At 65.4% G+C, this 57,671-nt stretch carries 43 protein-coding genes and 2 pseudogenes (1 of these 45 only partly in view); 9 read left to right on the top strand and 36 right to left on the bottom strand.

Going from position 1 to position 57,671, the window contains the following annotated elements; genetic code table 11:
• The 8 genes from pyrR to EHV23_RS13125 all read right to left on the bottom strand — a co-directional run.
• Window positions 1-221 carry the beginning of a bifunctional pyr operon transcriptional regulator/uracil phosphoribosyltransferase PyrR gene (gene pyrR, locus EHV23_RS13160; protein ID WP_125096466.1) on the bottom strand. Its footprint begins 421 nt before the window's first position, so only the first 221 of its 642 coding nucleotides appear in the window; the start codon lies at window positions 219-221; its stop codon lies off the left edge, out of view.
• Window positions 218-649 carry a Holliday junction resolvase RuvX gene (gene ruvX, locus EHV23_RS13155; protein ID WP_125096465.1) on the bottom strand — a complete coding sequence of 144 codons (432 nt, stop codon included), beginning with the start codon at window positions 647-649 and terminating at the stop codon, window positions 218-220. Before ruvX ends, pyrR begins: the two co-directional genes overlap by 4 nt.
• A 55-nt stretch (window positions 650-704) precedes the next feature.
• Complete coding sequence (gene ppc / locus EHV23_RS13150) at window positions 705-3,638, bottom strand: phosphoenolpyruvate carboxylase (protein WP_158615978.1); 2,934 nt, start codon at window positions 3,636-3,638, stop codon at window positions 705-707.
• Window positions 3,639-4,051: 413 nt separating this feature from the next.
• A complete protein-coding gene (locus EHV23_RS13145; protein ID WP_125096463.1) occupies window positions 4,052-11,038 on the bottom strand; it encodes a hybrid sensor histidine kinase/response regulator in 6,987 nt (2,328 codons plus the stop codon).
• A 92-nt stretch (window positions 11,039-11,130) separates the two neighbouring features.
• Entirely contained in the window at window positions 11,131-13,305 is a 2,175-nt protein-coding gene (locus tag EHV23_RS13140; protein WP_125096462.1) for a methyl-accepting chemotaxis protein, read from the bottom strand.
• A gap of 20 nt (window positions 13,306-13,325) precedes the next feature.
• On the bottom strand, window positions 13,326-13,859 hold the full coding sequence (locus EHV23_RS13135; RefSeq protein WP_125096461.1) for a chemotaxis protein CheW: 534 nt from the start codon (window positions 13,857-13,859) through the stop codon (window positions 13,326-13,328).
• A gap of 1 nt (window position 13,860) precedes the next feature.
• Window positions 13,861-14,238 (bottom strand): response regulator, encoded by a 378-nt coding sequence (locus tag EHV23_RS13130; RefSeq protein ID WP_125096876.1) that lies wholly within the window; start codon window positions 14,236-14,238, stop codon window positions 13,861-13,863.
• A gap of 30 nt (window positions 14,239-14,268) precedes the next feature.
• Window positions 14,269-14,694 (bottom strand): response regulator, encoded by a 426-nt coding sequence (locus EHV23_RS13125; protein WP_125096460.1) that lies wholly within the window; start codon window positions 14,692-14,694, stop codon window positions 14,269-14,271.
• 255 nt (window positions 14,695-14,949) lie between these two features.
• Between EHV23_RS13125 and thiE the strand changes: the two genes are divergently transcribed.
• Window positions 14,950-15,609, top strand: coding sequence for a thiamine phosphate synthase (gene thiE, locus EHV23_RS13120; protein WP_238990456.1), 660 nt, complete (start codon window positions 14,950-14,952; stop codon window positions 15,607-15,609).
• Between the two features lie 216 nt (window positions 15,610-15,825).
• On the opposite strand, the gene tfpZ is transcribed toward thiE, so the two are convergent.
• The 22 genes and pseudogenes from tfpZ to tyrS all read right to left on the bottom strand — a co-directional run bounded on the left by tfpZ (window position 15,826) and on the right by tyrS (window position 40,414).
• Window positions 15,826-17,376, bottom strand: a complete 1,551-nt coding sequence (gene tfpZ / locus EHV23_RS15340; protein ID WP_158615977.1) for a TfpX/TfpZ family type IV pilin accessory protein — start codon at window positions 17,374-17,376, stop codon at window positions 15,826-15,828.
• Window positions 17,377-17,839: 463 nt separating this feature from the next.
• The gene (locus tag EHV23_RS13105) at window positions 17,840-18,637 is read right to left on the bottom strand and encodes a 3',5'-cyclic-nucleotide phosphodiesterase (protein WP_238990455.1); all 798 of its coding nucleotides are present in this window, start codon (window positions 18,635-18,637) and stop codon (window positions 17,840-17,842) included.
• Window positions 18,638-18,645: 8 nt separating this feature from the next.
• A complete protein-coding gene (locus tag EHV23_RS13100; protein WP_125096457.1) occupies window positions 18,646-20,580 on the bottom strand; it encodes a CHASE2 domain-containing protein in 1,935 nt (644 codons plus the stop codon).
• On the bottom strand, window positions 20,577-21,770 hold the full coding sequence (locus EHV23_RS13095; RefSeq protein WP_158615976.1) for an FHA domain-containing protein: 1,194 nt from the start codon (window positions 21,768-21,770) through the stop codon (window positions 20,577-20,579). Before EHV23_RS13095 ends, EHV23_RS13100 begins: the two co-directional genes overlap by 4 nt.
• Before the next feature lie 418 nt (window positions 21,771-22,188).
• Window positions 22,189-23,073 (bottom strand): succinate--CoA ligase subunit alpha, encoded by an 885-nt coding sequence (gene sucD / locus EHV23_RS13090; protein WP_125096455.1) that lies wholly within the window; start codon window positions 23,071-23,073, stop codon window positions 22,189-22,191.
• A 30-nt stretch (window positions 23,074-23,103) separates the two neighbouring features.
• Window positions 23,104-23,859, bottom strand: a pseudogene (locus EHV23_RS13085) (succinate--CoA ligase subunit beta); the annotation flags it as partial.
• Between the two features lie 482 nt (window positions 23,860-24,341).
• Window positions 24,342-25,226: a succinate--CoA ligase subunit alpha gene (gene sucD, locus EHV23_RS13080; RefSeq protein ID WP_125096455.1), complete on the bottom strand. Its 885-nt coding sequence runs from the start codon at window positions 25,224-25,226 to the stop codon at window positions 24,342-24,344.
• A gap of 30 nt (window positions 25,227-25,256) precedes the next feature.
• Window positions 25,257-26,423, bottom strand: a complete 1,167-nt coding sequence (gene sucC / locus EHV23_RS13075) for an ADP-forming succinate--CoA ligase subunit beta (protein ID WP_125096454.1) — start codon at window positions 26,421-26,423, stop codon at window positions 25,257-25,259.
• Between the two features lie 241 nt (window positions 26,424-26,664).
• Window positions 26,665-27,435 carry a regulatory protein RecX gene (locus EHV23_RS13070; protein ID WP_125096453.1) on the bottom strand — a complete coding sequence of 257 codons (771 nt, stop codon included), beginning with the start codon at window positions 27,433-27,435 and terminating at the stop codon, window positions 26,665-26,667.
• Window positions 27,436-27,470: 35 nt separating this feature from the next.
• Window positions 27,471-28,589, bottom strand: a complete 1,119-nt coding sequence (recA, locus tag EHV23_RS13065; protein ID WP_125096452.1) for a recombinase RecA — start codon at window positions 28,587-28,589, stop codon at window positions 27,471-27,473.
• A 338-nt stretch (window positions 28,590-28,927) separates the two neighbouring features.
• Window positions 28,928-29,503, bottom strand: a complete 576-nt coding sequence (locus tag EHV23_RS13060) for a CinA family protein (protein WP_125096451.1) — start codon at window positions 29,501-29,503, stop codon at window positions 28,928-28,930.
• Between the two features lie 19 nt (window positions 29,504-29,522).
• Window positions 29,523-30,065 carry a phosphatidylglycerophosphatase A family protein gene (locus tag EHV23_RS13055; protein ID WP_125096450.1) on the bottom strand — a complete coding sequence of 181 codons (543 nt, stop codon included), beginning with the start codon at window positions 30,063-30,065 and terminating at the stop codon, window positions 29,523-29,525.
• A complete protein-coding gene (thiL, locus tag EHV23_RS13050) occupies window positions 30,062-31,087 on the bottom strand; it encodes a thiamine-phosphate kinase (protein ID WP_125096449.1) in 1,026 nt (341 codons plus the stop codon). Before thiL ends, EHV23_RS13055 begins: the two co-directional genes overlap by 4 nt.
• A gap of 239 nt (window positions 31,088-31,326) precedes the next feature.
• Entirely contained in the window at window positions 31,327-31,794 is a 468-nt protein-coding gene (gene nusB / locus EHV23_RS13045) for a transcription antitermination factor NusB (RefSeq protein WP_125096448.1), read from the bottom strand.
• A 5-nt stretch (window positions 31,795-31,799) separates the two neighbouring features.
• The gene (gene ribH / locus EHV23_RS13040; protein ID WP_125096447.1) at window positions 31,800-32,300 is read right to left on the bottom strand and encodes a 6,7-dimethyl-8-ribityllumazine synthase; all 501 of its coding nucleotides are present in this window, start codon (window positions 32,298-32,300) and stop codon (window positions 31,800-31,802) included.
• A gap of 308 nt (window positions 32,301-32,608) precedes the next feature.
• On the bottom strand, window positions 32,609-33,754 hold the full coding sequence (gene ribBA, locus EHV23_RS13035) for a bifunctional 3,4-dihydroxy-2-butanone-4-phosphate synthase/GTP cyclohydrolase II (RefSeq protein WP_125096873.1): 1,146 nt from the start codon (window positions 33,752-33,754) through the stop codon (window positions 32,609-32,611).
• A gap of 167 nt (window positions 33,755-33,921) precedes the next feature.
• Window positions 33,922-34,635 (bottom strand): riboflavin synthase, encoded by a 714-nt coding sequence (locus EHV23_RS13030; protein WP_125096872.1) that lies wholly within the window; start codon window positions 34,633-34,635, stop codon window positions 33,922-33,924.
• Between the two features lie 289 nt (window positions 34,636-34,924).
• On the bottom strand, window positions 34,925-36,073 hold the full coding sequence (gene ribD, locus EHV23_RS13025; RefSeq protein ID WP_125096446.1) for a bifunctional diaminohydroxyphosphoribosylaminopyrimidine deaminase/5-amino-6-(5-phosphoribosylamino)uracil reductase RibD: 1,149 nt from the start codon (window positions 36,071-36,073) through the stop codon (window positions 34,925-34,927).
• 119 nt (window positions 36,074-36,192) lie between these two features.
• Window positions 36,193-36,633: pseudogene (gene nrdR, locus EHV23_RS13020) on the bottom strand (transcriptional regulator NrdR); the annotation flags it as partial.
• Window positions 36,634-36,750: 117 nt separating this feature from the next.
• The gene (gene glyA, locus EHV23_RS13015; RefSeq protein ID WP_125096444.1) at window positions 36,751-37,995 is read right to left on the bottom strand and encodes a serine hydroxymethyltransferase; all 1,245 of its coding nucleotides are present in this window, start codon (window positions 37,993-37,995) and stop codon (window positions 36,751-36,753) included.
• A gap of 311 nt (window positions 37,996-38,306) precedes the next feature.
• Complete coding sequence (locus EHV23_RS13010; protein ID WP_275265139.1) at window positions 38,307-39,179, bottom strand: histidine phosphatase family protein; 873 nt, start codon at window positions 39,177-39,179, stop codon at window positions 38,307-38,309.
• A 14-nt stretch (window positions 39,180-39,193) separates the two neighbouring features.
• Window positions 39,194-40,414 carry a tyrosine--tRNA ligase gene (tyrS, locus tag EHV23_RS13005; protein WP_125096442.1) on the bottom strand — a complete coding sequence of 407 codons (1,221 nt, stop codon included), beginning with the start codon at window positions 40,412-40,414 and terminating at the stop codon, window positions 39,194-39,196.
• Window positions 40,415-40,805: 391 nt separating this feature from the next.
• Between tyrS and EHV23_RS13000 the strand changes: the two genes are divergently transcribed.
• Window positions 40,806-42,098, top strand: coding sequence for a M23 family metallopeptidase (locus EHV23_RS13000; RefSeq protein WP_158615975.1), 1,293 nt, complete (start codon window positions 40,806-40,808; stop codon window positions 42,096-42,098).
• Between the two features lie 159 nt (window positions 42,099-42,257).
• A complete protein-coding gene (locus tag EHV23_RS12995) occupies window positions 42,258-43,511 on the top strand; it encodes an anhydro-N-acetylmuramic acid kinase (RefSeq protein ID WP_125096440.1) in 1,254 nt (417 codons plus the stop codon).
• Between the two features lie 407 nt (window positions 43,512-43,918).
• On the opposite strand, the gene erpA is transcribed toward EHV23_RS12995, so the two are convergent.
• From erpA to rplM, 4 genes are all read right to left on the bottom strand, one after another.
• On the bottom strand, window positions 43,919-44,269 hold the full coding sequence (erpA, locus tag EHV23_RS12990) for an iron-sulfur cluster insertion protein ErpA (RefSeq protein WP_125096439.1): 351 nt from the start codon (window positions 44,267-44,269) through the stop codon (window positions 43,919-43,921).
• Between the two features lie 86 nt (window positions 44,270-44,355).
• Window positions 44,356-44,742, bottom strand: coding sequence for a bactofilin family protein (locus tag EHV23_RS12985; RefSeq protein ID WP_158615974.1), 387 nt, complete (start codon window positions 44,740-44,742; stop codon window positions 44,356-44,358).
• A gap of 250 nt (window positions 44,743-44,992) precedes the next feature.
• Window positions 44,993-45,385, bottom strand: coding sequence for a 30S ribosomal protein S9 (gene rpsI, locus EHV23_RS12980; protein ID WP_125096437.1), 393 nt, complete (start codon window positions 45,383-45,385; stop codon window positions 44,993-44,995).
• A gap of 20 nt (window positions 45,386-45,405) precedes the next feature.
• Entirely contained in the window at window positions 45,406-45,834 is a 429-nt protein-coding gene (rplM, locus tag EHV23_RS12975) for a 50S ribosomal protein L13 (protein WP_125096436.1), read from the bottom strand.
• On the opposite strand from rplM, the gene EHV23_RS12970 reads away from it, so the two are divergent.
• The 5 genes from EHV23_RS12970 (at window position 45,833) to EHV23_RS12950 (ending at window position 52,029) form a co-directional block, all read left to right on the top strand.
• Complete coding sequence (locus tag EHV23_RS12970) at window positions 45,833-46,012, top strand: hypothetical protein (protein ID WP_125096435.1); 180 nt, start codon at window positions 45,833-45,835, stop codon at window positions 46,010-46,012. The two genes, rplM and EHV23_RS12970, sit on opposite strands and share 2 nt — an antisense overlap.
• Window positions 46,013-46,513: 501 nt before the next feature.
• On the top strand, window positions 46,514-46,945 hold the full coding sequence (locus tag EHV23_RS12965; RefSeq protein WP_125096434.1) for an OsmC family protein: 432 nt from the start codon (window positions 46,514-46,516) through the stop codon (window positions 46,943-46,945).
• A 369-nt stretch (window positions 46,946-47,314) separates the two neighbouring features.
• Complete coding sequence (locus EHV23_RS12960) at window positions 47,315-48,343, top strand: porin (protein ID WP_125096433.1); 1,029 nt, start codon at window positions 47,315-47,317, stop codon at window positions 48,341-48,343.
• An 826-nt stretch (window positions 48,344-49,169) separates the two neighbouring features.
• Entirely contained in the window at window positions 49,170-50,192 is a 1,023-nt protein-coding gene (locus tag EHV23_RS12955; RefSeq protein WP_125096432.1) for a porin, read from the top strand.
• Between the two features lie 1,093 nt (window positions 50,193-51,285).
• Window positions 51,286-52,029: an OmpA family protein gene (locus EHV23_RS12950; protein ID WP_125096431.1), complete on the top strand. Its 744-nt coding sequence runs from the start codon at window positions 51,286-51,288 to the stop codon at window positions 52,027-52,029.
• 284 nt (window positions 52,030-52,313) lie between these two features.
• Here the strand turns inward: EHV23_RS12950 and EHV23_RS12945 are convergent, their stop codons facing one another.
• Window positions 52,314-54,020 carry an AMP-binding protein gene (locus EHV23_RS12945; protein WP_125096430.1) on the bottom strand — a complete coding sequence of 569 codons (1,707 nt, stop codon included), beginning with the start codon at window positions 54,018-54,020 and terminating at the stop codon, window positions 52,314-52,316.
• A 1,470-nt stretch (window positions 54,021-55,490) separates the two neighbouring features.
• On the opposite strand from EHV23_RS12945, the gene EHV23_RS12940 reads away from it, so the two are divergent.
• Window positions 55,491-56,300 (top strand): LuxR C-terminal-related transcriptional regulator, encoded by an 810-nt coding sequence (locus EHV23_RS12940; protein ID WP_125096429.1) that lies wholly within the window; start codon window positions 55,491-55,493, stop codon window positions 56,298-56,300.
• 875 nt (window positions 56,301-57,175) lie between these two features.
• Here the strand turns inward: EHV23_RS12940 and EHV23_RS12935 are convergent.
• Window positions 57,176-57,671 (bottom strand): integrase core domain-containing protein (locus EHV23_RS12935; RefSeq protein ID WP_148098598.1); only part of this gene is annotated, 496 nt, incomplete at its 5' end.

Genomic DNA, 57,671 nt, shown 5'->3' with positions numbered 1-57,671 from the left:
AAGGCAGGGGCCTGCGCCTCCGCATCCGCCGTTCCCTGCCCTTCTCCCGACGCCGGTACCGATGCCGGTGACGGCGCCGGCACAGCATGGCCTGCGGCCTCCGGCGCTGCAGTTGCGCCAGCGCCGGCAAGGCCCAGATCCTTTTTCAGTGCATCGCGCAGCCGCGCAAACAGCGTCTCGGCATCTGCCGGCAGGGGGGTGACGCCTGGTGAAGTGCTCATGCCTGTGCCTCGCTCAGGTACTGTTCAAGAATGATGGCGGCCGCCATGGCGTCGTCGCCCTGTGCCGCCCGCCCGCGGGCACCGCGGCCCTGGGCGCGCAGGCGGGCCTGCGCCGCCACCGAGCTGTAGCGCTCGTCCACCAGTGACACCGGCAGGCCGAAGCGGCCTTCGAGCTGGCGGGCAAAGCGTTCGGCACGGGCTGTGACCTCGTGGGCTGCACCGTCCGGATGCAATGGCCGGCCCACCACCAGCCGGGCCGGCTGCCATTCGCGGATCAGCGCACCGATGCGCGCAAAGCGGCCGTCGGCGGTGGTTTCGGCCACGGTGCCCAGCGGCTGTGCGGCACCGGTCAGCGTGTTGCCCGTGGCCACGCCAATGCGCTTCTCACCGAAGTCGAAGGCCAGCAGGACATGGGCGGGAGCGGACATGGCAGCGCACGAAGATCAGGGTAACGCCCGCCATTGTAGCCTTAGAGTAGCCCCATCACCCCGTATTGCGCAGCCCGGCAGCAATGCCGTTGATGGTGATGTGAATGCCGCCCTTCACCTCCTGCGCCTGGTTGCCGGCCCGGTAGCGGCTGATCAGCTCCACCTGCAGGTGATGCAGCGGGTCGATGTACGGGAAGCGGTGGGCAATGGAACGCGCCAGCGACGGGTTGCCGGCCAGGCGATGGTCCACGCCGGTGATCAGCCGCATGGCTTCCTGGGTGCGCTGCCACTCGGTGTCGATCTTTTCCAGCACGGTACGGCGCAGGGCCTCGTCGCTCACCAGATCGGCATAGCGCACGGCCAGCGCCAGATCGCTCTTGGCCAGCACCATGTCGATGTTCGACAGCAGCGTGCGGAAGAACGGCCACTGCGCGTGCATCTGGCGCAGCAGGGTGGTGGCGGCCTCGTCGCCCATCTGCTCGCGCAGCCTGGCCACGGCGCTGCCAAACCCATACCAGCCGGGCAGGATCAGGCGGCACTGGCCCCAGCTGAAGCCCCACGGGATGGCCCGCAGGTCCTCGATGCGCTGGGTAGCCTTGCGCGAGGCCGGGCGCGAGCCGATGTTGAGTTCGGCAATTTCGCGGATGGGGGTGGCCTGGAAGAAATAGGTGTCGAAGCCCGGGGTTTCGTACACCAGCGCCCGGTAGGCGGCCATGCTGTCGTTGGAGAGCGTCTGCGCGGCCTGCAGGAAGGCCTCGGGCACGTCGGCCGGTGGCGGCAGCAGGCTGGCTTCCAGCGTGGCGGCCACCAGCGTTTCGAGGTTGCGGCGGCCGATGTCCGGGTTGCTGTATTTGGAACCGATCACCTCGCCCTGTTCGGTGAGGCGGATCTGGCCGCGCACGGTGCCATGCGGCTGCGCCAGAATGGCCTGGTAGCTGGGGCCACCGCCGCGGCCCACCGTGCCACCCCGGCCATGGAACATGCGCAGGCGCACCGGCCGGAATTCGCGGCCCAGCTGGTCGAACAGGGCCACCAGGGCCAGCTCGGCGCGGTAAAGCTCCCAGTTGCTGGTGAAAATGCCGCCATCCTTGTTGCTGTCGGAATAGCCGAGCATGATGTCCTGCTCGCCGCCGCTGCGCTGGATCATGGCGGCCACGCCCGGCAGGCGGTAGAAGTCGCCCATGATGCCCGGCGCATTGCGCAGGTCCTCGATGGTTTCGAACAGCGGCACGGCAATCAGGCTGGCCACGGCGTCGGCATCGAGCGTGCCGCGCAGCAGGCCCACTTCCTTCTGCAGCACCAGCACTTCCAGCAGGTCGCTGACCGTTTCGGTGTGGCTGATGATGGCGTGACGAATGGCAGCAGCCCCATAGCGTTCACGCATGTGGCGGGCCGTCTGGAAGATGTCCAGCTCCTTCAGCGTGAGCGGCTGGTACTGGGCATCGGGCACACGCAGCGGACGTGCTTCGTCGAGCGCCCGCAGCAATACGGCACGACGGCCGGCTTCGTCCAGCGCCAGATAGTCGGGCTCGATGCGGGCCACGGACAGCAGGTCGGCCACCACCAGTTCGTGCTGGTCGGAGCTTTGCCGCAGGTCCACCGTGGCCAGATGGAAGCCGAACACCTCCACCGCCCGCATCAGCGGCCGCAGCCGGTGCTGGGCAATGGCTTCGCAGTGCTGCGCGGTGAGAGCATGGTCGATGGTGCGCAGGTCTTCCAGAAACACGCCGGCGTGCGCATAGGGCGGAAAATCCATGCCCTGCTGCGCCGCCGTCTCGCCTCCCGCCAGAACACGCTGCGTGGCCTCCAGCCGGGCGCGCATGCCCGCCAGCGCCCGCCGGTAGGGTTCGTCCTGCCGGTGCGCGCTGGTGACGTTGCCGCGGTCGGCCAGCGCCTTCATGGCCTCGTTGACCGGGCTGCGCATCACCGACAGCGACAGCTCGCGCTGCAGGTGTGCCACTTCGGCCAGATAATGCTGCAGCACCACGTCCGACTGCCGCTGCAGGGCCAGCGACAGGGTCTCGGCCGACACGTTGGGATTGCCGTCACGGTCCCCGCCGATCCACTGCCCCATGCGCAGGAAAGGCGCCACGCGCCGGCCCTCGAGCGCTTCTTCGATGTCGGCATACAGGCGGGGAATTTCCGGCAGGAACGTGGCTCTGTAGTACGAGAGCGAATTTTCTATTTCGTCGGCCACCGTCAGTTTGGCAAAGCGCAGCAGCCGCGTGTGCCAGAGCTGTGTGATGTGCGCACGCAGCCGGGCCTCGTTGGTGGCCAGCTCGCGCAGCAGACGGTGGTCCACGCGGGCCGCTTCTTCCAGCGCGCTGCCGGCCGGCCGGGCAGCGACAGTCGTCGCCGCTTCCCCCGTCGAGGAGGAGCTGCCAGCCGGTGCGGCGCCAGATGTCCCGGCGGCCTGCGCTGCTTCGGCCGCCGATTCGGCCCGTGCCGCCAGTGCCGCGAGGCGGATGGCGTCCCGCTCGGCCAGCAGGGCTGCGATGCTGTGCTCGATGTCCAGAATGCTCTGGCGCTGCACCTCGGTGGGGTGCGCCGTGAGAACCGGCGAGAGGTGTGCATGGGCCAGCATGCCCGCCACCTCGTCACGGCTGATGCCGGCTTGGTACATGCGCTGCCAGGTGTGCGAGAGGCTGCCCTCGTTGATGCTGCCGGCGCGCTCGTGCACGGCACGGCGGCGGATGTAGTGCTGGTCTTCGGCCAGATTGGCCAGGTGGCTGAAGAAGGTGAAGGCACGGATGACGCTGATGGCCTGCTGGTCGGTCAGACCCTTGAGCAGCGCCTTGAGCCGTTCGCTGGCGTGCTGGTCATCCTGGTGCCGTGCCGCCACCGACAGCTGGCGGATCTCCTCGGTCAGTGCATAGGCCTTTTCGCCCTCGTGCTCGCGAATCACCTCGCCCAGCAGCCGGCCCAGCAGCCGGATGTCGTCGATCAGGGGCTGGTCCTTGGCCTTGTCCTGCGTCGTTGCTTCGTTCATACACCCTCTTCCCGGTCGGCAACCACGCAGCCGCCCCATCCGGAGCCTTCCGGCCCGCACGAATGGATACGGCAGACCGCGCCGTTGCGTACATACACACGGGGCCATGGCAAACGCACATGATCCCCCGACTGGGCATTCTACGCTGCACCCGCGGCGAAACGTTTCTGGCGCTGATGGGATCCATCAGCGAAACAAGGGCTGTTTCCGGCGCAAAGCCAGCGATCCGGCGTCTCCGAACGGCCACGATCTCACAAGGACAGGCGGTAGGGGTGCCTTTCCGGCGCCTTCTGCGCACAGCGCAGCCAAGCCGGAAAAGTGCCCCTCCCACCTGTCTGCCAGGGCAGCCACGCAAGCCGCCCCGGCCGGGAAGAACCGCGACCGGATCACGCGCCGGCCGCCGCCGCTGACCCTCAGCTCATCACCGCCCGCGGTGCCCGCTGGCTGGCGAAGCTCTTCACGTGCCGCAGCAGCTCGTCCTCCGAGAAGGGCTTGCCGAGGAACACATCCACCCCCAGCGACAGCGCGTGGTTGCGGTGCTTGTCGGCGGTACGCGAGGTGATCATGATGATCGGCACGTTGGCGTAGTCGGCATGTTCGCGCACGTTCTTCGTCAGGTCGAAGCCGTCCATGCGCGGCATCTCGATGTCCACCAGCATCACGTCCGGAATCACCTCCTGCATCTGGCGCAGCGCATCCACACCGTCCTTGGCCAGCAGTACGTTGTAGCCCTCGCGCACCAGCAGGCGCTGCGTGACCTTGCGCACCGTCACCGAGTCGTCCACCACCATCACGGTGGCAGCCGTCTGCAGCTCGCTGGCGCTGAAGGTGGCTGCCTTGACCTTGCCCAACTGGCCGGCCACGCGGGCCATGGCCAGCTGCACCGGGTTCAGGATCAGCACGATGTCACCGTTGCCCAGCACCGTGGCGCCGGCCACCCCGGCCAGACGGGCCAGTTGCGGGCCGATGTGCTTGATCACCACCTCCTGGTTGGGCACCACCGTGTCCACGTGCAGGGCAATCCGTGTGGCACCGGCGCGCAGCACCACCACCGGCGCCACCCGCTGGGCCGAGGGTTTCACCCCCGGAATTTCCAGCAGGCTACCGAGGAAGTAGAACGGCACGCGCTCACCGGCCACTTCCACCCTGCCGGCCTGGTAGGCCTCGGTGAGCGCCTCGGGCTTCATCTGCACGATCTGCTCGACCAGGGCGCTCTGCACCGCAAACTTGCCGCCCTCGATTTCCAGCAGCACCACCTGGGTCACGGCCAGCGACACCGGCAGGTGCACGGTGAAGCAGCTGCCCTTGCCCGCCGTGGAGTCCACGTCGATACGGCCACCCAGGCCGGCCACTTCGGCACGCACCACATCCATGCCCACGCCGCGGCCGGCCAGCGCCGTCACCTGTTTGGCGGTGGAAAAGCCGGGCGCGAAAATCATCTGCGCCAGTTCACGTTCGGTGGGCTGATGCTCGGGGGCGATCAGGCCACGCTCGCGCGCCCGGGCCTCGATGCGCGGATAATCCAGGCCGGCCCCGTCATCGAGGAAGCGCATGATGACCTCGTTGCCATCCTGCGACACCTCGATGGTGAGTTCGCCCACTTCAGGCTTTCCCACGGTGGCGCGGCGTGCCGCATCTTCCACCCCATGCGCCACCGAGTTGCGCAGGATGTGTTCGATCGGGCCGGCCATGCGGTCCAGCACGTTGCGGTCGATTTCGGCCTGGCCCCCCTTGATTTCCAGGGTCACGCGCTTGCCGGTGTCCTTGCCGGCCTGACGCACCACGCGGTAGAGACGGTCGTTGATGGTGGAAAACGCCACCATCCGCACCCGCATCAGGCTCTGCTGCAGACTGCGGCTCACCTGCCCCTGACGTGCCAGGTCCTGCATGGCGGCATCCAGCGCACGCAGCGCGTTCTGCTGCACGGTGGATACGTCGTTGACCGACTCGGCCAGCATCCGCGTCACTTCCTGGAAGCGGGTGTAGCGGTCGAATTCGAGCGGGTCGAATTCGGTTTCCGTTTCGTTGGAGTGGGCGATCTTGGCCTGGATCTGGTTGTCGGCCTGAATCTCGATTTCGCGCAGCTGCAGGCGCAGGCGGTTGACGTTTTCCGTCAGCTCGTTGATGGCCGAACGGATCAGGCTCATCTCGCTGTCCAGCCGCGCCCGGGCAATGGCCACCTCGCCGGCCTCGGCCACCATGCGGTCGAGCAGGTCGGCACGCACGCGGATGACGTGCTGGGCAGCAGCCGCCGGGTTGGCAGCGGCACCGGCCATGACGGCATCGGGCAGCGCACCGGTACCCGTCTCGGCGAGCTGATGCTCATCGGCCGTACGGGCCGCGGCCGCTTCCACGGCAGCCCTGGCCGCCGCCGCCTTGGCCGCCGCTGCGGCTGCCTGGGCGCAGACCGGCACGGCCTCGCCCGTTGCTGGCGCCTCACCGGCAGCTCCCACAGCAGCGGCCGGCGATGCGGCGGTGGCCGATGCGTCTGCGCCGTCATCCATGACGGCATGTGCAGCACCCGCCGCAGCGCTGCACTGCTGCTTCAGCGTGCCGGCCTCGGCTGCGCGCTGCTCGGCCAGTTCCGGATGCAGCATCACCTCATAGGCCGATACCGCCTGGTCGTACCCCGACAGCACGGCCTCGATGGTAGCGGGCTGCACCGGCGGCTGGGCCAGCGCTTCCTCGACCTGCGTTTCCAGCTCGTGAATCATCTGGCCGAAGCGCATGGCGCCAGCCATCCGGGCACTGCCCTTGATGGTGTGGAACAGGCGCATCAGCGCCGCAGGCATCGACCCGTCGGCCGGACGCTCGCGCCATTCGCGCAGGTTGTTGTCCACCTGCGGCATCAGCTCTTCGGCCTCCTCGAAGAACACAGGGCCCAGATCCGGATCGATCTCGTCCACCAGACCGGCCAGCGGATCGCGTTTTTCCTGGGCCTCGCGGCGGGCGGCACCGAGCACCTCGGCGGCTTTCTTCAGCAGATCCTCGCCGCGCATTTCGCGCGGTTTTTCCTCGGCCGGTGCAGCCGGTTTCTGCGGCTGGGCCGCGGCAGCGATTTCCGCATCCCAGCCAGCCAGCAGGGCTTCCATGCGGGCGGCGGTTTCCGGATCGGCCGCCGGCTCGATGCGCGCGGCAAATTCGCCCAGCATCCGGTCGACCACGCCGATGGCGGCCTGCATGCTGGCCTTCATGGCCTCTGGCAGTTCGACGGAGGTTTCGCGCTGCTTGAGCAGCAGTTTTTCCAGCGAGGCAGCAATGCCACGCACCTGCACCAGCCCCACGTGACGGGTCGTGCCCACCAGCGTGTGCAGCGTGCGCACCAGCGACTCCGGCGCGCGCAGCGCATCCGACGCCTGCCAGCTGGACCAGTCCTCGTTCATGCGAACACGCGACTGGGCGGCCTCGGCGTTGAAGATTTCGAACAGCTCGGCATCGATCAGGCGCTCGCCGATGCGCACCTGCGATTCGTGCGCCCCAGAGGCGGGCTGGGCCGGTGTGGCCGATGTCTGGACAGCAGCCGTGTCGGCCTGCCCGGCAGCGGTCGGCGCCATGGCAGGTTCTGCAGCGACGGGCTCCGGTGCAGCGGGCGCTTCGGCCACAAGCGGCTGAGTGGCTGCAAATTCTGCATGGGCAGGCCCGGTGGCTGCCGCTTCGGTCGCCACGGATTCCGGACCGGACGAATCTGCATCAAACGCGTCGTCCATCGACAGTGTCGGCACGTCCAGCACGTCGGCATCGAGCGCCGAAGGGTCGAGGCCCGCCGCCGCGAATTCGGCAGCCAGATCCTCTGGCAGACCGGCCCCGAAAGCCGAAGGCTCCGCTGGTGCGGCGGGCTCGTCGATGGCTGCCTGGCCGGTCGGCCCGACCGCAGACGGCGCAATGGCAGCAGGTTCTGCCGCAGCGGCGGCCGTCTCCGGTGCCACAGCCGACTGCGACAGGGCGGGTGCGTCTGCGGCCGGGGTATCGCCACCCAGGTCCAGCAGCGGGATGTTCTCGATGTCGCCATCGGCCGCGGCGTCGGGCCAGCCGGCAGACAGGCCGGGTTCGCCAGACAGCGCGTCACTGCCGAACGACAGGCCAGCATCCAGCCCCTGGTCCACCGTTTCATCCAGCTTCAGTTCGCCACCAAACGACATGATGCCATCGAACGCCACGTCGCTGCCGAACGGCGGCGCATCGAAGGAGGCATCGCTGCTGAACCGTGGATCATCGAAGGCGGCATCGTTGCCAAATTGCGGTGCATCGAAAGACACATCGCTGTCGAATGCAGGACCACCGAACAGGGCATCGTCGCCGGATTCTTCTTCGGATTCTGTCTTCGGTTCGGGCGCGCGGACCGGATCGCTGTGCAGCTCGGCCAGATCGGTCGGCAGCATGTCGGCCTTCCAGTCGCTGGCTTCATCGAGGAAGCCTTCGAGCTGCTGGCGCACGTCCCCTTCTCCGGCCGCATGCGATACACGGGCGAAGTTGTGGCTGCTGGAGAAACCGTCGTCCTTGGCCACGACAGGCATGTCTGCCGGCACGTCGGAATCCAGCGAAATCTCATCGAATTCTGCCGATGATTCGCCATCAAACGACATGGATGATGCATCACCCAGCGTCAGGTCGCCGGACGGGCCATCGCCCAGGTTCAGGGCGTTGTCGAGGTCCAGCGTGGGCAGGGATTCGTCATCCGGGTTCAGCGCGCCATCCACCGACAGGTCGCCCGAGCCGAACGGATCGGCCGCATCCATGCCAAGGGCGGACAGGTCGGCCTGTTCTGCCACGGGCAGATCGGCCTGCTCCGGCGCAGGTTCCTGGGCAACGGCAGGTTGTACCACGGCGGGCTGGGGAGCGGCCGGTTTTTCGGTGACGGCGGATTTTTCCACTGCGGCCGGCTTGTCCGGGAAGGCGTTGCAGCGGGCCACCAGCAGGCTGGCATCCAGCACGCGGCGCGGCGCCACCTGCAGCTGTTCGGCCCAGCGGCGGAAAAAGTCGGCCCCCTCACCGATCAACTCGAACAGGGCGGGTGTTCCGTCCCTGTCCTCGGCCAGCCAGTGGTTCATCATCTGCTCGAAGGCCCAGGCGGCTTCGCCGAAGGCATCGAGGCCCACCATGCGGCTGGAGCCCTTGAGCGTGTGGAAACCGCGGCGGATGGTGGTCATCGCCTCGCGGTCATCCGGGGCGCGACGCACGATCACCAGATTTTCGGCGATGGCATCCAGCACCTCGGTGGCTTCCATCATGAAGATTTCGTGCAGCTCGGCCTCGTCGGGCGACAGTTCCACGCTGCCGTCTTCCAGCACGCCTTCGGGCAGTGCGGGTTCGGTGGATTCGACCGGAGCGGGCTCTGCCGCGGTTTCCGCAGCAGCGGGAACCTGCACAGTGGCCGCAGTATCCGTTGCCGCCGCAGCAGCAAACACATCTTCGGCCACCAGGCCTGCAGCAACCGTACCTGCGGCCACAGTCCCGGCAGCAGTCATTTCTGCCGCAACCATGCCATGCATGGCAGGCGCTGCATCTTCGGTGACACCGGTCATCCGGGCGGCTGGCGCCTGCGCAACCGGTTCCGTGGCAGCGGCAACCGCCAGGGCTGCATCGGCTGCCGCAGCATCGGCGGCAGAGGTATCCGGCGCAGCCTGATCGGCCGCGGCGCGCGAACCATCGGCGGCGTCGGCCAGCGACAGCCCTTCCGGTACGCCCTCTTCCGCCACGGTTTCTTCGGCCACCAGCGGCAGCGACATGTCCTCGAACAGCATGCCACGGGCTTCATCGAAGCGGAAGCGGCGGGCACGCCCTTCGGACTGCAGCAGGGTTTCGACGAAGAAGCCCACCGAACTCACGCCATCGGCCAGCCGACGACGGCGAGCATCGTCCAGCGACACGCGGGCATGCACCACATCATCGACCTGGCGGATGATGTCGCGGCAGGCCGTGGCGGCATCGCGAAATTCCAGCAGCGTGAACACGGCGGCCGTTTCCAGCAGCAGCGGTTCGACACCTTCCAGCCGCGACACGGCGGTCTCATCCCGGAAATAATCGTCCAGAGCCTGTTCGCAGGTGCTCAGGTTGTGCTTGAGTTCACCCACGAAGGCCGACTGGGTCATCCGTTCGGACGCCTGGCTCGACAGCGCCACCAGCCAGGGCAGCGGCGTGGGGTCGAACGTCTCCGGATGGGCCAGCAGGCTGCTGATGCGGGTGGCCAGTTCCTGCGCCCGGTCGTCATACGACGGGTTCGAACGCAGCGCACCGGCCAGCGCTTCTTCCATGAACAGCACGGCGGTGGCCACCTCGATGGCCAGCATTTCGCGCACGCGCCCTTCCACGCTGCCCAGCGCCTGCGGCATGGTGGCCAGCGTCCTGCCCAGCATGCCCAGCCCGGCGTAAGGGGTCTGGGCCAGCGCGCGGTTCAGGGTGGTGACGGCGTCGGCAAAGGCCTGCTCTTCGCCCTGCGTGCCGCCGGCAATCTTTTCCCACGAACGGTGAATCTGCGTCAGCGCCTCGCGGGCTGCGTGCAGGGTTCCCGGATCGGCCAGGCCGTAACGCGGCCGGTCGTAACCGGCGGGCACCAGCACGTCCAGATGGAAATGCCGGCGCACCTCGTCGATGGCCGGCGAGCCCGCACCGGCCTGGGCCAGCAGCAGGAGCAGTTCCTTGATGAACTGGGCCGGCACCTCGGCCTGTCCGGTGAACAAGTGGCGGTTCTGGATGTTGATGCGCCCCACGGCCCGGCGGGTGGCCAGGTCGACCTTCAGGGCACCATGTTTGATGCCGTCGATCAGTGCATACGACAGCCAGTAGAACAGGCGTGCACCTGCATGCGGCTGGTAACGCAGCAGGCGGGCCATGGCTTCGTGCAGGGCATCGACGGCCGCCACCACGTTTTCACCACGAATCAGCGCCGGCAGTGCACGCTCGAAATAACGCGCCGCGTGCTGGGCACGCTCCTCGCGGTCGGGGGCGTTGGAGAGCTGCGCACGCACGGCAGCCGGCAGCGAGCGGTCCAGATCGATGTCGAACAGCACGGTCGGGTCGGGCTGCAGCACCTTGCGCACCCCGACCAGATCGCGGTAATACGGATACAGCACCAGCGCCGGCACCATCACGCCGCTGGCCTGCATGTCCTCCAGATATTCGACCACGGCGCGCAGCACCTGCTTGAGCGTGGCGATGTTCTGCGCATCCGGATGTACGGTACCGGCCTCGAAGGCCATCATCACCTGCTCGGCCTCGTCGGTCAGCATGGTCACGCCCGGCAGGTCGGCCACCTGCAGCGCCCCGTGCGTCTGGTGCAGATGCAGGCGTGCACGCTTGATGGCGTCCTGGCTGTGCGGGCTGGCCAGCAGCTCATCCAGTGCCTGCGCAACATGCTGCAGCGATTCCCGGATCTCTGGCACCGTCCAGGACAGGGTCATCATGTCAATGTTGTTGCTGTGTTCCACCCGGTCACCCTTTTCCAATCAAACTGTGCGCCGCCGGCCCATCCGGAAAGGCGCTGGTCCTGCATTTCTCAACCCACCCGGAAGCGGGCCACCGAATTCTTGAGTTCACGCGCCAGTTCCGAGAGCTGCAGAATCGAGCCCGCCGTCTGTTGCGTGCCTTCGTTGGTCTGGCTGTTGACCAGCAGAATGCGCTGGATGCTCTGCGCCACCGACGAGGCCGAGGCGGCCTGGTTTTCGGTGGTGCGCGAGATGCGCATGATCAGATCGGCCAGTTCCTGCGACACCTGACCGATGCCGATCAGCGCCATGCCGGCCTCATCCGACAGCTTGGCCCCGCGCACCACACCCTGCGTGCTGCGTTCCATGGCGGCCACGGCGTCGTGCGTGTCGGTCTGGATGGCCTTGACCAGCGCGGAAATCTGCCGGGTCGCCTCGGCCGAACGCTCGGCCAGGCGCTGCACCTCTTCGGCCACCACCGTGAAGCCGCGACCGGCCTCCCCGGCCGATGCGGCCTGAATGGCGGCGTTCAGGGCCAGCACGTTGGTCTGTTCGGTGATGTTGGAAATCAGCTCCACGATCTCGCCGATTTCCTGGCTGGATTCACCCAGCCGCTTGATGCGTTTGGCGGTGTCCTGGATCTGCTCGCGAATGCCGCCCATGCCGGCAATGGCGTTCTGCACCGCATCGCGGCCACGGCTGGCGGCCGACAGCGACTGGCGGGCCACCTCGGCCGATTCCGAGGCAGAGGCCGAGACCTGCTTGATCTGCGCGGCCATGTTCAGCACGGCCTCGCCGGTTTCACGGATTTCGCGCGACTGTTGCTCGCTCACGGCCTGCAGGTGCGAGGCCGTCACCTGCGCACTGGCCGACGCCTCGGCGACGGCGGCCGCGGTGCGGTTGATCCGGCCCACCAAGCTGCGCAGCTCTTCCACCGTGTAGTTGATGGAGTCGGCAATGGCACCGGTGATGTCGTCGGACACGGTGGCCTGCACGGTGAGGTCGCCGTCGGCCACTTTCTGCAGCTCATTCATCAGGCGCAGAATGGCGGCCTGGTTCTGGTCGTTGATGCGGCTGGCTTCCTGCTCCAGACGCTCGGCCTCCAGACGCTTGTCGATCGAGCGGTCGGCCTGCAGCTTGGAGTCGTCGTAATAGGCCTTGCACAGCAGCAGCAGCGACAGCACGGCCGCCGAGGCAAAGCCCAGAATGGCCCACTGTACCGACGACTGCACATTGCGCCCTTCCACCAGCATCGAACGCAGCGCATTGGCGGTCTGCGTCAGCTCATCGCTCTTGTTGAATACGTCCAGCCCCGCATGGCGGGCCTGCTGCAGGGCGGGCAGCGCTTTTTGCGCCTCCAGCGCCAGCTTCACGAACTGGTTGGCCAGCGGCTGTGCCCTGCGCAGCCCCTCGCGCGCCTCGGCATTGCGGATGGCACTGGTCTGGCGCGAGAAATCCCCGTTCAGCGCCGTTTCCACGGTCACGGCGAAATTCTCGATGGCATCGGCCAGCGCCACGGCATCACGTCCGTCGTAGGCGCCGTTGCCATGCATGCGCAGGATTTCCCCCATGATGGTGCGACGCTGGCTGCTGAGTCTGGCAAACAGCAACTGGTCGGGCACACTGCTGCTGCCCTCGCGCAGATTGGCCGCGGCCGCATGCTGGGCGGCGCGCAGGTCCCGGTCCACGGCCGAGATCTCATTGACCAGTTCGGCAAAGCGCACCAGCACGGGCTGGTATTCGATCAGGGAATCCACCGATGGCGACACATCGGCCCAGGCCGTCCCGAAACGGCGTGCCTCGGCATCCAGTTTGTCGGGCAGCGGCGGCACATGGAAACGCCCCACGTCACCGCCATTTTCCAGCGCGCTCACGGCACCCGACAGATAATCGCGGCTGCTGGTGAGCTGGCCATAGGCCTGCACGTTGCCGCGCACCGCCATGTTGGCCGCCTTGGCCAGGCGCTGCGAGTGCATCAGCGTGTCGCCCACCACCTCGTTCTGCATGGCCTGGGTACGGTCCTGCTGGCGCTCGTAGACGCTCAGCGACACGGCCACCCCCACGGTCGCTGCCAGCGCACCCAGCAGAATGACCGACTGGGCCTTCAGGTTCAGCCGGCCCAGCAGGGGCGTGGGCCGCACACGCGCGCGGGCGTGTGCGGCTCTGGTTGCCTGGGACGATGATGGTGTCGGGCCGTTGGCCGGCGTGGCGCCTGCAGACACCGGTGACGAGGTCAAAGCGGACATTTCCCCTATCCTTGTTCTTGTCAGCGGCCCACCATCAGGAAGGCAGAAGCTGCAACCAGTTTGGAAAGATTCAGGCGGCGCCAGATCTGCCCTTCACCGTCGCGGTAAAGCTCGGTCAGCCACGGCTTGTCGAGGGCGGGCTTTTCGTCGAGCGGCGTCATGGTGGCGCTGTTGCGCAGGCCGAGCATGCGGGTCACGACCAGCGTGGCATTGAAGGCCAGGGCCGGCGACATCGTCAGCAGGCGCGACTCCTTGGAGAGTGGCGTGAAGCTGCCACCCATGAAACGGGCCAGATCGACCACCGTGAAGAGCGCACCGCGCACGTTCACCACACCGAGGAACCAGTCGCGGGTCAGCGGCACCTGCTGGATCGACGACGGTGGCACCGGCACGATCTCGCCGGCCTCGGCCAGATCGACCAGATAGCGGTCCTCACCCACCATCAGGGCCAGATGCGAGGATGAGGCGGAACTGCCCGCGGCAGACTGCGGTGCAGCCGTACCGGCCGTCTGCGCGGCATGCTGGGCATGGCCCACGGCTTCGGTCACGCTCATGTCACTGCTCCTCCATGGCCAGGCTGGAGATCTTCGAGAGCAGCACGTCCGGCTCCACCGGCTTGACGATGTAGTCGCGTGCGCCCTGGCGCAGGCCCCAGATCCGGTCGCTCTCGGCGTTCTTGCTGGTACACAGGATGACGTGCACATCCTTCATGGCAGGGTCCCGGGCAATGGCGCGGGTGGCCTGGAAGCCACTCCTGCCGGGCATGACCACGTCCATGATCACCACCGACGGACGTTCTGCCTGGACCTTTTCGAGCGCCTCATCACCATTCTCGGCCGTGATGACCTCATAACCTTCCTTCACCAGCACCGAGGCCAGGAAAAAGCGCTCGGTGGGCGAATCGTCAACGATCAGAATCTTGCGTGCAGTCAGCGCGTTCATGCTGTCTTCTCCCCCCTGCCCTCACTGGGGCATGGTTGCCGTGACCAGCTCCGGTTCGGAACGGCGGCTGTGCTCCTGCACGCATTTGAGCAGGCTGTCCTTCGTGAACGGTTTGGTCAGATATTCTTCCGAACCGACCAGGCGGCCACGGGCCCGGTCGAACAGACCGTCCTTGCTCGAGAGCATGATGACCGGGGTATTGCGAAAGCGCGGGCTCTTTTTGATGAGTGCGCATGTCTGGTAGCCGTCCAGACGCGGCATCAGCACATCGCAGAAGACGATGTCCGGCCCGTGATCGGACAATTTGGCCAGTGCATCGAAACCATTCTCGGCCAGCACCACCACGCAGCCGGCCTGTTTCAGAAAGATCTCCGCACTGCGACGGATGGTGTTGCTGTCGTCGATCACCATCACCGTCAAGCCGGCGATACTGTTGCTGCCGTTCATTTCCTGCCCTCAAGTACAGTTCACAGACCCATGGCGGACGGCTCATCGGTCACTTCCGGCTATTAAAGGGAAGAATGTCACGGGCCGCGCCCCATCTCCGACGAGCCCGCCATGGTGCCGGACCAGTGGTTGACGGTGTGGATTTCGCGCTGTCTGGTGTGGACGGGTGAATGCCTGGATGCAGTGGGTGCGATGTATGTTGATACAGGCTAAGATGCGTTCATTCCCCACGTACTCCCCATTCCGGAAAATCCAGTGACCACTGCCCCTTCATTCCCCCCTTCCCCGCTGCGTGCGCGCATCCATGGTGTGTATGGCATCACGGCCGAGCAGCCCGACACGGCCCGGCTGCTGCAGGATGTGGCGGCAGCGCTGGAGGCCGGCATCAGGATCATGCAGTACCGGCAGAAGCACGCCCCGGCGACGCAACGGCGCGAGCAGCTGCAGGCGCTGAAGGCCCTGTGTGCGCAGCACGATGCACTGCTGATCGTCAACGATGACTGGCCGCTGGCCGCGGCCCTGGGCATCGGGGCCGTGCATCTGGGCGAGGACGATGGCGACATTGCCGAAGCCCGCCGGGCGCTGGGGCCGGAAGCACTGATCGGCGTGTCGTGCTATGCCAGTGTGGCGCGGGCGCAGGCACTGGCGCCGGTGGCCGATTATCTGGCGTTCGGAGCGCTGTTTGCCTCGGGGACCAAGCCGCTGGCGCGGCGGGCATCGCTGGACCTGTTCGGTCAGGTGCGCGCATTGCAACTGGGACTGCCGCTGGTGGGCATCGGGGGGATCGATGCAGGCAATATCGGCACGGTACTGGCAGCCGGGGCCGATGCCGCTGCCGTGATCGGATCCCTGTTCGGGCAGGGCGATGTGGGAGCGGCGGCGCGGGCGCTGGTGGCGGCGGCCGGGCGCGGATAGCGGCACAAACGCTGGTGGCAGCCAGAGAAAACAGCGCGCTGCCCGGATGGCCCCCCGGAACAGCCCCATCCAGCCAGGATACGGCTTCAGATGGCAGGATCAGGAAACAGCAGGCCGGGTGCCATCCCCCGTGCCAGATACAGGTTGATGCGCCGGCAGGTTTTCCCTGCAGGTGTTACCAGGGCCTGAGTGGCAGATGAGATGTCCCGCTGAACGTTACCAGGGCTTGAGCGGCAGGATGGTGATCACGTGGCCATCTTCGCGCGAGACCAGCACGCTGGCATCGCTTTCCTCGCCCTTGAGCGGCAGATAGCCGATCTGCGCCTGTGACAGGCCGCTGTCGCGGATGGCCTCATCCAGCACGGTCAGGCCGTCCGAATTCAGCCTGCGCAGCGTGTCGAGGTCGAGGGCGCGGTTTTTCACACCGTCCCGCTGGTTGTCCAGCGACTCGTACCACTGCGGAAAATGCTGCAGGTCGCGGCCGCCGAGGGCCGATTCCATCAGCACGTCCTGACGGGCCTTTTCGTCGGCAGGCGGTTTGGCGGCTGCCCAGACCGGTCCCAGCAGCGCCGTTGCGGCAGCGGGATTACCGGCAGCCTTCTGCAGGTCTTCGGCCTGCAGGTCGGCCTTCGACACAGCCTCGAAGCGGTCCTTCACGAACACCAGATAATGCGGCCGCCCTGCCTCCACCGTGTGCAGGCCATAGCCCAGGGCTGCCAGCTGCATGACGCCTATCAGCGCCAGATCGGCCGGCAGGCTCTTCTTGCGGCGGTCGAAGACCAGAAACGTCATGATCGGCCCAAGGCTGACATCCACCGCCAGCAGCAGCACGAGAATGGTGCCCACCCCGGCCACAGCCGCCAGCGGCCCGGCATACCAGAAGGCATACACCAGCACCAGCACCAGGCAGGCGATCAGCACCGACAGGCTCAGATGGCATCCGGCCGCGACGAAACGGGCGCGCAGGGCCTGCCCCCGCCAGCTGTCGCGCCAGGGAAGTTTCTGGCGGCGGGGGCCGGCGCCTCCGGCCCCGATGCCAACCCCGATGCCAACCCCATCGCCAGCACCAGTTCCCGCCCCGGCACCAGCCGCAGCTCCTGCACCAGCACTCACGCCGGCACCGGCATCATCGCTGGTGGACGCAACCCCAGACACCACGCCACCGGTGCGCCGGGGTGGCTGCCAGCGGGTATCGTCACCCACGAAACCGGCAGGCTCCGATGACATTGAAGGCCCCGGTACCATGGACATGCCAGCGCCCATGGGCATGTTCCCCGCCATGGAATCTCCCGCCCCCAAGGACGCCCCTGCAATCCAGGGCGCACGCGAGGCGCGGGAAGTGCGTCCCCCCCGGGAAGCGGGCGAGGCCGTGAATGGGTCCATCCCCTGCCCGTCCGTGTCGTCTTCCTCCAGCGGCGACAGACCACCGATCTGGGTATCGATCCAGGGCTGCGCGGCCGGATCCACATCCGGCAGCGGCTGGGGCGAGGTGACGAACGGGTTGTTGCCGGTATCGGCACGCATGCTGTCCGACATGACCACGCCGGTGCCGACCCAGCGGGTATCGATGATGCCCGCCTCGGGGCGCCCCCCCATCGGCGCAACAGCCGTTGCGGCTACGGACGGAAGCGAACCGGCTGCAGGTACCCCCGAAGGGAAAACATCGGCCGAAGCGCCGGTGCCAATGCCGGTGCCGGTGCCGGTGCCGGTGCCGGTGCCGGAGGCAGCATCGGCCGATGTGGCCGGTGCCGCGGGTGCGAAAGGCATGGCAGACGATGAAGGGCTTTGCGGCTGCATCGGGGTCGAATCCTCGTTCCGTGGGCAGAGGTGGCGCATGTCATGGATTCATTCGTCCCCCTGGGCATGCAGGGCAAGGCGGCCGGGCCGCAGAATCCTCGATGGCTTCAAGGCTAGCGCGCAGCGTGCCGATCTTTGAGGGGGCAGCGGATGAACGGCCGGCACGGGCGGCTGTTGCCGGTCCGGGCCGATGGCGGGAAGACAACAGGGTACGTCGTGGAATCATTCATCCCCGCGCAGACTCCGCCCCAGTGCTGACCCATTGTTGACCCGGTGCTGACAACGGACCTGATACAAACAGACCTGATACAGGCAGCGCCCCCGCTGGTGCCCGCGCCGGCCGGATGGCAGAGCCCCCACAGGTGCCAGCTCCGGCCGGAGAGCGGGGGAATGGCACGTGCCATGGATTTGCCGCCCTGCGTTGCTCCCCACCTCAGTCGATGTCGAGCACGTCCCCGGTCTGCAGGATGCGCGGCTGGAAACGCCCTGCCCACGCTTCGATCTCGCGGGCGATCTGTTCCCGGTCGGAGGGTTTGAGGTGAGTGATGCAGAGCTGGGGATCGACACGCATCCGGTTCAGCTCCTCGGCCAGCTGGATGGGGTGCAGATGCTTGGCCGTGACGGCCAGATCCCGCTCCCGGTTGGCAAAGGCGGTTTCCAGAATGAGATAGCGCAGATCGGCAATGCCGTTGACGGTACGCCAGAATGCATCGTTGGGCAGCGTATCACCGGAATAGACGAGGCTGCCCTGCTCGCAGCTGATGTGAAAGCCCAGCGCCGGCACGGTGTGGTTGGCCCCGATGGGACGGATGGTTCGGCCACCGATGGTTACGGGGTTGTCGACCTGCAGCGGGCTGTAGACCATCCAGGGGTGATCGAAGTGCGGGATTTCGGTGAAGTCGGGCCAGATGACCCAGTTGAAGATGTGCGCCTTCAGTGCGTGGATGGTCTCGGGCAGCGCATGGACCGTGACGGGGCGCTCGCGACTGCTGCCGACGGTGTCGAGCATCAGCGGCAGTGCGCAAATATGGTCGAGATGCGAATGAGAGATAAAGACGTGATCGATACGGCGCAGCTCATCCACCGGGAGATCCTCGACACCGGTACCGGCGTCGATGAGGATGTCCTGGTCCAGCAGGAAGGAGGATGTGCGAAACGGTTTTCCTGCCTGGCCCGCCGTTCTCGGCGAGCCACCGAGTCCACCGCTGCAGCCGAGGATCTGGAAGCGCATGAACCGAATTAAAGCATTGTCCCGGCCTCCGGCGACGCCCTGTTGACATAGCGTCTCGGACAAAATACACGCACCCGTTCCGTCCTGCCCGGCACCTCCGCCTCGCCCAGCGGAACCAGCTCCACGCAGATGACCTGGCGGGCCGTCATTTCGCCCAGCAGCACCGGCAGACCGAAGTGTTTGGTCAGGGCTTCGAGGCGGGCGGCAAGGTTCACGGCATCACCAATGGCGGTGTAGGTGCGGCGGATCTGCGAGCCCATGTCCCCCACCCGGGCGGTACCGGAGTTGATGCCGATGCCGATGTGCAGCTCGGGCCAGCCGCGGCGGGCGAAGTCGCGGTTGAGTTCGGCCACGGCATCCTGCATGGCAATGGCGGCCACGACGGCATGATCTTCCTGCTCGTGGTCATCCACCGGCGCGCCCCAGAAGGCCATGATGGCGTCGCCGATGTATTTGTCGACCGTGCCATGGTAGGCGTGGATGACTTCGGTCATCCGGGTCAGGAAGGTGTTCAGGTATTCGCGCAGCACCTGCGAATCCATCGATTCGGCCATGCGGGTGAAGCCCCGGATGTCGGCAAACAGGATGGTGATCCGCTTGTTCTGGCTTTCGATGGGGTAGGCGTCGGGGTTGCGGGCCATGCGCTGTACCAGCTTGGGCGAGACATACTGCCCGAAGAGTTCGACCACGTCCCGGCGCGCCTTGCTCTCGACCAGATGTCCGGCCGCCAGATTGATCACCGCGATGACAGCCACCGCCACCACCGGCGCCGCCACCGGCAGCACCCAGCCCTGCAGGGTAAAGAGCAGCGCATTGACCAGCAGCAGGGCCAGCACCACCCCCGCGCCCAGCAGCATGATGCCCAGTGCCCCCAGCCGGGGCATCCACAGCGCCGCCAGCCCCACCAGCACCAGCGTAATGGCGGCCATGGTGTAGGCGGCATGCCAGGGAACATAGGGCATGTGACCGTTCAGGGCGCCGGCAATCAGCGTGGCCTGCACCTCGACACCCGGTGTGTTGATGCTGACCGGTGTGGTGTGACGGTCGCCGATACCGGGTGCCGAGGCCCCCACCAGCACGATGCGGTCACGGAAGCGGGCCGGATCGACCCGTCCCTCGATGACATCGGTGGCCGAGACGTATTCGAAGCGGCCGGCATGCGGCCCGGCGCCCCCGGCAAAGGGCACGCGTGCCGTGAGGTCGGGGGCCAGCGTCAGGCGCGTCTGGCCGGACAGCGACAGGACATGCCCATTCAGCGTGATGGGCGGATTGTCTTCGTACACGCGCAGGATGGCCAGTGCCAGCGACTCGTACATCTGGCCGTTGAACAGGGTGAGCACGGGCACGGAACGGACCACACCGTCCCTGTCGAGCTGGGCATTGTAGAAGCCGCTGCTGCGGGCGGCCTCTCCCAGCCGGTCGAGATTGGCGCCAAAGCCATCCCACTGCGGCAGCAGGGTGCCATCGAACAGGTTCCCCTCGAAGACGGCACCGGGCAGATGGCCGATCCGGTGGGCGCCGGCATGGCGGGAGAAGTAATAGCCAAGGACCACCGGTCGTCCCTGGATGGCCCGGGCGAGCACGCCGTCATCTTCCGGATCGGGTTCGGCAAAGACGATGTCGAAGCCCAGGACCCGGGCATGACCTTCATCGACGATGCGTTCGACCAGCCGTGCCAGGGTCCGGCGGGGCCAGGTCCAGCGCCCCTGTTCCTGCAGGCTCTTTTCATCGATGTCGACGACCAGCACCCGCGGCTCGAAGACGGTGGGCAGCCAGCGCAGCCGCTGGTCATGGGCGAGGCGGTCGAAGGTGTGCATGCCGGGCAGCGATACATGGCCCAGCAGCACCATGATGGCCACGCCGGTGACGAGAACGCCCAGCATCGCCGTCCACAGCCGGAACGAGCGCAGCAGGGCGTGGACGTACTGGGCGACGCGGTTCATGCCGCGCCCGGGGTGCACTGGCTGAACTGGATGATGGTGCCGTTCAGCTCGATGAGGTCATGATTGCGCAACGGGTGGGCACCGAGACCGATGGATTCACCGTTGACCAGCGGATAGGCCTGCCCTTCCACATGCGTAAGGAAGAAGCCACCTTCCCGGCAGCTGACCACGGCCACCTGCCCCACCCCGTTCCGGATGCTGACGATGGGGCGGTCGATGACCAGCAGCCGGCCGGCATCGTGCCCGCCCAGAAAGCGCAGCGAGGCGCCCCGGTGTCCGGCACCGTTGTTGAGCGCCGGCCGCACGCGTGGCATCGGGGGTGGTGCGGGCGGCAGGGTCGAAGGCCCCAGCGGCGAAGACAGCGAGGATCCAGGATGAGAGGAGCCCAAGGCTGTGGGTGCCAGGAGCGAGGGGCCAAGGGGCGTGGGCGGCAGGTGTGGCACCCGGCTGAAGCCTTCGGTGAAGCCGGCCGGGGCGCCCGAAGTCCTGTCAAGGCCGAAGCTCATGTCAGGGCCGAAGCCGCTGAAGGTGCCGGATGCGCCCGAACCAGACGGCGCATGCGGATGGAGGGAGGAGCCCGTATCGGCCCCTGGGGCAGGAGCGCCCGGCACCATGGCATCACCAGGCAATGCAGTATTCCCCGGTATCGAAGAGGCGCCTGATGCTGCAGCCCCATCCGGCTCCTGATGGGGTGCAGCACCCTCCGATTCCTGACGGGGTGCAGCACCCTCCGGCCTGAAGAGGTCGGGTGTCAGGCGCTGGAGCAGCCCCGGGGCGCCCAGGGAAAGCTGGGGAAAGGGCGTCGCCACCGCCTGCTGCGGCGTACCGGCGCCCTGCCCTTCATTCGCGAGATTGACGGTACGATGCTGGCTGTAGACCAGCCGATAGATGCCGATGTCGATGCAATCGCCATCGGACAGCAGGGCCCGGGCGACGGGACGGCCATTGAGCAGCGTGCCATTGCGGCTGCCGAGGTCCTGGATGACCACGTCCTGCAGCCCCACCAGCAGCACGGCGTGTTCGCCGGAGACGGTGAGGTCGTCCAGCACGAGGGTATTGGTGGCCCGGCGGCCAATGGTGGTACGCGACAGCGTGAGCCAGTAGGTACGCAGCGGGCTGCCTGCCACCGACAGGGACAGTTGTCCGAATTCCTGTGCGTCGTGCGCGCCGTCCTGATGATCAGCACTCATCCCGTTCCCCTGACCAGCAGGTTGTGTCCAAGCCGGGAATACGGATGACACGGTCATGCAGCAGGCAGTGGCTCTGCCTGACAGCGCATCGTAGGTGTGCATCCCTTCCCTGGCGCGCCCATTGTCGGTACGCGGCGGGTGATGCGGAACGGGCCGCATCCAGACGGCTGGCTGGATACGGTGAGTGGTGGGTGAAGGGGGCTGCAGGCGGTACGACCGTGCTGCCTGGGGTGCAGCAGGATGCGCTGGACCATGACCACAAGCGCTGTGGCAGCACGGTGCAAGGCGCGGTAAAGGAAGCGCCGGGCATGGGCAGCAAGGTGCCCGACGGAAACAAAAAACCCTGCCGAGGTGCTTCCGGAAGGAAGCTTCGGCAGGGTTTGGGGGATGTCTGGCCCGCCCGGCAGGCGGGACAGGTTCAGCCCAGCACTTTCTTGAGCAGACGGCCCATTTCGGACGGGTCACGGGTGGTGCGGATGCCGCAGGCTTCCATCACTTCCAGCTTGGCATCGGCCGTGTCGGCACCGCCCGAGATCAGCGCACCGGCGTGGCCCATGCGTTTGCCCGGAGGCGCGGTGACGCCGGCGATGAAGCCAACCACCGGTTTCTTCATGTTGTCCTTGGCCCAGCGGGCAGCGTTCACTTCGTCCGGTCCGCCGATTTCGCCGATCATGATGACGGCGTCGGTGTCGGGATCGTCGTTGAACATCTGCAGCACGTCGATGTGCTTCAGGCCGTTGATCGGGTCGCCCCCGATGCCGACGGCGCTGGACTGGCCCAGCCCGAGGTCGGACACCTGTGCCACGGCCTCATAGGTCAGCGTGCCGGAACGCGACACGACACCGATGCGGCCCTTGCGGTGGATGTGACCGGGCATGATGCCGATCTTGATTTCGTCGGGGGTGATCAGACCCGGGCAGTTCGGCCCCAGCAGCAGGGTTTTCTTGCCCGAGCGGCGCATCTTGTCACGCACGACCATCATGTCGCGAACGGGGATGCCTTCGGTGATGCAGATCACCAGGTCCAGATCGGCATCGACGGCCTCCCAGATGGCATCGGCAGCGCCGGCGGGCGGCACGTAGATGACGGAGACGGTGGCACCGGTTTCGGCCTTGGCCTCCTTGACGGAGGCGTAGATGGGAATGCCTTCAAAGTCTTCGCCGGCACGCTTGGGATTGACACCGGCCACGAAGCAGTTCTTGCCGTTGGCGTAGTCCCGGCACATGCGCGTGTGGAACTGACCGGTCTTGCCCGTGATGCCCTGGGTGATGACCTTGGTGTCCTTGTTGATCAGAATCGACATTGCGATTGTCCTCGAATTTCTGGGCTGTGTTTATTTACCGGCGGCGGCGTCGACGACCTTGCGGGCTGCGTCGGCCATGGTGTCGGCCGAGATGATGGGCAGGCCGGACTCGGCCAGCATCTGTTTGCCCAGCTCTTCGTTGGTGCCCTTCATGCGGACGACCAGCGGCACGCCCAGGTTGACGGCCTTGCTGGCGGCAATGACACCGGCAGCGATGGTGTCGCAGCGCATGATGCCCCCGAAGATGTTGACCAGAATGGCCTTGACGCCCTTGTTCTTCAGCATCAGCTTGAAGGCTTCGGTGACCTTCTCGGCCGTGGCACCGCCCCCGACATCGAGGAAGTTGGCCGGTTCACCACCGAACAGCTTGATGGTGTCCATGGTGGCCATGGCCAGACCGGCACCGTTGACCAGGCAGCCGATGTTGCCGTCGAGCTGGATGTAGGCGAGGTCGAATTTCGAGGCTTCGACTTCGGACGGATCTTCCTCGTCGAGGTCACGCATCTCGACGATGTCCGGATGGCGGAACAGGGCGTTGGAGTCGAAGTTGAACTTGGCGTCCAGCGCAATCACATCACCACTGCCGGTGAGGATCAGCGGGTTGATTTCGGCCAGCGAGGCGTCGGTTTCGAAGAAGGCCTTGTACAGGCCCAGCAGCGCTTCGCGCGCCTTGGGCAGGCTGGCGGCGGGAATGCCGATTTTGGTGGCGAGATCATCCGCTTCGGCAGCGGTCAGGCCGGCCTGCACGTCGCAAAAGACCTTGTGGATTTTTAGCGGGCTGCCTGCCACCGACAGGGACAGTTGTCCGAATTCCTGTGCGTCGTGCGCGCCGTCCTGATGATCAGCACTCATCCCGTTCCCCTGACCAGCAGGTTGTGTCCAAACCGGGAACACGGATGACACGGTCCACAACCAGCGGTGACCCCGCCTTCCGGCGCATCGTGGTGTGCATCCCTTCCCTGGCGCGCCCATTGTCGGTACGCGGCGGGTGATGCGGAACGGGCCGCATCCAGACGGCTGGCTGGATACGGTGAGTGGTGGGTGAAGGGGGCTGCAGGCGGTACGACCGTGCTGCCTGGGGTGCAGCAGGATGCGCTGGACCATGACCACAAGCGCTGTGGCAGCACGGTGCAAGGCGCGGTAAAGGAAGCGCCGGGCATGGGCAGCAAGGTGCCCGACGGAAACAAAAAACCCTGCCGAGGTGCTTCCGGAAGGAAGCTTCGGCAGGGTTTGGGGGATGTCTGACCCGCCCGGCAGGCGGGACAGGTTCAGCCCAGCACTTTCTTGAGCAGACGGCCCATTTCGGACGGGTCACGGGTGGTGCGGATGCCGCAGGCTTCCATCACTTCCAGCTTGGCATCGGCCGTGTCGGCACCGCCCGAGATCAGCGCACCGGCGTGGCCCATGCGTTTGCCCGGAGGCGCGGTGACGCCGGCGATGAAGCCAACCACCGGTTTCTTCATGTTGTCCTTGGCCCAGCGGGCAGCGTTCACTTCGTCCGGTCCGCCGATTTCGCCGATCATGATGACGGCGTCGGTGTCGGGATCGTCGTTGAACATCTGCAGCACGTCGATGTGCTTCAGGCCGTTGATCGGGTCGCCCCCGATGCCGACGGCGCTGGACTGGCCCAGCCCGAGGTCGGACACCTGTGCCACGGCCTCATAGGTCAGCGTGCCGGAACGCGACACGACACCGATGCGGCCCTTGCGGTGGATGTGACCGGGCATGATGCCGATCTTGATTTCGTCGGGGGTGATCAGACCCGGGCAGTTCGGCCCCAGCAGCAGGGTTTTCTTGCCCGAGCGGCGCATCTTGTCACGCACGACCATCATGTCGCGAACGGGGATGCCTTCGGTGATGCAGATCACCAGGTCCAGATCGGCATCGACGGCCTCCCAGATGGCATCGGCAGCGCCGGCGGGCGGCACGTAGATGACGGAGACGGTGGCACCGGTTTCGGCCTTGGCCTCCTTGACGGAGGCGTAGATGGGAATGCCTTCAAAGTCTTCGCCGGCACGCTTGGGATTGACACCGGCCACGAAGCAGTTCTTGCCGTTGGCGTAGTCCCGGCACATGCGCGTGTGGAACTGACCGGTCTTGCCCGTGATGCCCTGGGTGATGACCTTGGTGTCCTTGTTGATCAGAATCGACATTGCGATTGTCCTCGAATTTCTGGGCTGTGTTTATTTACCGGCGGCGGCGTCGACGACCTTGCGGGCTGCGTCGGCCATGGTGTCGGCCGAGATGATGGGCAGGCCGGACTCGGCCAGCATCTGTTTGCCCAGCTCTTCGTTGGTGCCCTTCATGCGGACGACCAGCGGCACACCCAGGTTGACGGCCTTGCTGGCGGCAATGACACCGGCAGCGATGGTGTCGCAGCGCATGATGCCCCCGAAGATGTTGACCAGAATGGCCTTGACGCCCTTGTTCTTCAGCATCAGCTTGAAGGCTTCGGTGACCTTCTCGGCCGTGGCACCGCCCCCGACATCGAGGAAGTTGGCCGGTTCACCACCGAACAGCTTGATGGTGTCCATGGTGGCCATGGCCAGACCGGCACCGTTGACCAGGCAGCCGATGTTGCCGTCGAGCTGGATGTAGGCGAGGTCGAATTTCGAGGCTTCGACTTCGGACGAATCTTCCTCGTCGAGGTCACGCATCTCGACGATGTCCGGATGGCGGAACAGGGCGTTGGAATCGAAGTTGAACTTGGCGTCCAGCGCAATCACATCACCACTGCCGGTGAGGATCAGCGGGTTGATTTCGGCCAGCGAGGCGTCGGTTTCGAAGAAGGCCTTGTACAGGCCCAGCAGCGCTTCGCGCGCCTTGGGCAGGCTGGCGGCGGGAATGCCGATTTTGGTGGCGAGATCATCCGCTTCGGCAGCGGTCAGGCCGGCCTGCACGTCGCAAAAGACCTTGTGGATTTTTTCCGGGGTTTTGGCGGCCACTTCCTCGATGTCCATGCCGCCTTCACTGGAGGCCATGACGCAGATTTTCTGCGACTGGCGGTCGAGCACGACACCGATGTAGAGTTCCTTTTTGATGTCGGCGCCATCTTCGATGAGGAGGCGGCGAACCTTCTGTCCTTCGGGGCCGGTCTGGTGCGTCACCAGCTGCATGCCGAGAATGGACGTGGCGTGCTGGCGCACTTCGTCCAGCGAGCGTGCCAGCTTGACGCCACCGCCCTTGCCGCGGCCGCCGGCATGGATCTGTGCCTTGACCACCCAGACCGGACCGCCAAGCTGCTCCGCAGCCTTGACCGCTTCTTCGACATTGAAGCATGGGATACCCCGTGGCACCGGCACACCATAGCGCTTCAGGATTTCTTTGCCTTGATACTCGTGGATTTTCATGGTGATCTCGGTTGGGTCACATATGCTGCGGAAATGCTATCACAGCGCCCCTGATCAACCGGCCATGAAACGGTCCCTTTTGGCAGGCATGATGCGGGTTTAGGGGTAAACCCTTAGAGGATGTCATGGGCTCATTTGCCCCCGTGCAGCCCCTGGGCAGGCAGCGTTTCGGTCACCAGCGCCCCGTCTGCCATTTGCCCCCGCACGTGCCCCAGGACAAGACGGCGGGGCCGCAGAAGTCTCAAATCCGTGGCATGCGCCGGCTACGGAAAAAATCGTCGATATCACCATCTGCCCCATCCTCTCCGGCGCCGGCAGATGCAGGGCTGCTCACACGTGGCACGACGCTGGCCACCACGCCGGCACTGAAGCCGCGGCCCAGCAGAAAACGGCACTGGCGCGCCCGTTCCTTCAGGCTGGCAGGGGGCTGGCCGAAACGGCGTTCCCAGACGGTGTGGGCCCGGCTTTTCTCGTCATCGGCCAGCGGTTCGAGCACCTGGTCGATGAGGGATTCATCCAGCCCGCGGCGCTGCAGATCCTGTGACAGGCGGGCACGGCCGAAGCGTGCGGCGTTGTTGCGCACCAGCGATTCGGCCATGCGGGGGTCGGAGAGGAATTTCAGCGATTCGAGTTCGTCCAGCACCGATTCGACCAGTTCGGGCGATGGTACGTGCGTGCGTGTGGCTTCGGGGGGGCCACTGTCCGTCATGACATCGCGCGGCCCCCGCGCCGTCTGCGGAAAGCCTGCTTCCGGCAGGGAATCGCCTCCCTCCCAGGAATGCCGGGTAAAGTCCGTGTCTGCGGCGACATCGGCGCCAAAGGCACGGCGGGACGCACCCCGTGCCCCCCGGCGCTGCCGGGGCCGGGGCGGTATGAGCAGCTTGCGGGCAAGCTCGGCGCGGCTGTAGTCGCGCCGCGCCAGCAGGGCAATGGCCCGGCGCTTCAGGGCACTGCGCCGGGTGGCTTCGCTCTGGTCGCCACGCACCAGCGCCTCGAGGTCGTCAAATGCCATGAGGGCTGCCCTCCCCTGCCGGCATCACGAACGGTTCAGGCGTCATCGCGCCCGGCGGCGGCACGACCGCGGCGGCCGGCAGGGGCGGCCGCCTCGGCCGGTGCCTCGGCTGGCGCTTCGGCAGCCGGGGCCGCTTCGCTGCCACCACGACCGGCCACACCGACGGCAGCCCGGATGCGGTTTTCGATTTCGAGCGCCAGCTCGGGTTTTTCGCGCAGGTACTCACGGGCATTGTCCTTGCCCTGGCCGATGCGCTCACCGTTGTAGCTGTACCAGGCGCCGCTTTTCTCGACGAAGCCGTGGCTGACGCCCAGATCGAGGATTTCGCCCTCGCGCGAGGTACCCTCGCCGTAGAGGATGTCGAACTCGGCGCTCTTGAACGGGGGCGAGACCTTGTTCTTGACCACCTTGACGCGGGTTTCGTTGCCGATGATCTCGTCGCCCTTCTTGATGGAACCGGTGCGGCGGATGTCCAGACGGACGGAGGCGTAGAACTTCAGCGCGTTGCCGCCAGTGGTGGTTTCGGGGTTGCCGAACATGACGCCGATCTTCATCCGGATCTGGTTGATGAAGATGACCAGCGTATTGGTGCGCTGGATGGAGCCGGTGAGCTTGCGCAGTGCCTGGCTCATCAGGCGGGCCTGCAGGCCGGGCAGCGAGTCGCCCATGTCGCCCTCGATTTCGGCACGGGGCGTGAGCGCCGCCACCGAGTCGACCACGACCAGATCGACCGAACCGGAGCGGACCAGGGCGTCGCAGATTTCCAGCGCCTGCTCGCCGGTGTCAGGCTGGGAGATGAGCAGCTCGGGCAGTTTGACGCCCAGCTTGGACGCATACTGGACATCGAGCGCGTGCTCGGCATCGATGAAGGCACAGGTACCACCGAGCTTCTGCATTTCGGCAATGACCTGCAGCGTGAGCGTGGTCTTGCCCGACGACTCGGGGCCGTAGATTTCGACCACCCGGCCACGTGGCAGGCCGCCGACGCCCAGGGCGATGTCGAGCCCCAGCGAACCGGTGGACACGACCTCGAGGTCGGGCGCGACCTCGCCATCGGCCATGCGCATGACCGAGCCCTTGCCGAACTGCTTTTCGATTTGTGCGAGTGCGGCAGACAGCGCCTTGGCCTTGTCTGCGCGGGATTTTTCGTCCATGGATATACCTGTTTGCGGTGAGTGAACGGACTTCAGACAGGAAGGATTATGCACCAAAATACTGTACAAACAAACAGCCAAATGGTCTAGGCCTGCCGGTCTAGGTCATATGGGGGCAGTGTGTGGTTTTTCATGGTGCGGCCGGGCATTTCCAGATCAAAGACACGCCGGCCTCAGCTGGTGACTGGAGCATGCCGTGGACTTGCTGGCCCTCACCCCTCTTCTGGCATGAAGGACAAGGCGACAGGACCACAGAATCCTCAATGTTTTCAGGACACTGCCAACACGGTCATGCGGATCTGAAGGGATGGCCCCACCGGGCGTGCCCTGCATCCGTCTCACGCTACCACCGGATGCTCCGCCGTGTACTGGTCCAGAAGCTGCAAGGCCCGCTGCAGGGCATGCAGCACCGTCTGCTCGCGCACGGCGCGGCGATCACCGGTGAAGTGGCGGGTTTCGGCCAGCAGCAGCGGCTCGTCCGTGCCGGCCGGCCAGCGCAGGCCCCAGCCGAAGCAGACGGTGCCGACCGGCTTGTCGGGCGTGCCGCCATCGGGGCCGGCAATGCCGGTCACGGCCATCGAGAGCAGCACATCGGCACCGCGGAGCGCGCCACGGGCCATCTGGATGGCCACCGCCTCGCTGACGGCGCCCCCGGCGGCCAGGGTGGCGGCATCCACACCCAGCATGTCGATCTTGGCCTGGTTGGCATAGGTGACATAACCGCGGCTGAACCAGGCGCTGGAGCCTGCCGTTTCGGTGAACGAGGCAGCGATCAGACCGCCGGTGCAGGATTCTGCCGTGGCAATCAGCCCACCCTGCAGGCCGGCCACGCGCTGGCCCAGCAGGCGCGCCCAGTCGATGCGTTCCTGCTCCGCATCAGGGAAGCGTTCGGGGGTTTGCGAGGTCTGAAGCATGCGCCTGTACCTCCGGGACTCAGCCGAACAGCCGGGTCCAGATGGCCATGACCAGCACGGTATAGAACGCGGCGATCAGGTCATCGAGCAGCACGCCGGTGGCATTCTGCCACTGGCTGTCGATCGTGCGGATGGGGGCTGGCTTGACGATGTCGAAGAAGCGGAACAACAGAAAGGCCATCAGCTGGGTGGAAAAATCACCGCCAACGATCCAGAGCACCAGCCAGAAGGCGACGATTTCATCCCAGACGATGGCGCTGTGGTCATGGGCGCCGACATCCCGGCCGGTACGCTCGATGGCCCAGTGCCCCAGCACCAGCCCCACCGCCAGCAGGACCCCCATGCCACTGCCGCCGATGACCGGGGCCAGCAGGGCAAAACTGATCCAGGCAAACAGCGTGCCGAAGGTGCCCGGTGCCACGCCGGTCAGGCCGCTGCCCAGCCCGAAGGCAATCCAGCGCGACAGGCGCGGCTTCATGAATTCAAAGGAGGGGCGAATGCGGCCAAAGGAGCCGTCTTCACGGACCAGGTCGGTCACGTCTTCTGCCTTGTTGTCGTTCATGTCGAAAAATGGTCGTATCCACGGGGCTCGAGCGGCCGGGTCCGGCGCTTCGCATCAGACAGAAGCATACCGCTTACGCTGGTGACCTGTCCGATCCGGTGTGCCGTGGGGCAGCGCTGGGCCACGGTGGCCGCCAGTTCCGGCGAGGCGGTGAACAGCAGCTCGTAATCGTCACCACCATGCAGGGCCAGCACCAGCGCCTCGTCGGGCGGCAGTTCTCGCAGGCAGGCGGCCAGCGGCAGTGAGCGGCTGTCCAGCACGGCCCCCAGCGCGTGCCCCTGCCGGCGCCCGGAGGCAGCCAGCAGATGGGCCAGATCACCGGCCAGACCGTCGGAAATGTCCATGGCCGCGCTGGCCACGCCCCGCAGGGCCAGACCCACATCGAAGCGGGGCAACGGCCAGTTCAGGCGCTGCAGGGCTTCGATGGGGACGGTCTGCGCCGGCTGCGTGCGGCGCAGCTGCACGGCCAGAGCGGCAGCGCCCAGCTCGCCACTGACCCAGATGTCATCACCGGCCTGGGCGCCATCGCGCCGCAGGGCCCGGCTGTGCGGCACCTGTCCCAGGACCGTGATGGACAGCGTCAGCGGGCCACGGGTGGTATCGCCACCGATCAGCGGGCAGGCCGCACGGGAAGCCAGGGTCAGCAGCCCCTGGGAAAAGCCTTCGAGCCAGTGTGGATCGGTTTCGGGCAGTGCCAGGGCCAGCGTGAAGCCCACCGGCCATGCCCCCATGGCGGCCAGATCGGACAGATTGACGGCCAGTGCCTTGTGACCGATGGCGGCCGCATCCGTATCGTGAAAGAAGTGGCGGCCCGCCACCAGCATGTCGGACGATACGGCAAGGTGCGCGCCCTCCAGTGGCCCCCTGAGCAGCGCACAATCATCGCCTATTCCCAGCTGCAGCAGGCTCTGCCCTTCCAGATGCGATGTTTGCGTCACGGGAAGCAGCGAGCCTTGCTCACCAGGGCGCAGCAGCGGTGGCTGCCGTTCGAAATACCGGCGAATCAGGTCGAACTCATTCATGGTGGCCATGGTCCTGCCCCCGGCGGCATACGGGCTGGGGGGCGTATCCGGGGCTCCATCCGCCCTCCCACACACCTGCAGCCGTGTGCAGACAGGAGATTATGCAGCCCCCAAAGCGCCGTGCGCAGACAAGAGATTATGTAGCCAGCCAGGGCACCGTGCGCTGGCAGGGGCTGGCCGGCCTGCCTGAAGGGCAACGCCGGCAGCACACGGGTGCATTGGCGCGAAAAGTCAGCCCGTCAGTCCGCGGGCCTGACCTCGTTGGGCCGAATGCCCGGCACCACCTTGTCGAGCACGCCATTGACGTACTTGTAGCCGTCGGTGCCGCCAAAGTTCTTGGCCAGCTCGACGGCCTCGTTGATCACCACCCGGTAGGGAATTTCCTGATGATCCTTCAGCTCGTAGGTGGCCAGGGTGAGAATGGCCCGCTCGACCGGGCTGAGCAGGTTGAGCGGCCGGTCCAGGCTGGGCAGGATGAGCGCCTCGAGCGCGCTGGCCTGCTGGATGGCACCCCGCAGCAGCGTCTCGAAGTGATGGCGGTCTGCCCTGTCGAAGCCCGGACTGGTTTCGATGTGCGCCTGGATGGCACCGACATCCTCGGCCGACAGCAGCCACTGGTAGATGCCCTGCATGGCAAACTCCCGTGAACGCCGCCGGGCACTGCGTGTCCGGTTGCCTGCCGGTGCGGCCGGAGAACGTCCCTGCATGCCGGTCACTCCTCGTCGTCGCCTTCGTCGTCGTCGACATCGGCCAGCGACTCGAGCGCATAGCCCAGACGTGCCATTTCCACGGCCACCTCGGCGGCCTCGGCGCCTTTCTGGGCGCTGCGCTGGCGGGCCTGTTCCTCGTTGTAGGTGGTGAGGATGGCATTGGCCACCGGCATGCCCAGCTCCAGTGCAATGCGGCTCACACCGGCGGCACTTTCGTTGCACACCACTTCGAAGTGGTAGGTTTCGCCCTTGATGATGGTGCCCACCGCGATCAGGGCGTCGAACTCGTCGGAATTGCCCAGGTTCAGCAGACCCAGCGGCACTTCCAGTGCGCCCGGAACGGACACCACCAGCACGTCGCTCTCGGCCACGCCCAGTTCGTACAGTTTGGCGACACAGGCGTTCAGGGATTCGAGCGAGAACTCCTCGTTGAAGCGCGAGTACACCACGCCGATGCGCAGGCCGTGGCCGTCCAGGGAGCCTTGAATTTTGTCGAAAGACATGTTGCGTATTCCTTGTAGAAGGGGGTCAATGATATTTCAATGGCCCCGGCAGATGTGGCGTATTTCATGGCCGTTGCCGGGCCGGTACAGGGCAGGTCCACGCCATGGCCGGCCACGCAACGCGGGTGACGCGTGCATGCAGCAGATCCGGCACAGGGCCGGTCTGAGAGTCGCCCGTGCCAGAACAGAGCAGGTGCGGTGCAGGACCGCGCCGATGGGCGTCGGGGCCGACACCGGGCAGGCCCGGTACGCGCCCGGGCCGGTCGTCATGGCCTTGCCCTGCGCATGTCCCCCCCTGCCGCGCCCGCTCAGCCGGCCACCGGCCCGGCCTCCGTACCATCGGCCTCGACATAGCCGGTGACTTCCAGGTTGAAGCCGGCCATGCTGGGCATGCGGCGCTGGCGGGTGAGCAGCTTCATCCTGCCAACCCCCAGATCGCGCAGGATCTGCGCACCGATGCCGTAGCTGCGCAGCGTGCGCGAATCGTTGGCCGAACCGGCCCGGCCCTGTGCCGGCCCGTCACTCGACCACTGCTCGACCTCGTCGAGCACGGTTTCGGCATCGGGCGCGCAGTTGAGCATCAGCAGCACGCCATTGCCGTGGGCGCTGATGGTCTGCAGGGCCGGCGCGACGGGCCAGGCATGGCGGCTCGTCGCGCCCAGCAGATCCAGCGCCGACAGGGGTTCGTGCACCCGCACGCAGGCCTCCTGCTCCGGCGTCGGTTTGCCTACCACCAGGGCCAGATGCGGCTGCCCCACGGCCCGGTCGCGGTAGACGATCAGGTCCAGCTCGCCCACCACGGTCTGCACGCGCTGCTGGCCGACACGCTCGACCATGCTTTCGTGGGCACTGCGGTAGGCAATCAGGTCGGCGATGGTGCCGATCTTCAGGCCATGCCGTTCGGCAAAGCCGATCAGGTCGGGAAGACGCGCCATCGTGCCGTCTTCCTTCATGATCTCGCAGATGACGGCCGACGGGGTCAGGCCGGTGAGCGCCCCCAGGTCGCACCCCGCTTCCGTATGGCCGGCCCGGGTCAGCACGCCACCGGGACGCGCCATCACCGGAAAGACGTGCCCCGGCTGCACGATGTCGGACGGTTTGGCATCGGCTGCCACGGCGTCCTGGATGGTCTTTGCCCGGTCGGCGGCCGAGATGCCGGTGGTCACCCCTTCGGCCGCCTCGATGGACATGGTGAAGTTGGTGCTCATCTTCGTGCCGTTGACCGCCGTCATCAGCGGCAGGCGCAGGCGCCGGCAGCGTTCCTCGGTCAGCGTCAGGCAGATCAGCCCCCGGGCGTGGGTGGCCATGAAGTTGATGGCCTCGGGCGTGACGAAATCGGCCGCCAGCAGCAGGTCGCCCTCGTTCTCGCGGTCTTCGTCATCGATGAGGATGACCATCTTGCCGGCCCGAAAATCAGCCAGAATCTCGGCCGTACTGGACACGGACGACTGCATCTCGTTGTAGGTCACGGATTTCTCCTGCTTCTATTACAGTGAATTCTGTAGGGGCCCTGCCGTCAGGCGCTGCGCCGGATACCCAATGGTTCCGGTATCAGGTGCCCGATGATTCGGGCATCAAGCCTGCAACCAGTCCCGGTGGGCCGGCGCCGTACGGGCAGACATCAGTCCGCGGTCAGGCCAGCCTCCGGTTTGATCCCGCGCTGCGCCTCCACATCGCGCATGCGGGCCAGATAACGGGCCACGGTGTCGATTTCCAGATTGACGCGGTCGCCCGGGCGCAGGCGCTGGAGCGTGGTGTGCGCCACGGTATGCGGGATGAGGTTGATCTGGAAGGCACAGCACAGGGGGCCTCCGTCCAGCAGCACCGCCCGCGAATCGGCCGGCCACTGCGGATCCACCACATCGGCAACCGGCGGGTCTTCCACATGGTTGACGGTGAGGCTCACGCCATCCACCGTGATCGAGCCCTTGTAGACCAGAAAACCGGCCATGGCGGCAGGCGCCAGAATCTCCAGCAGATGGCTTTCGCCCACGGGTTCGAAGCGGCGCACCACCCCTTGCCCGTCCACATGACCGGACACCAGATGCCCCCCCACGCGGTCCGACAGGCGCATGGCCTTTTCCAGATTGACCGGCCCCGGTGCCGACAGGCCCACCGTACGTCTGAGACTCTCGGCCGACACGTCCACGGTAAAACCGTCGGCCGTCTTGCCGACCACGGTCATGCAGGCGCCCTGAATGGCAATGGAATCCCCCAGGGCCACATCCTCCATGCCCAGCTGACCCGCCTCCACATCCAGCCGCACCCCACTGCCCCCGGCCAGTGGTTCCACCTGGCGAATGGCGCCGACGGCAGCAACGATACCTGTGAACATCGTGAAATCTTCCAGAAAACGCAATACGTAATTATCCCGCGCACCGGTGAGCATGGCGGTGGCATGAGTGTACCCCTGCACCCCGCCACCAGGACATCCAGCCGGCCCGCATCGCACCGGCAGCAGAGCGTGTCATGGGCTCATTCATCCCCGCGCTGGCCCCGCCATGTGCTGACAGGGCGCTGCACAAACAGGGCGGCCGCGATGCCAGGCTGGGCAACGCCGGCCAGCACCGCACCGGCAGCAGCGCGTGTCAGGGGCTCATTCGCCCCGCACCGGCCGTGGATGATCAGCTCCCCCTGTCTGCCGGCCCGGCGCCTGCCTGCTCCAGGTCGGCTTCCCGCTGCACCCGCAGCCGCACGCGCAGGTCGTCCCCCACCGGCGTCACGTCCCGCCAGGCCAGCCGGATCCGCTTCTCCAGTCCCGCCACCGCCGGCAGCGCAAAAGCCGGCAGCCCCTGCCCGAGCAGCGAAGGTGCCAGATAGAGCAGCAGCTCGTCCACCAGTCCGTCCTTCAGCAGCGCCGCATTCAGCCCTGCGCCCGCTTCGACATGCACCTCGTTGAAACCGGCGCGTCCCATTTCCATCAACAGCGCTTTCAGGTCCACGTGCCGCCCGTCGGCCGCCGGCAGATACAGCAGCCGCACGCCCCGGTCGATCAGCCGCTGACGATGCCCGTCATCCGGCCATTCCGGCGGCAGCGCATGGGCCACCCAGACCTCGCCCGGCCCGAACACCGCGGCATGACTGCCCACCTGCAGCCGGGCGTCCACCACCACGCGCACGGGCTGGCGCTCCACCGCCACATGGCGCACGGTCATGGCCGGATCGTCGGCCCGCACGGTGCCGCTGCCCGTCAGGATGGCACTGGCCCGCGCCCGCCAAGCATGGCCGTCGGCCCGGGCTGCTTCGCCGGTGATCCACTGGCTCTCGCCCGAGGGCAGCGCAATGAAGCCATCCAGCGAAGTCGCGGCCTTGACGCGCACCCACGGCCAGCCCCGCTGCATCCGGGCAATGAACCCCTCATTCAGTTCGTGTGCCTGCTCGCGCAGCAACCCACACCGAACATCGATACCGGCAGCCTGCAGACGCGCCAGCCCCTGCCCGTTGACCAGCGGGTTGGGATCTTCCATGGCGGCCACTACCCGCGCCACCCCCGCCTCGACCAGCCGGTCGGCACAGGGAGGCGTGCGCCCGTGATGCGCACAGGGTTCGAGCGTGACATAGGCCGTGGCACCACGTGCCCGCGCGCCCGCCTGGCGCAGCGCATGCACCTCCGCATGCGGCTCACCCGCCCGCCGATGCCAGCCCTCGCCCACCACCTCGCCATCGCGAACGACAACGCAGCCCACCCGCGGGTTGGGCATGGTGGTATTGAGCCCCTGCCGTGCCAGATCGAGGGCACGCTGCATGAACCGCTGGTCGTGTGCGTCGAACATCAGCGTTTGCGGGAAGAATGGCCTGCCCGTGATGCGATGGCCGCCCCCGGCGGCACCGGCGCCGGCGAAGGCGCCGGCACGTCCTCCCCGGCAGGGGTGCCTTCCGGGGCACGGGCACCGATCTCCTGAATGGCGTCGGCAAAGGCTTCGATATCCTCGAACTGCCGGTAAACCGATGCAAACCGGATGTAAGCCACCGTATCGAGGTCGCGCAACACGCGCATCACGTGCTCGCCAATGGTGTTGCTGGGAATTTCGCGCACGCCCAGCTTGAAGAGCCGCGTCTCGACCTGATCGAGCGCATTGTCCAGTGCCTCTTCGGACACGGGGCGCTTGCGCAGCGCCAGCTTCATCGAATACTCGAGCTTGGAGCGCTCGTAGGGAACGCGCCGGCCGTCGCTCTTCAGGACATCCGGCATCGACAGCTCAATCCGCTCGTAGGTGGTGAAGCGACGGTCGCAACCCGCGCAGCGGCGCCGGCGGCGAATGCTGTCGCCGCCTTCCAGCTCGCGGGTTTCCATCACCTGGGTATCGGCGTGGTTACAGAATGGACAATGCATGCTTCATTATCGCATTCAATCGACTTTCGTAAAGCGATGCGTGTACCCGGACACGACCGGCCGCAAGGGCTGCGGCCACCATGACCGCCGGGCACACGGCAGCGCCAGCGGAAAATCTCAGCCGTACACGGGGAAGCGGGCCGTCAGCGCACCCACACGCTCGCGGATCTTCGCCAGATGGGCCTCGTCGTCCGGATGGTCGAGCACGTCGGAAATCAGCTCGCCCACCAGACGGGCTTCCTGCGTACCAAAGCCACGGGTGGTCATGGCCGGCGAACCGACGCGGATACCACTGGTCACGAACGGTTTTTCCGGGTCGTTCGGAATGGCATTCTTGTTGACCGTGATGTGAGCCTTGCCCAGCGCCGCCTCGGCCTCCTTGCCAGTGATGCCGCGCGAACGCAGGTCCACCAGCATCACATGAGACTCGGTGCGGCCCGAAACGATGCGGAAGCCCTTCTCCGTCAGCGTGTCGGCCAGCGCGGCAGCGTTGGCCACCACCTGCTGCGCATAGGTCTTGAAGGCCGGCTCCAGCGCCTCCCTGAAAGCCACCGCCTTGCCGGCGATCACGTGCATCAGCGGCCCACCCTGCAGGCCCGGGAAGATGGCCGAGTTGATGGCCTTCTCATGCTCGGGCTTCATCAGGATGAAACCGCCGCGCGGACCGCGCAGGCTCTTGTGCGTGGTGGAGGTGACCACGTCGGCATGCGGCACCGGGTTGGGGTACACGCCCCCGGCAATCAGCCCGGCATAGTGCGCCATGTCGACCATGAAGATGGCACCCACGTCCTTCGCCACGCGGGCGAAGCGGGCCCAGTCGATCACCAGCGAATAGGCCGAGGCCCCGGCAATGATGATGCGCGGCCTGTGCTCGTGCGCCAGCCGTTCCATCTGGTCGTAATCGATCTCTTCCTTCTCGTTCAGGCCGTACGACACCACATTGAACCAGCGCCCCGACATGTTGACCGGCGAACCGTGCGTCAGGTGACCGCCCATGGCCAGCGACATGCCCAGAATGGTGTCACCCGGCTTGGCCAGCCCCAGAAACACGGCCTGGTTGGCCTGCGAACCGGAGTTGGGCTGCACGTTGGCCGCCTCGGCCCCGAAGAGCTGCTTCACGCGGTCCAGCGCCAGCTGCTCGGCCACGTCCACGAACTCGCAGCCCCCGTAGTAGCGCTTGCCCGGATAGCCCTCGGCGTACTTGTTGGTGAGCTGGCTGCCCTGCGCTTCCATCACGGCCGGGCTGGTGTAGTTTTCCGAGGCGATCAGCTCGATGTGCGCTTCCTGGCGCTGGTCTTCGTGACGGATGGCATCCCACAGGGCGGGATCGACCTGGGCGAGGGTCTGCTTGCGATCAAACATGCGATGTACTCCGGGGCAGCCGAAAGGCAGCCAGTCAGGCGGAAGCGCCCGTCACAGCAGGGGGCCTCCAGGGGAAGATGAACGCAATGAGTTTAGCCAAACGGGCCGCGACGCGCCACCAGCACAGCCCCTGCAGCCAACTGGCCTGTCATGCCCCGCCTCGTACCATGTTCGTGTCCCGTTACCATGGCCATTCCCGGACAAGCGGGGTGCTTTGGCCAGCCAGACCCGGCCTGAGCCCCCGACCATCATCACGGCATGAACCGCCGGCCATCATGATCGCTCCCTGGGGCAGCGTCCATAGAAACTGATTACCCCACCCGCCCCAGCAGGGCAGCCGGCCGGCTGCGCGGATCGATCTCGTCCTGACTGTCCAGCAGATGGTCGATGTCGGCCCAGCGGTCGATGTGCCACTGCCCGTCCACCCAGTGCAGCCGGCAGATGCAGGCATTGTGAATGGGAAAGTCGCGCGGCTCGGATACCGGCTTGCCCGTCACCAGCCGGTAGACGGCATCGAGCACACCACCGTGACTCACCACCACCACGCGCTGCCCCCGATACCGCGCCACCAGCGCCTGCAGCGCCGCGTCGATGCGTGCCCGTACCTGCAGCAGGCTCTCGCCCCCGTCCAGATCCAGATCGGGATCACGCGCCTCGATGCGCGCAAACACCGCCGGTGCCTGTTCGGCAATCTCGGCATAGCGCCATCCCTGGAAGCGGCCGAAATGCCGCTCCCGCCAGACCGCCTGCGGCTGTACCGTCACCCCCGTGGCCTCACCGAGGGGCGCGGCCGTCTGTGCCGCCCGCCCCAGATCGCTGCAAAGGATGGCATCCACCATGTCCGGTGCAAACCGCGCTGCCGCCGCCCGGGCCTGCTGGCGTCCCGTATCGTTCAGCGGCTCGTCCAGCTGCCCCTGAATGCGGCGGGCCATGTTCCAGTCGGTCTCACCGTGGCGCACCAGCACCAGCCGCACGCCATCGGGCAGCGTCCCCGGTTCCAGCCCCGGCAGCGGACTGGTACCCCTGTCAATGCCCGTTGCAGCACAAACGGCTGCTCCGGCTCCTGCGCAGGCACCAGCTTCGGGCGCAATTCCAGACCCAGTTCCAGAACCAAGCCCGGGTCCGGGTCCGGGTCCGGGTCCGGGTCCGGGTCCGGCGCCATTTTGCACCGCCCCCGCGCTCATCCCGTCACGATCGCTCACCCCAGCACCACCCGCCGGAACTTGCGCTTGCCCACCTGCACCACATAAGTGCCCGCAGCCAGCTCCAGACCGCGGTCGGACACCACCGAGCCATCCACCCGCACACCACCCTGTGCCAGCATCCGGCCAGCCTCCGAGGCCGACGGCACCAGCCCGCTGTCACGCAGCACCGCCACGATGCCCCTGGGCGCCGGCGAGAGCTTCACCTCCTCGATCTCGTCCGGCACGCCGCCGCGGGCGCGCAGCTCGAAATCCTCTACCGCCGCCTCGCTGGCACCGGCGCCATGGAAGCGGTCCACCAGCTCGCGCGCCAGCAGCACCTTGGCCTCCTTCGGATTGCGCCCAGCCTCGCATTCGGCCTTCAGCTGGTCGATCTCGTCCATCGACCGGAACGACAACAGCGTGAAATAGCGCCACATCATCGTGTCGGAGATCGACATCACCTTCGCGAACATCGTATTCGCCGGTTCGGTGATGCCCACGTAGTTGCCCTTGGACTTCGACATCTTCTCGACGCCATCCAGCCCTTCCAGCAGCGGCATGGTCAGCACACACTGTGGCTCCTGCCCGTACTCGCGCTGCAGCTCGCGCCCCACCAGCAGGTTGAACTTCTGGTCCGTGCCGCCCAGCTCCAGATCGGACTGCAGCGCCACCGAGTCATAGCCCTGCATCAGCGGGTACAGCATTTCATGCACCGAAATCGGCACACCGGCCTTCATCCGTTTGGTAAAGTCGTCGCGTTCCAGAATGCGCGCCACCGTGTAGCGCGAGGCCAGCTGCACCATGCCCCGCGTGCCCAGCGCCTCGCTCCAGACCGAGTTGTAGCGGATCTCGGTGCGCTCAGGATTCAGCACCAGGCTGGCCTGCCGGAAGTAGGTCTCGGCGTTCTCGCGGATCTGCTCCGGCGTGAGCGGCGGCCGGGTCACGTTGCGCCCCGACGGATCACCGATCGACGCCGTGAAGTCACCGATCAGGAAGATCACCTGATGCCCCAGATCCTGCAGCTGGCGCATCTTGTTCAGCACCACCGTATGGCCCAGATGCAGGTCGGGCGCCGTCGGGTCCAGCCCCAGCTTGATGCGCAGCGGCGTGCCCTCGCGCGCACTGCGGCGAAGCTTGTTCGCGAGTTCCTCTTCCACGAGCAACTCGTCGATACCCCGCCTGATCAGGGTCATGGACTGCTGGACGGTCTGTTCGATAGGATCACTGGATGACATAACTGGGCCAAAATGTGAGAACTTAACGGGTTTGTGTGTGCCCGATTGCATGGAAGGGCATGAAAAGCGACTGACCAGCGTGCGTTTGACGGTAGAATCAGGGTCTATCGGCCTGTTCCCAACCATCCGGGGCTTTCTGCACCCCTCTGACCGCCACCCGTCGGCCCACCAGGCCGGCACGTCGGCAGGGGTCTTGCCGCAGCAAGCCCGGGAGCCGGTGCGCGCGCCCTCTGTCCGGGGGCGCCCACCAAAAAGACGGGAACAGCAGCCAGTACGATCTGGCCTCCCGCCTCTGCTCGAAGATTCTACCCGAGGCTTTCAGGCGGCGGCCCAGTTCTTCCCCCGGTTCTCTGACGCCAGAAGACCGGGCAGCCCGCTTCCGACTGTCCGCATGCACACCTCACACGGCAAACGACTCGCTTCAGCCCTTGGCGCGGCCCTGTCCGTCGCCACCCTGACCGCCTTCGCCGTCGCTCCGCTGACCGAAGAGCCGCCTCCGCACGCCCGGATCATCGAACCCGTCTCCCTGTCCCCGCAGGCCCTGCCCACGGCCGGCAGCTTCCGCCGCGAAATCACCATCTCCCGCGGCGAATCCGTGGGCAGCCTGCTGCGCAAGCTCGGCCAGCAGGACATGTCCCTCATCGACTTCGTCCGCCGCAACGGCACCGCGCGCAAACTGCTCGGCCTCACGCCGGGCACCACCGTCACGGCCACGCTCGACCAGCAGAACCACATCCAGTCGCTCAGCTACCCGCTGCCCTACGACAGCCAGGGCAGCACCCCGCCACAGCGCCTGCTGCTGTCGCTCAAAAACGGCAAATGGTCGGCCGAGGTGGTCAACCACACGCTCGAACGCCGCCTGGTCACCCGCTCGGCCCGCATCACCAGCACGCTCTTTGCCGCCACCGATGCCGCCGGCATTCCGTCGGCCATCACCGCCCGCATCGCCGAGGTGTTCGGTTCCGACATCGACTTTCACCGCGAGGTCAAGAAGGGCGACCGCCTGCGCCTGGTCTACGAAATGTTCGTCGACCCGGCCTCGGTGGGAGAAGGCCAGCCGGGCCGCATCCTGGCCATCGAGTACGTCTCCGGCAAGCGCCGGCTGGACGCCCTCTGGTTCGCCCGCCCCGATGGCGAAGGCGACTACTACAGCTTCGACGGCCAGGCCCTGAAGCGCCGCTTCCTGCGCTCGCCGCTCGAATACACCCGCATCAGCTCCGGCTTCACGCTGGGCCGCCGCCACCCCGTATTCCGCGACTGGCGTGCCCACAAGGGCATCGACTACGCCGCCCCCACCGGCACCAAAATCCGTACCGTGGCCGACGGCAAGGTCGAGTTCATCGGCCAGCAGCGCGGCTATGGCAATGTCATCATCGTCAAGCACGACGACGTGCAGCGTACCCTGTACGCCCACATGTCGCGCTTCTCGCCCTCGCTGAAGCTGGGCGACAGCGTCAAACAGGGTCAGGTCATCGGCGAAGTGGGCCAGACCGGCTGGGCCAGCGGTCCACACCTGCACTTCGAGTTCCAGGTCAACGGCCAGCAGATCGACCCCAACACCATGCTGCCGCAGCCCGTACCCGCCCTCGACACCGCCAGCCGCGAACAGCTTCGTGCCCAGGCCTCCAGGGTCATCGACCTGATGCGCTGGCAGGAAGCCACCAACGTGGCCTCGTTCGAGTAACGGCAACGGCAGCGCCATACTCGCACACAGGCCCGCGGCACACCGCGTCCTGCTGAACGCCGCCCAGCGCAGATGCCGGGCAGACCCTCCGGGGTCTGGCACATCGTCCAGCCGCCGACGCACGCCGCCACTGGCGTGCGTTTTCATATGCACTGCCCCATGCCCGACACGGAACACACGCACTTCCCCGGCTCAGCCCCGTCCCCCCAGCCCGATGACGAGATCCACATCGGCCTGATGTCCGGCACCAGCATGGATGGTGTTGACGGCGTCATGCTCGCCTTCGCCCCCGAAGGGCACATCCGTACCACCCTGGGCCACGCCTTCCTGCCCATGCCGGAAGCCCTGCGCCAGCAGCTCACCGCCCTGCAGCACCCAGCCCACGACGAACTGCGCAGCGCCGCCCTGGCCAGCCAGACACTGGCCGATCTCTATGCCGGCTGCGTCAGTGCCCTGCTGCAGCAGGCCGGCCTGCCTGCGGGCCGCATCCGTGCCCTGGGCGCCCACGGCCAGACCGTGCGTCATGCTCCTGCCGAAAACTGGAGCCTGCAACTGCTCGACGCCCCGCGCCTGGCCGAGCGCACCGGCATCGATGTCGTGGCCGACCTGCGCAGCGCCGACATCGCCGCCGGCGGCCACGGCGCCCCCCTGATGCCGGCCTTCCATGCCCACCTGTTTGCAGACCATCCAGGGCGCTTCGGCATCCTGAACCTGGGCGGCATCGCCAATCTGACGGTGATCGACAGCAGTCCCACTGCCACAAATACCAGCCCGCCAGCCCCCCCGGGCGTCGGCATCTCCAGCAATACCGGCGCAGGTACCAGCCCGGCCGTCCATATCAGCGGCTACGACACTGGCCCCGCCAACACGCTGCTGGACGGCTGGATCGAGCACCACCAAGGCAAACGTTACGACCACCAGGGGCAATGGGCCGCCAGCGGGCGGATCATCCCATCCCTGCTGCACGCCCTGATGGCCGAACCTTATTTTGGTCTGCGCCCCCCCAAGAGCACCGGTCGCGACCTCTTCAACCTGCCGTGGCTGCAGCAGCACCTGCAGCAGCACCAGCAACGGCACGGCCAGGCATCCCCCGAAGATGTCCAGGCCACCCTGCTCGCCCTCACGGCCGAAACCACCGCCACCGCCATCCGCGCCGCGCGCCCCTCGGCCGTCTACGTCTGTGGCGGTGGCGCCGAGAACCCCGTGCTGATGCAGGCCATCCAGCAGGCCGTGGGCCCGAATACCCGCGTCCAGAGCACCGCCGCCCTGGGCATCGCCCCACAAGCCGTCGAAGCCAGTGGATTTGCCTGGCTGGCCCGCCAGCACGTGCACCGCATCCCCATCGACCTGCCGCCCATCACCGGGGCCCGTCACCCGAGCCTGCTGGGCGCCCTGCATCTGGCCTCGCGCTGAGACCTCACACTGAAGCCTCACGCCGGAGCCCTGCACCGGAACCTCACGCCAGAGTCTCACGCAGGAACCCCACGCCAGAACCCCACGCCGAGGCCTCAACCCCCGCAACAAAAGCGTAGAAATCAGGGGCGCGTCCCGCGCGAAGACCGCGTCGCACAAAGCCGCGCCCCACGCAAAAAAACCGCGCGCCCTGCAGATCATCCTTGTTCGCGTCCCACACGAGCTGCCAATACGACAACGCCCTGCCCGGCGCAACACACCGGAACAGGGCGCTCATGCTCATGCACGGCCTGCAAGCGATGGAGGAAAGACCACCCAACGGCGCCTTCCCCAGCCCATTCCTGGGCAGCGGCAGCCCCACAGCTGCCATCCGGCCCCATCAGGCCATCACGACACCATGCCAGCCATCAGGCCGAGAACGACGAACCACAGCCACAGGTCGTCGACGCATTCGGATTCTTGATCACGAACTGCGCGCCCTGCAGATCATCCTTGTAGTCGATCTCGGCACCGACCAGATACTGGAAGCTCATCGCATCGATCAGCAGTGTCACGCCGTTCTTTTCCATCACGGTATCGTCTTCGGCCACATCCTCGTCGAAGGTGAAGCCATACTGGAAGCCGGAACAACCGCCCCCCTGAACGAACACCCGCAACTTCAGGTCCGGATTGCCCTCTTCCTGGATCAGCTCGCCCACCTTCACGGCGGCGCTGTCGGTAAAGAGAAGCGGTGGAGGCATTTCTGCAACTTCAGACATAGATCCTGTACTCCTGAGAGAGCGCTAAAACCAATAACCGGGCGCCCATCGCACACATCATAGAGGCTCTTCGGCGTTCAGACACCTTATTTGCGACCGACGGCGACCAGTTTCAAGCCTGCTTCATCACTATCGTAAGCCTTCAGCGAGCCGGTGACCAGTGCACCATGCTCGAGCTGCAGGTCGCGATACAGCACATCCCCATGCAGCCGGGCCCCCGCCTGCACATACAGCCGCTTGCTGGCCCTGATGGGACCGTTGACCGTGCCGGCCACCTGCACCACAGCCGCCTCGATGGCCCCATCCACGCGACCCGAAGAGGCCACCCGCACGGCACTGCTGCGCACGTCCTCGGCCTGTATCGTGCCGTCGACACGTCCCTCCACCTCCAGACGCCCGGAAAAGCGCACCGCGCCCTCCACGCGGGCACCACGGCCAATGCGGTGTACGGTTCTGGATCGCTCTCGTTTCATACCATGCTCGTCTGCGGCGTGAGGGAAAAGCCCCATTCCATTCCGGTCTGCCCCAACGGCAGACATGCTCGCACGGAAGCCCGAACAGGGAACCCCGGACACGTCATCCCGGGCATCAAAATCTGGCCGGGCAATCCCGAACACTGAAACCCGGACACGACAAAGGGCGCCTGGTGCGCCCTTGGTCGGAATGAGACCAGAAACCTGCTCCCCCCTGCCCCACAGGACAAAGGCAGCAGGCCAGCCTGCATCAACGCTTGGAGAACTGCTTGGCCCGGCGGGCTTTGCGCAGACCCACTTTCTTGCGCTCCACTTCGCGGGCGTCGCGGGTCACCAGACCGGCGGACGACAGCGCGGGCTTGAGCGTTTCGTCGAAATCGATCAGGGCGCGGGTAATGCCGTGACGAACGGCACCAGCCTGACCGGACTCGCCGCCGCCATGCACGTTGACGCGGATGTCGAACGTGGTGGCTGCGTCGGCCACGACCAGCGGCTGACGCACGATCATGCGGCCGCTCTCACGCGAGAAGTAGGTATCCAGATCACGGCCGTTGACGGTGATCTTGCCAGTGCCGCGCCGGATGAAGACCCGGGCGACGGAAGTCTTGCGACGGCCAGTGCCGTAGTTGTATTCGCCGATCATGGGATCTGACTCTCCGGTATTCAGAACTGCAGGGGTTTGGGCTGCTGGGCGGCGTGCGGATGGGTGTCTTCCGCATAGACCTTCAGCTTCTTGATCATGGCGTAACCGAGCGGGCCTTTCGGCAGCATGCCCTTGACGGCCTTCTCGAGCGCACGGCCGGGGAAGCGGTCCTGCATTTTGGAGAACGTCGTGGAGGAGATGCCACCCGGGTAGCCGCTGTGACGGTGGTAGACCTTGTTGTCGGCCTTGGTGCCGGTCACGCGGATTTTGCCGGCGTTGACCACGACGATGAAATCGCCGGTGTCGACGTGCGGGGTGAATTCGGGCTTGTGCTTGCCACGCAAGCGGCGGGCGATCTCGGCGGCGAGACGGCCCAGCACCTGGTCCGTACCATCCACGACATACCAGTCGCGCTGAACCTCATGTGCCTTAGCGGAGAAAGTCTTCATGTTGCCTGGCGATAAAAACGCCACCTGTAATTGGGGTCTGTGCCGAAGCGTGGCGACCATGGAGCATCCCGAAGGACGCTCCCAGACGACGCTGTCGATGGCGCCGCAGGCCGGGGTCAACCAGAGTCCGCGCCTTGAAACGCGCCCGGCAATGAACTTCGATTCGGAAAGCTTTTGATTGTAGCGTCAAATTTCGGCCTGCGTCAAAGATCACAGGCCGTTGGGCTCAATATTATGCAACTTCCTGCCGGAAAGTGCACCCCCGGGCTCCGGCCGCACGCCCACGTCGCTTTCATCACACCGCCCCCCTTCCTCTGCATGTCCCCCTGCATACTCCTTCCACACCAGGGCGAAGACATCCTCCAGGCACGCACGCATGACGGCGTGCCAGTGCATTGGATCTATCGGAAACACTACCCCCGTTACCATGTTCGCATCCCGGACACCCGGTGGCTTCGGCCAGCCAGGCCCAGCGTGACTGCTCCCCCAATCATCCATGCCCCCGGGGGGATGTCACCAACAGCCACCTTGCCCCGCACGGCAAAGTGGGACACAGGAGCGAAAGCGTTCACGACACGCTCTAGAATCCCCACACTTCAGTCCGGCGGGCACCCCCCCATGCCCGCCCTGTACATCACCCTGCCACGGCAGGAACACCGGAACACCAGGAACCCGCATCATGAAAACCAACGTCCAGTGGATGGGCCCCGGCACCATGCGCTTCATCGCCGACACCGGCAGCGGCCACACCCTCGCCATGGATGGCGCCCCCGAAGGCGGCGGCCACAACCTCGCCGCCCGCCCCATGGAGCTGATGCTGGCCGGCGCCGGCGGTTGCACCGCCTACGATGTCGTCCTCATTCTGAAGAAGGGCCGTCATGACGTGCGCGGCTGCCAGGTCCAGCTCGACGCCGAACGCGCCGACACCGACCCCAAGGTCTTCACCCGCATCAAGGTGCACTTCATCGTGCGCGGCCGCAGCCTCAACCCCACCCAGGTCGAGCGTGCCGTCAGGCTGTCGCATGACAAGTACTGCTCGGCCATGGCCATGCTGGCAAAAACGGCCACCATCGATCTGAGCTGGGAGATCGTCGAAGACCTCGACGGCTGAGAATCCCCCTCCCCACCAAACCACCCCATACCTCAAAACAACAGCCCCGGTTCCCTCCAACCGCCCCCATCATCACGGGCCACTGCACATCGATCCTCCCAAACTGCTTGAAGAAAAGCCCCTGGAGCGGCCCGCAAAGCCCCCTCCGCCCAGACCGCTCAAGCTGCCGCCTGGCGACACGCCCGTGGCGCAAACGCAACAATCACCGTGTTTTTGGCATCGTTTGGCGCTGCTTTCTTTGACCCCCCCGGGAATTTGAGGACAATAGATTCAACTTCCCACCGGGCGAAAGGCCCGGGGAGTTTCGATTTCGGTAACGCGCCTGGCAACGGTCGTACCGATCGAGTCCAGAAACCTAGGAGATTGACAATGAAAAAATCGCTTGTTGCACTGGCCGTTGCGGCAGCACTGCCCGCATTTGCCCAGGCCCAGACCAGCATCCAGCTGACTGGTAGCGTCGACGTTGCCGTGGAAAGCCTGAACAAGGAAGCCAGCGGCACCGGCAAGAGCGACCTGCAGATCAACGACGGCATCTGGGGCGGCTCCCGGGTCGGCATCGTTGGCTCGGAAGAGCTGGGCTCCGGCCTGAAAGCCCTGTTCAACCTGGAATACCGCGCCCGCGCCGACAACGGTCGCCTGAAATATTCCGACAACACCTACTGGGAAGATTCCTACGTGGGCCTGTCGGGTGGCTTCGGTACCGTGCTGCTGGGCCGCATGGACACCCCGATGGCTGATGTCGTCAAGATGGGCGACCAGACCGATGGCAGCTGGTACTACAGCGCCGACGGCCTGGCCGGCATCGCCGACAAGGCCAACAACGTCGTCGCCTATCAGACCCCCAGCCTGGGTGGCCTGAAAGTTACGGCCGCCTACGCTGCCGGTGAAGCCACCGAGCCCGCCGGCAACGACAAGCTGAACAAGCTGAACGACACCTACTCCATCGGTGCCACCGGTGACTGGGGTATCTTCACCTTCGGCGTGGGCTATCAGTCCATCGACGGCGCCAAGATCAACAACATCAAACGCACCCAGCAGATCGCCGCCTCCATCGGCACCAAACTGGGCGACTTCGGCGCTGGCCTGGGCTATGGCCAGTCGCAGGTCAAGGCCGAAACGGGCTCCAACCCGGCCAAGAACAAGGCCTACTACGCCAGCTTCAGCTATGCCGTGTCGGATGCCGGTACCGTGTACCTGAACTACCTGCGCAGCGAAAAACCGAACCAAACCAGCCAGCTGCTGAAGGACAAGGAAAACGGCCTCGGCCTGACCTACGCGCACGGCCTGAGCAAACGTACCTACGTGTACGGCACCGTGGGCATCGGCAAGGCCGAAGTTCCGGGTCAGGACAACACCAAACCGCGCCGCGTCGCACTGGGTGTCCGTCACTTCTTCTGATCATCATCTGATCTGATGAAGCGCTCACCTGCCTCCGGGCAGGTGATGCCCCAGGCCCCCGTTCCCAGGAGCGGGGGTTTTTTATCGTCCCGTATATTGACTGCGTCTTGTCTGCATTATCTGGACCACATTTGCAGCCTGCGCCTTCATGCGCCCACCTGCCTCCAGCCAGCCTCCATCGGGCCTTTTGCCCCGAAACCTTTGTCCTGGCGTCCATGACAGACGCCCCCCTCTCCCTTCGCCCCAGCGCCCCCCTTCGGCTCCAGCGGCCACCTCTGACCCAACTGCGCCTCTTCCGTCCCAGCCCCCTCCATCCCAGCAATCCCTCCATCCCAGCAATCCCTCCATCCCAGCAATCCCTCCATCCCAGCAATCCCTCCATCCCAGCAATCCATCTATCCCAGCAATCCATCTATCCCAGCAATCCATCTATCCCAGCTATCCCTCCGTCCCAGCTACCCCCGCTGATCCAGCCAGCCCCCTGTTCCAGCCCAGCTCTCTACCCCGGCCCCTCTCCCGACCAGCAGCCGCTGGTCGCCCCGCACGCCCGGCCCGACAGGAACATCCACCCCCTGTCATATATCGTCAAGGCGCCTCTCGTTTCGTCAGACTCGCGACATCCTGTCGGAAAAATCGACACATTCCCCTGCCTGCCACACCAAATCTGTGGTTAATATGCATAGGCGCTTATGCCTGAAAACCGAAGATTGCTAGAATTTCATTGCCAGTTCTGCAGAGGCAGACGGCGTGGGGGACAACCCGAAAAAACCCTGCGCCATGGCAATGGCCTGAATTGATCAAGACCAGAAAGTTAGGAGATTGACTCATGAAAAAATCGCTTGTTGCGCTGGCCGTTGCGGCAGCCCTGCCAGCATTCGCTCAAGCCCAGACCTCCATCCAGCTGCTGGGCAGCGTTGACGTTGCCGTTGAAAGCCTGAACAAGGAAGCCAGCAGCACCGGCAAGAGCGACCTGCAGATCAACGACGGTATCTGGGGCGGCTCCCGCGTCGGCATCGTCGGCTCGGAAGACTTGGGCAACGGCCTGAAAGGCATCTTCAACCTGGAGTACCGCGCCCGTGCCGACAACGGCCGCCTGAACTCGTCCGGCCGCTTCTGGCAAGGCCAGTCGTGGGTGGGCCTGAGCGGTGGCTTCGGTACCGTCAAACTGGGCCGTCAGTCCATGCCGCTGACCCAGGCTGTCGAAGCCGGCGACGTGACGGGCCAGAGCTGGTACTACAGCTCGGACGCGCTGGCTGGCTACGTGAGCAAGAGTGACAACTCCATCACCTACGCCACTCCCTCGCTGGGCGGCCTGAAGATCTTTGCCGGTTACGCCGCAGGTGAGGCGACCGCTAGCAACAATACGCCCGACAACGGCAACCTGAACAAGCGCGACGACAGCTACTCGATCTCGGCCGTCGGTGACTGGAACATCTTCACCTTCGGTCTGGGCTATGAGTCCATCGACCGTGCCAAGATCAACAACGAGAAGCGCCGCAACCTGATTGCCGCCTCGCTGGGCACCAAACTGGGTGATTTCGGCGCTGGCCTGGCCTACCTGCAGAACGAACTCAAGTACGAAACCAGCAGCACCAAGAACAAGACCAAAGGCATCTCGGCCAGCCTGAGCTATGCCGTGTCCGACGCTGGCACCGCCTACCTGACGTACCGTCGTGACGACCCGCAAGGTCCGAACAACAACGAAAGCGGTATCGGCCTGACCTACTCGCACGGTCTGAGCAAACGCACCTATGTGTACGGCGCCGTGGGTATCGGCAAGGCCGAAGTCCCGGGCCAGGACGACACCAAACCTCGCCGCGTGGCTCTGGGTATCCGTCACTTCTTCTGATCCCCGCATCACGCAGCATCCGACGCCATCTCCGGATGGCGTCCCGAAAGGCTCTCAGCTTCGGTTGGGGGCTTTTTTTCTGGGCATGCCCAGCCCCCTGCCGCAGATGCCCGGCCTGGAACCGTAATAACCCAGAGAAAATCTGTAATGCCCCAGTAGAAACCTGCCCAGACCACAGCAGGCTGTGTAAAAAAGCGGCGTCTGCGCAGACAGAACGGTTTGGCCCATCACATGACAGGCGCTCTGGACATCCAGAACATGCGCCCAAAAAAAGGGGGCAAAGAAGTGTTTTACTTTAACCTGTTCCGGAGTGTCCTCAACGCCCCCGGAGCCGATCAGTCAAGGATCTATCGCAACCTGGCCATAGGGCCGGCGGTCGTTGCCTGTGCAAGCCTGATGCTCATGCTTACGCAGCCTCAACCATCAGAGCAGCGGTATACGATGAACGCCACCGTCGCCAGTATCCACCACGAGAGGCACGAATCAGGCAACCTGGTAACGATCGAGTTTCACGCTACTCACGGCCCAAAGGCACGGATACCCCTGGAATTCACCACAGCCCCGTTTCGACCCCGACTGGCCCCTGCCCGGCGACCAGATACAGTTGCGCTGCCGGGAAACACCCTGCGTCATCGAGCAAGTATTGGAAGCGCAGCCCGCGCAGGGGCAACAGCGTAAACCCATCATCATCAGGAACAACAGGAGCGGCTGGCGCGCCGGCCCAGGCACGATCACCATCATGTGTGCCACCGCCACACTGGTCCTGCTCGTCATATCACACATCAAAAAGCGCCCCTCCCCTCCCACACCAGAATGATGGACATTCGGCAATCCAGCCATGCGTGAGGGTCGGCGCCATCTTCACCCAGGTGGGTCAGTTTTACTTCGGCCCCCTGGGTCAGTTTTCAATCGGCGTTGACACTGGTTCCTCCCTGCAGCCTCAGCCCTTTCAACGGCGCCCCTTTCATCCCCGGAATCGTACGGAGTCCAAAAGGAAGAAGAACCAACCCTCATGGCCCCACCCTCCCCCTGACGATTGATAGAATCGGATGGTTATCATTCCGTTCCATCCAGCCCAGCACGAGGAATCCCCATGGCCCTGAACGACGAAGACACCACCACACGCACCGGCCTCTGGGTCGTGTTCTCCACCGTCACCATCCTGCTGGTTTCCCTCATCATCTGGGTACTCAGGCTGGGTGGCGCGGACACGGAAGCCTCGCAGCAGCCCGCAGCCCTCACACAGGCAGGCGCCCAGGCCGGCCAGGGCCACCAGCACGCCCACCCGGGCAATGACAGCGCCCACGAAGGCCACGACCCCAGCGCTGGCCAAGATGGCCACGGCGGTGATGCCAGTTCCGCAGCCCCCAACGGCCCGGACAGCGCCAGCCAGAACACACAGCCCCAGGACGCAGCCGCAGGCAGTACGGCCAGCAGCGCTGACAGCACCTCGGCCGCCGGAGCCAGCGCCGACAACGAAAACGACTTCGTTGCCTTCGATGTCGAAGGTCCCACCGAAGTCTCGGGTGTCGTTCACTTCGCCTCTGCATCGGCCGACATCTCCGCTGAAGACGCAGCCATCATCGCCTCCGTCGTCGAAGCCTTCAACGCCGCCGATGGCCGCAACATCCTGCTGGCCGGCTACCACGACCCCACCGGTGACGCCACCTTCAACCGCAACCTTGCCAAGAAGCGCGCCCTTGGCGTCCGTGATGCTCTCATCGCCAAAGGCGTCCCGGCCGAACGCATCATCATGCGCAAGCCCGAACAGACCGCCGGCAGCGGTACCCACGCCGAGGCCCGCCGCGTCGAACTCCTGCTGATCGACGCCGACTGAGCAGGTTTCCACTGGGTTCTTACAGAGACAAGGCAATCCCACCAGGCAGCGGCATGCCATGACCGCCTGATCGCTCCACTTCTGGTATCGATCAAAACAGGGGTTTACCCCGCGACGGCTGATCACCCTGCCCCTGATATCGATCAGAAATGGGAGGCTTACCAAAGCGCTGCAGTACAGCGCCTGCCAGGAGAGCCCTCTTTTCTGAAACGCCCCCCCTGAAACCGAAGGCCAGAGCCCGGCACTCCGCCAGCCTCTGGCCTTTTTCATGAGCGCAGCCAGCCTCAGCGCCCATCCAACTCCGGCACCACCGTGCCATCACGCAGCTGCCGGCGCAACACCTTGCCCACATCACTCTTGGGCAGCGCCTTCACAAAGCTTACGATCCGCGGCCGCTTGTAGCCCGTCAACCGCTCCGCACAATGCGCCTGCAGCGCGGCTTCGTCCAGCGCCCCATCCCTGCGCACCACAAACGCCTTCACCGCCTGCCCCGAACGCTCGTCCTCCACCCCGACAACCGCACACTCCTTCACCCCGGGGTGACTCAGCACCACGTCCTCCACCTCATTGGCATACACATTGAAGCCCGACACCAGAATCATGTCCTTCTTCCGGTCCAGCAACCGCAGAAAGCCCCGCTCATCCAGCACCCCCACATCCCCGGTGCGGAAGAAGCCATCGGGCGTCATGAACTGTTTTGTCTCGGCCTCACGCTGCCAGTACCCTGCCATGAGCTGAGGCCCGCGCACCGCCACCTCACCCTCCTGCCCCACCGGCAGCGGCTGCTGGTTCTCGTCCAGAATCCGGATCTCCGTCGACGGCAGCGGCAACCCCGCCGTCCCGTCATGCAGCGTCGTATCCGTCGGCGTACACGCCACCGTCGGCGACGTCTCCGTCATCCCATAGCCCTCGCACACCGGGCAGCCCGTCACCTCCTGCCAGCGCGCCGCCACCGCCGACGGTACCGCCATCCCCCCTGCCAGCGAAATCCGCAGATTCGAAAAATCCAGCTGCCGGAACCCTTCGTGCCCCATCAGCATGTTGTAAAGCGTACTGAGCCCCGGAAACACCACCACCTTGTGGGGCTTGAGCGCCTTCACCACCGCATCCACGTCCCGCGGGTTGGGAATGAGGATCAGCTTGCCCCCCAGATGCAACCCCACCAGCATGCAGATCGTAAACGCATAGATGTGATAGAGCGGCAGCGCCGTCACAAACACCGGCGGGCCCTCCGGTCGCGGACGCCCCGGCTGATCCATCGCCGGATGGAACCACGCACAATCCTGCAGCACGTTCGCCACGATATTGCGCTGCGTCAGCATCGCCCCCTTCGACACCCCCGTCGTCCCACCGGTGTACTGCAGCACCGCCACATCCGACGACACCACCTCCGGCACCCGGAACGGCAACCTGGCCCCCCGCGACATCACCTCCCCAAAACGGATCGCCCCCGGCAGCCGGAAGGCCGGCACCATCTTCTTCACCCGGCGCACCACAAAATTGGTCACCCAGCCCTTCAATGGCCCCAGCAGATCCCCCATCGAAACCAGCACCACCTGACGAACCACCGTCTGCGCCAGCACCTTCTCCACCGTGTGCGCAAAATTCTCCATCACCAGCAGAACCTCGGCCCCCGAATCCTTAAGCTGATGCTCCAGCTCTCGCGGCGTATACAGCGGATTCACATTCACCGCCGCCATGCCCGCGCGCATCACCCCGATCAGCGCCACCACGTAGGCATGGCAGTTCGGCATCATCAGCGCCACCCGGCTCCCCCGAGCCAGAGACAGCGACTGAAGCCACGCCGCAAACTGCGCCGACAACCGGTCCAGATCCCCATAACGCAGCACCTTGCCCAGACACACCACCGCATCACGGTCTGCGTACAGCCGCATCACCTCCTCCAGCAACGCCGCCACAGACGGATAACTGTCCGGATCGATCTCGGCTGGCACCCCTGCCGGATAACTCTTCAGCCACACATGCTCCAAAGCACACCTCCACACCCAATGACCATGAAACACCCGAAGCCTACTGATTTTCGGCCGTATTGTCGGTGAATTTGTCATCAGGCGTTGCCACACCACCAACCGCCCATCGGCCGGCGTCATCCGCAGCACGTTCCGGAGCACGTCATCCCGTGGCAGATGCAGGCCTGCAGTCGCAACAACCCAGGTAATCCCCCAGTATTTACCCCCACCACCCGCTACCTGGAGCAAGCCATGGGTCCATCCGTCCCCACGCCATATCCTTTGGGTTGGCCCCGAATCTATGCTCCGCTGGTGTTGCCCTGCCCGGCAGGGCGGCAGCGCCAGCCCTCAACTTCACAATGGAGGCCCCACCAGTCACCAACCAACCAGCCACCCCAACCACCTGTTCCTTGCCCCTCACACCTCGGCACCTCAGCACTTCGCTCCTCGCTCCCTGCTCCTGCTCCCTCTCCCTGCTCCCTCTCCCTGCTCCCTCTCCCTGCTCTTGCCCCTACCCTTGCCCCTGCCCCAACCCATTCATTGCCCATGCTCTCTGTTCTCTGATCCTTACCCCGCCTCCCTCTACTACCTGTCCTGGTCCCTGCTCTCTCCCCACAATCTTCTGCTCTCCGCCCCTTTCTACGCTTGTCCTCACTCAAACCTCTTCAACCCCGGATCCCGGCGACAGACCCCGAAGTCTGCAGCCTGGAACTTGTCATGGGCTCATCGTCTCCGCGCCTCCCCGCTGCACATGCAGGACAACGCAGCAGGGCCGCAGAATCGTCGATAGATCAAGGCACTGCAAAACAGCCATACTCACCCACAGGGGTAGCCTCCGGGTTGGTCCAGAATCCGTGGGTTGACAAGCTGCCGCGCAGGCAAAACGGCCGCCTTGCCAGGCAGGGCAACGCCAGCAGCGCACGAACTCGGGGCCAGCACGGGGACAAATGAGTCCATGGCACACGCTAGATCAAATGGTCTAGGCCATGTGACCACCACGAGAACGCTGCACATCCACACGAACAGCAAATCCCCTACGCTACGCAACGACACCCCTGGCTTCCAGCACAGAAACCAGCCGTGCCGCAACGGCCGTGTCGCGAAATCAGCCAGAAAGCCCGCAGCTCACCAGTACGGTTCCAACGCAACACGTCGTCCCATCACCATGCCCCCCCTGCCCGGGGAGCAAAAGCTGCGATGCATAAACACCGCAAGCGCCCCACAAAACCATTGACCGGGCCTGGATCACGAACCACCGACACCCACCCCCACGAAACCATGCTTGCCGGTCTGAATGGCAGGTTCGCACATCGGCAAGACGAACAATTGCCAAAAAAATCACACCAAAATGGAGCACTCCGCCCAACAGAAAATCTGGCCATCACATCGTGTGACTTATGCCCTCGCAATGCAATCGCAGATCCTCAAGAATACGTCTAACGGCGCAACGCGCTCCTTTCAACCGCCAATCACCTTTTAGGCAGTACCATCATGCGGGAAAAAATTCTTCTTCTGGTCGACGATCAGGCCAACGCTCGCAACGCCATCCGCTCCCTCATCCACACCATCGATGACAGCCTTTTCATCATCCCGGCAACCAGCCTCGAAGAAGCAACCCGCCTGATCCAGGAAGGCATCACCCCGGCACTGACACTGCTGGACCTGCAAATGCCCAACAGCCGGCACCCCGTCAACGGCATCGAAACACTGCGGATCTTCCGCAGGCACTGCCCCACAATGCCGGTCCTTGCCATGCTGGACCACGAGGTCCCGGACATCGACTCAGCCTGCAAACAGGAAGGCATCCTCGGTCTCATCCACAAGGACGCCGAAACCCGGGTTGTCGCCCAGATCTTCTGCAACGCCGTGGTCAAGGCCGGCATCCCACTGACCAAGGGCAAGAAGAACAACGACGACTCCGGCAGCACACCGCCCCCGACCATCAATGCCGCCGTTTTCATCCCTTACGATGATGGCAGGGACGCTGTCAACCACAACACGATGTCCATCCCCCCCATCAATCCCGACACGCAGGAGCGGCTGATCGACTTCAACATGCCATCGCGCGAATATCGCGACGGCCGGCACCTGGGATTCACCGTTCGTCAGCGTACCGTCCTCCAGCTGGTCGCCAAAGGCTTCTCCAACAAAGCCATCTGCCGGGCCCTTGACATGGCCGAAGGCACCGTCAAAATCCACGTCAGCTCGATCCTGCGCCTTCTGCGTGTTTCCTCACGCAGCCAGGTCGCCATGGCAGCCATCCAGTACGGCATCGTCATCGAAGGCATCAACGAGAAATAAACCCGCAACGGTCCCTCCCCCACGGGGCCAGACACCTGCACAACAGGCAGGGCTGGCCCCACAACACCGCCATCAGCACTGAGACACCTTCGTCAGCCGTTACGCAGAACACATACCATCAAGAAGGGCCGTCCCGGAAGGCACCTTTGTGTTCCCCGGTGTCAGGAAGACATTCTCAGCACTACCTGCTGCACCAACGGCAGCGGCAGATGAACTCCGGCTGCCTGCCAAGCGTGACGTGCAACCACTTGCATGGCCGGTTGGAGTCATGCTACTGTGCCAAGGACATCAGCGGTTCACCATAAGCGACCAGCCCGCTGCGGACCAATTGATGTTGGAGTAATGCTGCAGTGCAATGCCGGCAATGGATTCGCCGGATGACAGGCACCGAGCAATGATTTCGGCCTTGAACTCGCGGGTAAAGCTTCGGCGGGTAGGGCCGGACTACAATATGGTGTTGGTGAACAGGAGAGGAGGCCCCTCTGTACAAAGAGGCTCAAGAACGCGTATAGGCCATGCTGCGTTCAAAGCGAGGTCACCGCGTGCTTACGGACCAGGTTAGTGTTGTGTTGCCGTCATGCTATTGGGACAACGCCGACAACGGGCTCGCTGGGTGAAAGTCGCTGGGCGATAACGTTGGCCGTAAACTCGCCGGAAAAGCTACGACGTGTGCAGCCAGCTGGCAGTCTCGTGTGGAGAGCGTGGGCTGGGCTCCTCTATTCAGGAATCCTACCAACACCTGTGGGATGCGCCGCTTTCAAGATGTAGAAATTGGCTGCTTACCTTGACAGCACAGCGTACATGTACAGTTTTGGTGTCTGAACACCAAAACAAGTGCCCACTTGATTGTAATGACCCAGCGGAACCTGCACAGTTCATGCCGCTAAAGCGTAAGCTTCGGCGGGTGTCTTCATGTTCAGCGCCTGATGTGGGCGCTGCTGGTTGTAGAACCGGATCCAGTCACCCAGTACACGGCTGGCGTGCTGCAGGGATTCGAACCGGTGCCGGTGGGCACACTGCTCCTTGATCGTGCGGATGACCCGCTCGACCATGCCGTTCTGCTCAGGGCTGTGTGGGGTGATGAACTCCTGCTGCAGGCCGTAGCTTCTGACCAGACGGGTATAGCTGCGGCTGGTGAACACCAGGCCATTGTCCGAGCGCAGCAGGAAGGGCCGTGGCACCCGTCCCAGGGTGCCGAACCGTGCGATCAGGGCATGCTCCAGCGCTGCTTCGGGCGTTTTGGCCCGGGCACTGCGCGAGAGCTGCCAGCCCAGCAATTCCCGGCTGTAGCAGTCGATGACGACTGCCAGCGTGCACCACTTGTCCTTGCCGGCCCAGATCCGGCACAGGTCGGTGGCCCAGCGCTCGTTG

Source organism: Lautropia dentalis (genome assembly GCF_003892345.1).
Classification (GTDB): Bacteria; Pseudomonadota; Gammaproteobacteria; order Burkholderiales; family Burkholderiaceae_E; genus Lautropia; species Lautropia dentalis.
Note: the sequence above shows the minus strand (reverse complement) of the source record. Positions and strands in the feature narration are given on the sequence as shown.

Bases quoted from the DNA above. Each gene is read 5' to 3' on its own strand.
- ruvX (WP_125096465.1), bottom strand. From the start codon at position 649: ATGTCCGCTCCCGCCCATGTCCTGCTGGCCTTCGACTTCGGTGAGAAG.
- ppc (WP_158615978.1), bottom strand. From the start codon at position 3,638: ATGAACGAAGCAACGACGCAGGACAAGGCCAAGGACCAGCCCCTGATC.
- EHV23_RS13145 (WP_125096463.1), bottom strand. From the start codon at position 11,038: ATGATGACCCTGTCCTGGACGGTGCCAGAGATCCGGGAATCGCTGCAG.
- EHV23_RS13140 (WP_125096462.1), bottom strand. From the start codon at position 13,305: ATGTCCGCTTTGACCTCGTCACCGGTGTCTGCAGGCGCCACGCCGGCC.
- EHV23_RS13135 (WP_125096461.1), bottom strand. From the start codon at position 13,859: ATGAGCGTGACCGAAGCCGTGGGCCATGCCCAGCATGCCGCGCAGACG.
- EHV23_RS13125 (WP_125096460.1), bottom strand. From the start codon at position 14,694: ATGAACGGCAGCAACAGTATCGCCGGCTTGACGGTGATGGTGATCGAC.
- tfpZ (WP_158615977.1), bottom strand. From the start codon at position 17,376: ATGCCTTTCGCACCCGCGGCACCGGCCACATCGGCCGATGCTGCCTCC.
- EHV23_RS13105 (WP_238990455.1), bottom strand. From the start codon at position 18,637: ATGCGCTTCCAGATCCTCGGCTGCAGCGGTGGACTCGGTGGCTCGCCG.
- EHV23_RS13100 (WP_125096457.1), bottom strand. From the start codon at position 20,580: ATGAACCGCGTCGCCCAGTACGTCCACGCCCTGCTGCGCTCGTTCCGG.
- EHV23_RS13095 (WP_158615976.1), bottom strand. From the start codon at position 21,770: ATGAGTGCTGATCATCAGGACGGCGCGCACGACGCACAGGAATTCGGA.
- sucD (WP_125096455.1), bottom strand. From the start codon at position 23,073: ATGTCGATTCTGATCAACAAGGACACCAAGGTCATCACCCAGGGCATC.
- sucD (WP_125096455.1), bottom strand. From the start codon at position 25,226: ATGTCGATTCTGATCAACAAGGACACCAAGGTCATCACCCAGGGCATC.
- sucC (WP_125096454.1), bottom strand. From the start codon at position 26,423: ATGAAAATCCACGAGTATCAAGGCAAAGAAATCCTGAAGCGCTATGGT.
- EHV23_RS13070 (WP_125096453.1), bottom strand. From the start codon at position 27,435: ATGGCATTTGACGACCTCGAGGCGCTGGTGCGTGGCGACCAGAGCGAA.
- recA (WP_125096452.1), bottom strand. From the start codon at position 28,589: ATGGACGAAAAATCCCGCGCAGACAAGGCCAAGGCGCTGTCTGCCGCA.
- EHV23_RS13060 (WP_125096451.1), bottom strand. From the start codon at position 29,503: ATGCTTCAGACCTCGCAAACCCCCGAACGCTTCCCTGATGCGGAGCAG.
- EHV23_RS13055 (WP_125096450.1), bottom strand. From the start codon at position 30,065: ATGAACGACAACAAGGCAGAAGACGTGACCGACCTGGTCCGTGAAGAC.
- thiL (WP_125096449.1), bottom strand. From the start codon at position 31,087: ATGAATGAGTTCGACCTGATTCGCCGGTATTTCGAACGGCAGCCACCG.
- nusB (WP_125096448.1), bottom strand. From the start codon at position 31,794: ATGCAGGGACGTTCTCCGGCCGCACCGGCAGGCAACCGGACACGCAGT.
- ribH (WP_125096447.1), bottom strand. From the start codon at position 32,300: ATGTCTTTCGACAAAATTCAAGGCTCCCTGGACGGCCACGGCCTGCGC.
- ribBA (WP_125096873.1), bottom strand. From the start codon at position 33,754: ATGCAGTCGTCCGTGTCCAGTACGGCCGAGATTCTGGCTGATTTTCGG.
- EHV23_RS13030 (WP_125096872.1), bottom strand. From the start codon at position 34,635: ATGTTCACAGGTATCGTTGCTGCCGTCGGCGCCATTCGCCAGGTGGAA.
- ribD (WP_125096446.1), bottom strand. From the start codon at position 36,073: ATGTTCGACGCACACGACCAGCGGTTCATGCAGCGTGCCCTCGATCTG.
- glyA (WP_125096444.1), bottom strand. From the start codon at position 37,995: ATGTTTGATCGCAAGCAGACCCTCGCCCAGGTCGATCCCGCCCTGTGG.
- EHV23_RS13010 (WP_275265139.1), bottom strand. From the start codon at position 39,179: ATGAGCGCGGGGGCGGTGCAAAATGGCGCCGGACCCGGACCCGGACCC.
- tyrS (WP_125096442.1), bottom strand. From the start codon at position 40,414: ATGTCATCCAGTGATCCTATCGAACAGACCGTCCAGCAGTCCATGACC.
- EHV23_RS13000 (WP_158615975.1), top strand. From the start codon at position 40,806: ATGCACACCTCACACGGCAAACGACTCGCTTCAGCCCTTGGCGCGGCC.
- EHV23_RS12995 (WP_125096440.1), top strand. From the start codon at position 42,258: ATGCCCGACACGGAACACACGCACTTCCCCGGCTCAGCCCCGTCCCCC.
- erpA (WP_125096439.1), bottom strand. From the start codon at position 44,269: ATGTCTGAAGTTGCAGAAATGCCTCCACCGCTTCTCTTTACCGACAGC.
- EHV23_RS12985 (WP_158615974.1), bottom strand. From the start codon at position 44,742: ATGAAACGAGAGCGATCCAGAACCGTACACCGCATTGGCCGTGGTGCC.
- rpsI (WP_125096437.1), bottom strand. From the start codon at position 45,385: ATGATCGGCGAATACAACTACGGCACTGGCCGTCGCAAGACTTCCGTC.
- EHV23_RS12970 (WP_125096435.1), top strand. From the start codon at position 45,833: ATGTTGCCTGGCGATAAAAACGCCACCTGTAATTGGGGTCTGTGCCGA.
- rplM (WP_125096436.1), bottom strand. From the start codon at position 45,834: ATGAAGACTTTCTCCGCTAAGGCACATGAGGTTCAGCGCGACTGGTAT.
- EHV23_RS12965 (WP_125096434.1), top strand. From the start codon at position 46,514: ATGAAAACCAACGTCCAGTGGATGGGCCCCGGCACCATGCGCTTCATC.
- EHV23_RS12960 (WP_125096433.1), top strand. From the start codon at position 47,315: ATGAAAAAATCGCTTGTTGCACTGGCCGTTGCGGCAGCACTGCCCGCA.
- EHV23_RS12955 (WP_125096432.1), top strand. From the start codon at position 49,170: ATGAAAAAATCGCTTGTTGCGCTGGCCGTTGCGGCAGCCCTGCCAGCA.
- EHV23_RS12950 (WP_125096431.1), top strand. From the start codon at position 51,286: ATGGCCCTGAACGACGAAGACACCACCACACGCACCGGCCTCTGGGTC.
- EHV23_RS12940 (WP_125096429.1), top strand. From the start codon at position 55,491: ATGCGGGAAAAAATTCTTCTTCTGGTCGACGATCAGGCCAACGCTCGC.